Source organism: Rhodococcus sp. ARC_M5 (assembly GCF_022810405.1).
Taxonomy (GTDB): Bacteria; Actinomycetota; Actinomycetes; order Mycobacteriales; family Mycobacteriaceae; genus Rhodococcoides; species Rhodococcoides navarretei.
In genome coordinates, this window is record NZ_JALGQE010000005.1 from 227906 (window position 1) to 283074 (window position 55169).

General features: G+C 64.2%; 63 protein-coding genes (2 of these 63 running past the window's edge). 36 read left to right on the top strand and 27 right to left on the bottom strand.

Annotated elements, in window-relative coordinates:
* Positions 1-345, top strand: partial view of a sugar O-acetyltransferase gene (locus MTX34_RS10485; protein ID WP_243609396.1) — the 3' portion only. It extends 216 nt beyond the left edge of the window; only the last 345 of its 561 coding nucleotides appear in the window; its start codon lies beyond the left edge, outside the window; the stop codon is at positions 343-345.
* Here the strand turns inward: MTX34_RS10485 and MTX34_RS10490 are convergent.
* Both MTX34_RS10490 and MTX34_RS10495 read right to left on the bottom strand, forming a co-directional pair.
* Positions 337-1920 (bottom strand): ABC transporter permease, encoded by a 1584-nt coding sequence (locus tag MTX34_RS10490; protein WP_243609397.1) that lies wholly within the window; start codon positions 1918-1920, stop codon positions 337-339. The two genes, MTX34_RS10485 and MTX34_RS10490, sit on opposite strands and share 9 nt — an antisense overlap.
* Entirely contained in the window at positions 1917-2717 is an 801-nt protein-coding gene (locus MTX34_RS10495) for an ABC transporter ATP-binding protein (protein ID WP_374639313.1), read from the bottom strand. The genes MTX34_RS10490 and MTX34_RS10495 overlap by 4 nt, the downstream gene beginning before the upstream one ends.
* Positions 2718-2753: 36 nt before the next feature.
* Between MTX34_RS10495 and MTX34_RS10500 the strand changes: the two genes are divergently transcribed.
* Complete coding sequence (locus MTX34_RS10500; protein ID WP_243609398.1) at positions 2754-3557, top strand: SDR family oxidoreductase; 804 nt, start codon at positions 2754-2756, stop codon at positions 3555-3557.
* A 6-nt stretch (positions 3558-3563) separates the two neighbouring features.
* Here MTX34_RS10500 and MTX34_RS10505 read toward each other — a convergent pair whose 3' ends face one another.
* Both MTX34_RS10505 and MTX34_RS10510 read right to left on the bottom strand, forming a co-directional pair.
* Positions 3564-4346: a pirin-like bicupin family protein gene (locus MTX34_RS10505; RefSeq protein ID WP_243609399.1), complete on the bottom strand. Its 783-nt coding sequence runs from the start codon at positions 4344-4346 to the stop codon at positions 3564-3566.
* Positions 4347-4376: 30 nt separating this feature from the next.
* On the bottom strand, positions 4377-4895 hold the full coding sequence (locus tag MTX34_RS10510) for a VOC family protein (protein ID WP_121871542.1): 519 nt from the start codon (positions 4893-4895) through the stop codon (positions 4377-4379).
* An 87-nt stretch (positions 4896-4982) separates the two neighbouring features.
* Between MTX34_RS10510 and MTX34_RS10515 the strand changes: the two genes are divergently transcribed.
* The 3 genes from MTX34_RS10515 to MTX34_RS10525 are packed head-to-tail and all read left to right on the top strand — an operon-like array spanning position 4983 to position 6977.
* A complete protein-coding gene (locus tag MTX34_RS10515; protein WP_243609400.1) occupies positions 4983-5435 on the top strand; it encodes a MarR family winged helix-turn-helix transcriptional regulator in 453 nt (150 codons plus the stop codon).
* A complete protein-coding gene (locus MTX34_RS10520) occupies positions 5432-6154 on the top strand; it encodes a pirin family protein (RefSeq protein ID WP_243609401.1) in 723 nt (240 codons plus the stop codon). Before MTX34_RS10515 ends, MTX34_RS10520 begins: the two co-directional genes overlap by 4 nt.
* A 13-nt stretch (positions 6155-6167) precedes the next feature.
* A complete protein-coding gene (locus MTX34_RS10525; protein WP_243609402.1) occupies positions 6168-6977 on the top strand; it encodes an alpha/beta fold hydrolase in 810 nt (269 codons plus the stop codon).
* Positions 6978-6979: 2 nt separating this feature from the next.
* Here the strand turns inward: MTX34_RS10525 and MTX34_RS10530 are convergent, their stop codons facing one another.
* The gene (locus MTX34_RS10530) at positions 6980-7414 is read right to left on the bottom strand and encodes a MarR family winged helix-turn-helix transcriptional regulator (protein WP_243609403.1); all 435 of its coding nucleotides are present in this window, start codon (positions 7412-7414) and stop codon (positions 6980-6982) included.
* Between the two features lie 62 nt (positions 7415-7476).
* Between MTX34_RS10530 and MTX34_RS10535 the strand changes: the two genes are divergently transcribed.
* The 3 genes from MTX34_RS10535 (at position 7477) to MTX34_RS10545 (ending at position 8871) form a co-directional block, all read left to right on the top strand.
* A complete protein-coding gene (locus MTX34_RS10535) occupies positions 7477-7848 on the top strand; it encodes a VOC family protein (RefSeq protein WP_243609404.1) in 372 nt (123 codons plus the stop codon).
* 214 nt (positions 7849-8062) lie between these two features.
* Positions 8063-8650 (top strand): helix-turn-helix domain-containing protein, encoded by a 588-nt coding sequence (locus MTX34_RS10540; RefSeq protein ID WP_243609405.1) that lies wholly within the window; start codon positions 8063-8065, stop codon positions 8648-8650.
* A gap of 8 nt (positions 8651-8658) precedes the next feature.
* Positions 8659-8871 (top strand): hypothetical protein, encoded by a 213-nt coding sequence (locus MTX34_RS10545; protein ID WP_243609406.1) that lies wholly within the window; start codon positions 8659-8661, stop codon positions 8869-8871.
* A gap of 1 nt (position 8872) precedes the next feature.
* Here the strand turns inward: MTX34_RS10545 and MTX34_RS10550 are convergent, their stop codons facing one another.
* The 5 genes from MTX34_RS10550 to MTX34_RS10570 form a co-directional block, all read right to left on the bottom strand.
* Positions 8873-9358, bottom strand: a complete 486-nt coding sequence (locus tag MTX34_RS10550) for a GNAT family N-acetyltransferase (protein ID WP_243609407.1) — start codon at positions 9356-9358, stop codon at positions 8873-8875.
* Positions 9358-10299, bottom strand: coding sequence for a DUF808 domain-containing protein (locus MTX34_RS10555; protein ID WP_243595590.1), 942 nt, complete (start codon positions 10297-10299; stop codon positions 9358-9360). Before MTX34_RS10555 ends, MTX34_RS10550 begins: the two co-directional genes overlap by 1 nt.
* Positions 10300-10411: 112 nt before the next feature.
* Positions 10412-11575: an NADH:flavin oxidoreductase/NADH oxidase gene (locus MTX34_RS10560; RefSeq protein WP_243595591.1), complete on the bottom strand. Its 1164-nt coding sequence runs from the start codon at positions 11573-11575 to the stop codon at positions 10412-10414.
* Between the two features lie 227 nt (positions 11576-11802).
* Positions 11803-13023 carry a pyridoxal phosphate-dependent aminotransferase gene (locus tag MTX34_RS10565; RefSeq protein WP_243595592.1) on the bottom strand — a complete coding sequence of 407 codons (1221 nt, stop codon included), beginning with the start codon at positions 13021-13023 and terminating at the stop codon, positions 11803-11805.
* Positions 13020-13961: a DMT family transporter gene (locus tag MTX34_RS10570; protein WP_243609408.1), complete on the bottom strand. Its 942-nt coding sequence runs from the start codon at positions 13959-13961 to the stop codon at positions 13020-13022. The genes MTX34_RS10565 and MTX34_RS10570 overlap by 4 nt, the downstream gene beginning before the upstream one ends.
* Here MTX34_RS10570 and MTX34_RS10575 point away from each other — a divergent pair.
* Positions 13960-15354 (top strand): PLP-dependent aminotransferase family protein, encoded by a 1395-nt coding sequence (locus MTX34_RS10575; RefSeq protein WP_243609409.1) that lies wholly within the window; start codon positions 13960-13962, stop codon positions 15352-15354. The genes MTX34_RS10570 and MTX34_RS10575 overlap by 2 nt on opposite strands.
* Here the strand turns inward: MTX34_RS10575 and MTX34_RS10580 are convergent.
* Positions 15347-15622, bottom strand: coding sequence for a PLD nuclease N-terminal domain-containing protein (locus tag MTX34_RS10580; protein ID WP_243609410.1), 276 nt, complete (start codon positions 15620-15622; stop codon positions 15347-15349). The genes MTX34_RS10575 and MTX34_RS10580 overlap by 8 nt on opposite strands.
* Positions 15623-15676: 54 nt before the next feature.
* Between MTX34_RS10580 and MTX34_RS25990 the strand changes: the two genes are divergently transcribed.
* The 3 genes from MTX34_RS25990 to MTX34_RS10595 are packed head-to-tail and all read left to right on the top strand — an operon-like array spanning position 15677 to position 17655.
* On the top strand, positions 15677-16477 hold the full coding sequence (locus MTX34_RS25990) for a hypothetical protein (RefSeq protein ID WP_308198513.1): 801 nt from the start codon (positions 15677-15679) through the stop codon (positions 16475-16477).
* Positions 16478-16517: 40 nt separating this feature from the next.
* Complete coding sequence (locus tag MTX34_RS10590; RefSeq protein WP_243609411.1) at positions 16518-17141, top strand: hypothetical protein; 624 nt, start codon at positions 16518-16520, stop codon at positions 17139-17141.
* Between the two features lie 55 nt (positions 17142-17196).
* On the top strand, positions 17197-17655 hold the full coding sequence (locus MTX34_RS10595) for a DUF6194 family protein (RefSeq protein ID WP_243609412.1): 459 nt from the start codon (positions 17197-17199) through the stop codon (positions 17653-17655).
* Here MTX34_RS10595 and MTX34_RS10600 read toward each other — a convergent pair whose 3' ends face one another.
* Both MTX34_RS10600 and MTX34_RS10605 read right to left on the bottom strand, forming a co-directional pair.
* Positions 17656-18555 carry a transketolase family protein gene (locus tag MTX34_RS10600; RefSeq protein ID WP_243609413.1) on the bottom strand — a complete coding sequence of 300 codons (900 nt, stop codon included), beginning with the start codon at positions 18553-18555 and terminating at the stop codon, positions 17656-17658.
* Complete coding sequence (locus tag MTX34_RS10605; protein WP_243609414.1) at positions 18555-19235, bottom strand: transketolase; 681 nt, start codon at positions 19233-19235, stop codon at positions 18555-18557. The genes MTX34_RS10600 and MTX34_RS10605 overlap by 1 nt, the downstream gene beginning before the upstream one ends.
* A gap of 96 nt (positions 19236-19331) precedes the next feature.
* Here MTX34_RS10605 and MTX34_RS10610 point away from each other — a divergent pair, with 96 nt between their 5' ends.
* The 7 genes from MTX34_RS10610 (at position 19332) to MTX34_RS10640 (ending at position 24404) form a co-directional block, all read left to right on the top strand.
* The gene (locus MTX34_RS10610; RefSeq protein WP_243609415.1) at positions 19332-19703 is read left to right on the top strand and encodes a VOC family protein; all 372 of its coding nucleotides are present in this window, start codon (positions 19332-19334) and stop codon (positions 19701-19703) included.
* A gap of 12 nt (positions 19704-19715) precedes the next feature.
* Entirely contained in the window at positions 19716-20150 is a 435-nt protein-coding gene (locus tag MTX34_RS10615) for a hypothetical protein (protein WP_243609416.1), read from the top strand.
* Between the two features lie 31 nt (positions 20151-20181).
* Positions 20182-20562, top strand: coding sequence for a hypothetical protein (locus tag MTX34_RS10620; protein WP_243609417.1), 381 nt, complete (start codon positions 20182-20184; stop codon positions 20560-20562).
* Positions 20563-20576: 14 nt separating this feature from the next.
* Positions 20577-21050: an N-acetyltransferase gene (locus MTX34_RS10625; protein WP_243609418.1), complete on the top strand. Its 474-nt coding sequence runs from the start codon at positions 20577-20579 to the stop codon at positions 21048-21050.
* Between the two features lie 23 nt (positions 21051-21073).
* Positions 21074-21829 carry a class I SAM-dependent methyltransferase gene (locus tag MTX34_RS10630; protein ID WP_243609419.1) on the top strand — a complete coding sequence of 252 codons (756 nt, stop codon included), beginning with the start codon at positions 21074-21076 and terminating at the stop codon, positions 21827-21829.
* 90 nt (positions 21830-21919) lie between these two features.
* Positions 21920-22204: a DUF1490 family protein gene (locus MTX34_RS10635; protein ID WP_243609420.1), complete on the top strand. Its 285-nt coding sequence runs from the start codon at positions 21920-21922 to the stop codon at positions 22202-22204.
* A 19-nt stretch (positions 22205-22223) separates the two neighbouring features.
* Positions 22224-24404, top strand: coding sequence for a cation-translocating P-type ATPase (locus tag MTX34_RS10640; protein ID WP_243609421.1), 2181 nt, complete (start codon positions 22224-22226; stop codon positions 24402-24404).
* A 10-nt stretch (positions 24405-24414) separates the two neighbouring features.
* On the opposite strand, the gene MTX34_RS10645 is transcribed toward MTX34_RS10640, so the two are convergent.
* The 7 genes from MTX34_RS10645 to rpsF all read right to left on the bottom strand — a co-directional run bounded on the left by MTX34_RS10645 (position 24415) and on the right by rpsF (position 30830).
* Positions 24415-24672 (bottom strand): DUF3297 family protein, encoded by a 258-nt coding sequence (locus MTX34_RS10645; protein WP_094611446.1) that lies wholly within the window; start codon positions 24670-24672, stop codon positions 24415-24417.
* Between the two features lie 76 nt (positions 24673-24748).
* The gene (gene dnaB, locus MTX34_RS10650) at positions 24749-26143 is read right to left on the bottom strand and encodes a replicative DNA helicase (RefSeq protein ID WP_032396923.1); all 1395 of its coding nucleotides are present in this window, start codon (positions 26141-26143) and stop codon (positions 24749-24751) included.
* A 521-nt stretch (positions 26144-26664) separates the two neighbouring features.
* Entirely contained in the window at positions 26665-28944 is a 2280-nt protein-coding gene (locus MTX34_RS10655) for a bifunctional SulP family inorganic anion transporter/carbonic anhydrase (protein WP_243609422.1), read from the bottom strand.
* A 233-nt stretch (positions 28945-29177) separates the two neighbouring features.
* Positions 29178-29633, bottom strand: coding sequence for a 50S ribosomal protein L9 (gene rplI, locus MTX34_RS10660; RefSeq protein ID WP_027495081.1), 456 nt, complete (start codon positions 29631-29633; stop codon positions 29178-29180).
* Positions 29634-29648: 15 nt separating this feature from the next.
* Positions 29649-29891 (bottom strand): 30S ribosomal protein S18, encoded by a 243-nt coding sequence (gene rpsR / locus MTX34_RS10665; RefSeq protein WP_027495080.1) that lies wholly within the window; start codon positions 29889-29891, stop codon positions 29649-29651.
* 42 nt (positions 29892-29933) lie between these two features.
* On the bottom strand, positions 29934-30485 hold the full coding sequence (locus tag MTX34_RS10670; RefSeq protein ID WP_037195207.1) for a single-stranded DNA-binding protein: 552 nt from the start codon (positions 30483-30485) through the stop codon (positions 29934-29936).
* A gap of 57 nt (positions 30486-30542) precedes the next feature.
* Positions 30543-30830, bottom strand: a complete 288-nt coding sequence (rpsF, locus tag MTX34_RS10675) for a 30S ribosomal protein S6 (protein ID WP_008711385.1) — start codon at positions 30828-30830, stop codon at positions 30543-30545.
* Between the two features lie 161 nt (positions 30831-30991).
* Between rpsF and MTX34_RS10680 the strand changes: the two genes are divergently transcribed.
* From MTX34_RS10680 to MTX34_RS10690, 3 genes are all read left to right on the top strand, one after another.
* Positions 30992-32395: a glycosyltransferase family 87 protein gene (locus tag MTX34_RS10680; protein WP_243609423.1), complete on the top strand. Its 1404-nt coding sequence runs from the start codon at positions 30992-30994 to the stop codon at positions 32393-32395.
* 21 nt (positions 32396-32416) lie between these two features.
* Positions 32417-33115 (top strand): response regulator, encoded by a 699-nt coding sequence (locus MTX34_RS10685; RefSeq protein WP_243609424.1) that lies wholly within the window; start codon positions 32417-32419, stop codon positions 33113-33115.
* Between the two features lie 373 nt (positions 33116-33488).
* On the top strand, positions 33489-33854 hold the full coding sequence (locus MTX34_RS10690) for a helix-turn-helix transcriptional regulator (RefSeq protein WP_243609425.1): 366 nt from the start codon (positions 33489-33491) through the stop codon (positions 33852-33854).
* An 18-nt stretch (positions 33855-33872) separates the two neighbouring features.
* On the opposite strand, the gene MTX34_RS10695 is transcribed toward MTX34_RS10690, so the two are convergent.
* The gene (locus MTX34_RS10695) at positions 33873-34970 is read right to left on the bottom strand and encodes a DUF475 domain-containing protein (protein ID WP_243609426.1); all 1098 of its coding nucleotides are present in this window, start codon (positions 34968-34970) and stop codon (positions 33873-33875) included.
* A gap of 92 nt (positions 34971-35062) precedes the next feature.
* Positions 35063-35638, bottom strand: coding sequence for a TerD family protein (locus MTX34_RS10700; protein ID WP_243609427.1), 576 nt, complete (start codon positions 35636-35638; stop codon positions 35063-35065).
* 220 nt (positions 35639-35858) lie between these two features.
* Here MTX34_RS10700 and MTX34_RS10705 point away from each other — a divergent pair, with 220 nt between their 5' ends.
* The 9 genes from MTX34_RS10705 to MTX34_RS10745 all read left to right on the top strand — a co-directional run bounded on the left by MTX34_RS10705 (position 35859) and on the right by MTX34_RS10745 (position 45654).
* A complete protein-coding gene (locus MTX34_RS10705; RefSeq protein ID WP_243609503.1) occupies positions 35859-36944 on the top strand; it encodes a hypothetical protein in 1086 nt (361 codons plus the stop codon).
* Positions 36945-36967: 23 nt separating this feature from the next.
* Positions 36968-38116, top strand: coding sequence for an HpcH/HpaI aldolase/citrate lyase family protein (locus MTX34_RS10710; RefSeq protein ID WP_243609428.1), 1149 nt, complete (start codon positions 36968-36970; stop codon positions 38114-38116).
* On the top strand, positions 38113-40446 hold the full coding sequence (locus MTX34_RS10715) for a phosphoribosyltransferase (protein ID WP_243609429.1): 2334 nt from the start codon (positions 38113-38115) through the stop codon (positions 40444-40446). Before MTX34_RS10710 ends, MTX34_RS10715 begins: the two co-directional genes overlap by 4 nt.
* Positions 40443-41246 carry an HAD family hydrolase gene (locus tag MTX34_RS10720; RefSeq protein WP_243609430.1) on the top strand — a complete coding sequence of 268 codons (804 nt, stop codon included), beginning with the start codon at positions 40443-40445 and terminating at the stop codon, positions 41244-41246. The genes MTX34_RS10715 and MTX34_RS10720 overlap by 4 nt, the downstream gene beginning before the upstream one ends.
* A 39-nt stretch (positions 41247-41285) precedes the next feature.
* On the top strand, positions 41286-42668 hold the full coding sequence (locus MTX34_RS10725) for a hypothetical protein (protein WP_243609431.1): 1383 nt from the start codon (positions 41286-41288) through the stop codon (positions 42666-42668).
* Positions 42669-42706: 38 nt separating this feature from the next.
* Positions 42707-43417 carry an ESX secretion-associated protein EspG gene (locus MTX34_RS10730; protein WP_279393132.1) on the top strand — a complete coding sequence of 237 codons (711 nt, stop codon included), beginning with the start codon at positions 42707-42709 and terminating at the stop codon, positions 43415-43417.
* Positions 43418-43501: 84 nt separating this feature from the next.
* Positions 43502-44101: a DUF2975 domain-containing protein gene (locus MTX34_RS10735; protein ID WP_243609432.1), complete on the top strand. Its 600-nt coding sequence runs from the start codon at positions 43502-43504 to the stop codon at positions 44099-44101.
* Positions 44101-44328 (top strand): helix-turn-helix transcriptional regulator, encoded by a 228-nt coding sequence (locus MTX34_RS10740; RefSeq protein WP_243595624.1) that lies wholly within the window; start codon positions 44101-44103, stop codon positions 44326-44328. Before MTX34_RS10735 ends, MTX34_RS10740 begins: the two co-directional genes overlap by 1 nt.
* 84 nt (positions 44329-44412) lie before the next feature.
* Positions 44413-45654 carry a TerD family protein gene (locus MTX34_RS10745; RefSeq protein ID WP_243609433.1) on the top strand — a complete coding sequence of 414 codons (1242 nt, stop codon included), beginning with the start codon at positions 44413-44415 and terminating at the stop codon, positions 45652-45654.
* On the opposite strand, the gene MTX34_RS10750 is transcribed toward MTX34_RS10745, so the two are convergent.
* The 3 genes from MTX34_RS10750 to MTX34_RS10760 all read right to left on the bottom strand — a co-directional run bounded on the left by MTX34_RS10750 (position 45629) and on the right by MTX34_RS10760 (position 50460).
* Positions 45629-47182, bottom strand: coding sequence for a glycosyltransferase family 87 protein (locus MTX34_RS10750; protein ID WP_374639332.1), 1554 nt, complete (start codon positions 47180-47182; stop codon positions 45629-45631). The genes MTX34_RS10745 and MTX34_RS10750 overlap by 26 nt on opposite strands.
* An 11-nt stretch (positions 47183-47193) precedes the next feature.
* Complete coding sequence (locus tag MTX34_RS10755) at positions 47194-49665, bottom strand: transglycosylase domain-containing protein (RefSeq protein WP_374639334.1); 2472 nt, start codon at positions 49663-49665, stop codon at positions 47194-47196.
* A 363-nt stretch (positions 49666-50028) separates the two neighbouring features.
* Positions 50029-50460: a DUF5318 domain-containing protein gene (locus MTX34_RS10760; protein WP_283273679.1), complete on the bottom strand. Its 432-nt coding sequence runs from the start codon at positions 50458-50460 to the stop codon at positions 50029-50031.
* A 317-nt stretch (positions 50461-50777) separates the two neighbouring features.
* Between MTX34_RS10760 and MTX34_RS10765 the strand changes: the two genes are divergently transcribed.
* Positions 50778-51308 carry a GNAT family N-acetyltransferase gene (locus MTX34_RS10765; RefSeq protein WP_243609434.1) on the top strand — a complete coding sequence of 177 codons (531 nt, stop codon included), beginning with the start codon at positions 50778-50780 and terminating at the stop codon, positions 51306-51308.
* 32 nt (positions 51309-51340) lie between these two features.
* Here MTX34_RS10765 and MTX34_RS10770 read toward each other — a convergent pair whose 3' ends face one another.
* Positions 51341-51748, bottom strand: a complete 408-nt coding sequence (locus MTX34_RS10770) for a hypothetical protein (RefSeq protein ID WP_243609435.1) — start codon at positions 51746-51748, stop codon at positions 51341-51343.
* Between the two features lie 250 nt (positions 51749-51998).
* On the opposite strand from MTX34_RS10770, the gene MTX34_RS10775 reads away from it, so the two are divergent.
* Together MTX34_RS10775 and MTX34_RS10780 are read left to right on the top strand one after the other, a co-directional pair.
* Positions 51999-52589, top strand: coding sequence for a PadR family transcriptional regulator (locus tag MTX34_RS10775; RefSeq protein WP_243595629.1), 591 nt, complete (start codon positions 51999-52001; stop codon positions 52587-52589).
* Positions 52582-53664 carry an inositol-3-phosphate synthase gene (locus MTX34_RS10780; RefSeq protein WP_243609436.1) on the top strand — a complete coding sequence of 361 codons (1083 nt, stop codon included), beginning with the start codon at positions 52582-52584 and terminating at the stop codon, positions 53662-53664. The genes MTX34_RS10775 and MTX34_RS10780 overlap by 8 nt, the downstream gene beginning before the upstream one ends.
* A 100-nt stretch (positions 53665-53764) precedes the next feature.
* Here MTX34_RS10780 and MTX34_RS10785 read toward each other — a convergent pair whose 3' ends face one another.
* Positions 53765-54115 (bottom strand): nuclear transport factor 2 family protein, encoded by a 351-nt coding sequence (locus MTX34_RS10785; protein WP_243609437.1) that lies wholly within the window; start codon positions 54113-54115, stop codon positions 53765-53767.
* Between the two features lie 109 nt (positions 54116-54224).
* On the opposite strand from MTX34_RS10785, the gene MTX34_RS10790 reads away from it, so the two are divergent.
* The gene (locus MTX34_RS10790) at positions 54225-54644 is read left to right on the top strand and encodes an MmcQ/YjbR family DNA-binding protein (RefSeq protein WP_243609438.1); all 420 of its coding nucleotides are present in this window, start codon (positions 54225-54227) and stop codon (positions 54642-54644) included.
* Positions 54635-55169, top strand: partial view of a LysR family transcriptional regulator gene (locus tag MTX34_RS10795; protein WP_243609439.1) — the 5' portion only. 353 nt of this gene lie beyond the right edge of the window; 535 of the gene's 888 nt are visible here — the first part of the coding sequence; the start codon lies at positions 54635-54637; its stop codon lies beyond the right edge, outside the window. Before MTX34_RS10790 ends, MTX34_RS10795 begins: the two co-directional genes overlap by 10 nt.

Here is a 55169-nt window from a genome sequence, read left to right on the forward strand (position 1 = left end):
ACTTACATTTCCATCGGGTCGAACACTTTCCTCAACTACGACGCAATCCTGTTGGACTGCGCGCCGATCACCATCGGTGACGACGTATCGATCGGCCCACGGGCGCAACTGCTGACGGCGCTGCATCCGATGGAGGATCACGAGGCGCGCCGAACACGCTGGGAGAGCGCTCTTCCCATCACCATAGGAAACAACGTGTGGTTGGGTGGCGGGGTCATCGTCTGCCCAGGAGTCACGATCGGCGACAACTCGGTGATCGGTGCAGGCAGCGTCGTCACCCGGGACGTGCCGTCGCACACCTTCGCGGCCGGCAACCCGTGTCGGGCAATTCGCGCTCTACCGTGAGATCACCTCGTGCAGGATCTTGTCGGAGTCACTGACCAACGTGTCGACGGCCACCCGCGCACCCCACCACATCCCCAGCCACCCGACGGCCGCGGCCACGGGAACGGACAGATACGCGAAGGCACCGGGGAGGAGTAGTGCCAGTAGCAGAGCGGGCAGTACCGACACCGCGAGTACAACTATTGCCAGCATGAGCAGGGCGAACGAACCTCCGTTGAACGACCCTCGCGTGTTGAGAGAGAAGGCCTTGGTCGGTTCGGGAACCGGATAGGCGGCACGGACGGAGACCATGACGATGAGGCCCGCGCTGACCCCGAGCATCGACAGCGTGACCGAGATGGGGATTGCCAATCGGTCGAATCCGAGGTCACCGAATACGCGGACGACCGCCGTGGGCACGATCGCGAAGGGTGCAGCCACGATCAGCCAGGCGAGCTGCCGGCCACGAACGTCGTCGCGCAGAGCTTGCGGAATCATCACCAGGTGCCACATCGAACCGCCGTCGAGGCCGTACAGATTCGATCCCGCGCCCATCGCCATGAAGATCACGATCCACGCGCCCCATGCTGCACTGAACGGAATCGAGTCGGTCACCAACGGACCGACGCCTCCGAGCACCGCGAAGATGAGGACCGACAGCAGCTGACTTCGACGACGCATATCGCCGCGCCACAGGGACAGCTCTCGCATCACCACCGCACCGATCCGCGATGCCCGCCAGCCGGTATCGCCGTTACGACCCTCTGCTGCCACCTGCTTCCGCGACGCGCCGTACGAGGCGGACACCCGTCCCTCGAAGAGCCGAAGCACAAGTCGCTGCCACGACCACACCACTACACCGTCGAGCAGCAACAGTCCCGCCACTGCGCCGATCGCCAGGAGCCAGTTACCGTCCAGCGCAGCATCCACACCGGTGATTCCCCAGCTGAACGGAATCGAATGTGCCAGTGTCAGAGGCCAGGTCACTTCACCCGACAGCACCCGCGAGAAGTTCTGGGTGATGGGGAACTGCAGGAAGTACAGCCCGCCGAACACCGCACCGAACGCCAGCAGAGCGAACTCTCGACTACGTCGACTCTTCAGTAGCTGAGACATCGCCACGGTGACCACTCTGGACAGTGACACGAAGAGCACCACGGTCGCGGGCCAAGCCACCAGAGCGACCGGAAGTGCTGCGAGGGAACGGGACACGGCATAGATCGGGATCGACGCAGTCGCAATGGCCGTCAACGGCACCACCATGCCGAACGCCGACGTGCCCAACAACGCACGAGCCAGGCGTGCGGGTTCGACCGACAGCATCTGGAAGTGGCGGGGCTGGATGTTGTCGTCCGAGATTCCCGAGAGCACCGGGAACAGCACCCAGCTCAGGCCGATCAGGGTCAGCCCGAGGCTCACGGTGCCGCCGACCAACACCTGCGAGTCTCCACTGCGCGCAGACAACACACACGCCACGACCGCGAATACCAGTCCCAGCAACCCGAACACGGCTTTCACCACTGCTTGCCCGCCCTTGAACTGCCTGCGGTAGAGCGTGATTCGCATCTGCAGGACGGTTCGGCCGAGGGACGTCACGAGCGCATCCAGGACAGGCCGTCGGGGTTCTGCTCGCGAGTACCGACCAGGCGAACGAAGGCGTCGTCCAGGCTTCCCCCCGCACGGACCTCGTCCACCGTTCCCGCGGCGACGACGCGGCCGCCGGTGATGACGCCGACGTGGGTGCAGAGCTGCTCGACGAGGGCCATCACGTGGCTCGACAGAATCACCGAGCCGCCGGACCGGACGAATTGGATCAGAATGTTGCGAATGGTGGTGGAGGAGATGGGGTCGACCGCCTCGAACGGTTCGTCCAACACCAGCAGCCGTGGACCGTGCAGCAATGCCGAGGCCAGTCCGATCTTCTTGGTCATGCCCGCGGAGTAGTCGGCGATGACGGTTCCCCCGGCATCCGCCAGATCCAGCGCGTCCAGCAGCTCGTCTCGACGCTGTGCGATCACGTCCTCCGGCATCGCGCGCAGTCGTCCGAAGTACGTCAGCAGCTCGTGGCCGGTGAACTGCGAGGGCAGAGCGAGCCCGTCGGGGAGCACGCCCAACAGTTCTTTTGCGGCGATGGGATCGGCCCAGACATCTCGTCCGAACACCAGACTTCGGCCGTACTGTGGCCTGAGCAGACCGACCGCCATGGACAGGCACGTCGTCTTACCTGCGCCGTTCGGGCCGACGAGGCCGAACATCGATCCGGGTGGAACCATCAGCGAGAGGTCGTCGACGGCAACCTTGGGACCGAAGGCCATACACAGGTGCTCGATCAGCAGGGCGGCAGAGTTCGTTTGCACGGGTAACAGACTAACCGGTATGGGGTGATTCGTCATGCGGTACGAACCGACTGCACCGGTACCATTCCGGACATGAATCGCACCGCAGTGGTCACCGGAGCTTCGTCGGGTATCGGACGCGCGGTCGCGCAGGCGCTCGTCGCCCGGGGCTATCGAGTGATCGGCACGTCCCGCAATCCGGCATCGATGACCGACGCCCAGCGGGCCACCGGCGTCGAGTATCGCGCTCTCGATCTCACCGAAGCCGACTCGATCCGCACCTTCGTCGCCGATCTCGGTGACGTCGACGTCCTGGTCAACAACGCCGGTGAGAGTCAGTCCGGTCCGTTCGAGGAACTACCGACCGACGCCATCGAGCGACTGTTCCAATTGAACGTCTTCGGCGCAGTGACGCTGTCGCAGAGCGTCATTCCCGGCATGCGTGCGCGCGGGTACGGCCGCATCGTCATGGTCGGCTCGATGCTGGCCAGCTTCCCGCTCGCCTACCGCTCGTCCTACGCCTCGACGAAGGCCGCCATCAAGGGCTTCTCCGACGCGGCGCGCCTGGAACTGTCGCCCTACGGCGTGTGGATGACCACCGTCGAGCCGGGATCGATCAACACCGGAATCAGCGAGCGGCGAACCAAGTACATCGCACCGGATTCGGTCCACCGAGACGACTTCCACACCGCGATCTCATCCCTGGACCGCAACGAAGGAACCGGCATCTCCGCCGAGGATGTCGCCGAGGTGGTGCTGAAGGCCATCGAGGCGGACAAGCCGAAACCGTTGTACGCCAGGGGCAGCAACGCACCGGTCGTATTTCTTGCGCGGCGGTTGCTGCCAGCGACGTTCATGGAGAAGACGATCGCGAAGATGTTCGGTCTGAAGAGGTAGCAGACCTCACCCGGCGATCGCGGCGTGCATCTCCCACACGATCACTTCGGCTCCGGTTGCGGTGCTCAGCTTCTGCCCGCCGCCTCCGGAGATCCGCACGGCGTCGCCCTCGGCGAGTACGCCGACTCCCTCGAGCATCGCTTCACCCTCGGCGACGAAGATGTGCACGAACGGCGCGTCGGGCACATCGACCGGGGCTTGCCCTGGCTGCAGACGGGCAGCGTGCATGGCGGCGTACTTGTTCTTGATGCGGATCGCCGCGTGGTCGGCGTGATGAGCCATGCCTGACGCCACGGGAACCAGTCCGCCACTGAGCAATTCGCCGTCGATTTCGAGCTGCTCGTAGCCCGGGGTGATGCCCTGCTCGTCCGGGACCACCCACATCTGCACGAAGCGAACGGGATCGCCGTGCTTGCCCGAGTACGAGCCGGCGGTCTCACCGAGTCGCCACGAATCGTTCTTCTCGGAGTGCAGGATTCCCGTACCTGCGCTCATCCGCTGCGCGAGACCGGGGTAGATGACGCCGGTATGGCCCATCGAATCCTGGTGCACCAGCGAACCCTGCAGGACCCAGGTGACGATTTCCATGTCGCGGTGCGGATGGGTGTCGAATCCCTGACCGGGAGTGACGATGTCGTCCTTGTTGACCATCAGGACACCGTGGTGGGTGTTGCCACGGTCGAAGTGGTTGCCGAAGGAGAAGGAGTGCTTGGAGTCGAGCCAGCCGATCCTGGTCTTGAATCGGTCGTCGGCTCGACGGACGTCGAGTGTGGTTGCTGCAGAGGTCATGTCATTGCCTCGGATCTCGAAGTGTGGGGGTCAGAGAACGTGCGAGCCGTACATCTCACCGAGAGGATCGGCAATCAGTTCCAGGCGGGCACCGTCGGGGTCGCGGAAGTACAGGGAGACCTCGCTGTGCTCGATCAGTTCGACTCCGGCGTCGATCAGCTTGGAACGCAGGTGTTCCCACCTGGTGGGCTCGACACTGATCGCCACGTGATGGAGACCGCCGAGCACCTCTGCGTAAGGTCCGACATCGAGGCCGGGAAAATCGAAGAACGCCAACAGATTGCTGTTGCCGATATCGAAGAAGAAGTGCGAAGACCCGGGATAGTCACGGTTCTCGATGAGCTCGGTGAGCGGAAACTCGAGCAGATCCTGGTAGAAGCGGACCGTTGCTTCGACGTCGCTGCTGACCAATGCGGTGTGATGGAGGCCGCGAGCCGAGGAAGCAGGCCGCTCACCGGCAGGCTTCAGGTGCTGCCGACGAATGCGTTCCCGCTGCTCTTCGTGTTCCTGCGCGCGGCGTGTCTCTTCGGCAGTCAGTTCGTTGGTCATCGCTCCACCCTCCGAGGTCAAGTAGTTGCTTCGTCAACTACTGAGAACAGTACACCTGCTAGTTGCGTTGTCAACTACTATGGGCGCATGGATTCACCACGGTGGCTGAGCAAGGACGAACAGCGGGCCTGGCGCGCATACCTCGACGCAACGCGGCTATTGCTTCGCGATCTCGACAATCAGCTCACGCGCGACTCCGGGATCTCGTTCACCGACTTCGAGCTGCTGGTGGTGCTTTCCGAAGCACCCGACCGTCGACGCCGCATGAGCGAACTCGCCGACGCCGTCACCACCACTCGCAGCGGCGTGACAAGGGCCATCAGTCGACTGGTCGACTGCGGCTGGGTCCGGCGCGTCAAATGCGACGACGACAAGCGAGGAATGTCTGCCGAACTCACCGAGGCCGGCATGAACACCCTCGCCGCCGCCAGCCCCGGGCACGTCGAAGCCGTACGGAAGAACATGTTCGATCTGATCGACCCCAACGATCTCGCGGCCGTCACACGAACGTTCTCGGCAATGCGGGACAACGCGTCGTGACCCTCACCCACATTCCCAGCGAACAACGGCATCACTGGTGGAACGAATGGCTCGATTCCCAGCAGTCTTTCCCCGCCACCGGAAACTACGATCTGCCGGCCAATGCGCATGGACTGTTGATGGTGCACAACGAGGACACGGTGTCCCCGGGCGAGGGGTTCGACTCCCATCAGCACGAGAACATGGAGATCCTCACCTGGGTACTCGAGGGAACGCTCGAACACACGGATTCCGAGGGTCATTCCGGGCTGATCCGCCCCGGGCTGATTCAGCGAATGAGTGCGGGCACCGGCATTCGCCGCACCGAACGCAACGCATCGAGCCTGACCGGCCGCGACAAGCTACGCGTCGTGCAGATGTGGATCCCACCCGATACCGACGGGAGGGTGCCGTCGTACGACGAGCGCGACGTTCGAGACGAGTTGGCGAATGGCGAGCTCGTCTGCGTGGCATCGGGAATCCCAGGAAGAAGTGGAGTGAACATCGGCAATCGTTTTGCGGCACTCCACGTTGCGCGGCTCGAGCCCGGACAGTCGATCACCGTTCCCGACGCGCCGTTCGGTCACGTTTTCATCGCCGACGGTTCGGCGGTGTTCGAGGACATCGGCAACCTGGCCCAGGGCGACGCGGTGCGACTGACCTCGACCGGCGGGCACCGTGTGACAGCATCGACCGCGAGCGAAATCATGATCTGGGAAATGCACGCCACCTTCGCCTGAGGGAGTTTCGACCGTGCCGACCGTGATCACCGACGATGCCGTCACCCTGAACTATCTCGACGAGGGCACCGGCCCGGCCGTTGTTCTGATCGCCGGATTCTGTGCGCCCGCGACCACCTGGGTGCTACAGCAGAAGGCGTTGGTGGCGAACGGATATCGGGTGTTGGCGCTCGATCGACGAGGGCACGGTGCCTCGGAGGCACCGACACACGGCGCGTCCATGGAGCGGCACGGGCGTGATGTGGCCAATTTCCTCGCGGCCGTGGGAGTCACGGACGTCGTCCTGATCGGCGGGTCGATGGGGGCGAGCACCGTGTGGTCGTACATCTCGCAGTTCGGCACCGAGCATGTGCGAGCCATCGTGTCGGTCGATCAGACACCGAAGATGGTGAACAGCGACGATTGGCCCAACGGCTTCTACGGCCTCACCGAGGACAACCGAACCACGTTCTTCGACAACGGAATACCAGATACCGGCCACGGCCGACCCCAGTGGAAATCGATACCGTCGCTGTTGAAGCTGATACTCGCACTGAAGGCAATGCCGAAGATGGCGTCACCCGACACCCCACCGATGAAGGCTCTGCTCGCCGATCATGCTGCGCAGGATTGGCGCTCGACCATCGCGGGCATCGACAAGCCGTACCTCATGATGGCCGGACGCGACAGCCAGTTCTGGCCTGCTGCACATGCTTCCGAGTCCGTCGACAACAATCCCCACGGTCGGTCGGTAGTGCTGGACAAGTGCGGTCACGCCGCGAACATGGACCGGCCGAACGAGTTCAACGCGGCGATGCTGGGGTTCCTCGACTCGATCGAGTGACATCACGAGGTTCGGTTCCCGTCCAACGCCTCAGCGCAGGTAACCAGATTGCGATGCAACACTTCTCGCTCCTGCGCGGACAGTGAGGTGATCATGGTGCGTTCCACGTCGGCAACGGCGGCAGATGCTTGCCGCAGTCGTTCGATTCCCCGCTTCGTCACGTACAAACGCTGGTCTCGACCGCTGCCCTCGATCTCCACCAAGCCATTGCGTGTGAGACCGGCCAACAGCTGATGGGTTGCTTGCCGGCTGACGAACACCGCGCGAGCGAGCTCTGCATTGGACAATCCCGGCTTGTGCGCGAGGAGTTCGAGGCTCGAGTACTGCGAGACGGTGATGTCGAGATCGCGTAGACAATCGTCCATTGCCGAACGCAGGGCGGAGGTGGCTCGCTTGAGGGCGTAACCGATCGAGGTGTCGACGTCCACTTGACTCATGTCAATATCTTGACATACGTTGAACTCGTCAAGAACTTGACGAACCACCGAAAGGAACCAACATGACCACCGCTACCGTCTCCGGACCGAGCTTCCTCTCGCTGCAAGTACGCGACCTCGCCGCCAGCGCAGACTTCTACGAAAGCCGGCTCGGCCTGGTCCGCGCACCGCAGGCACCCCCGGGCGCGGTGGTGTTCACGACCTCGCCGATACCGTTCGCGGTCCGAAACCCAGCGCCCGGAACCGATCTCGACAGCGGACAGCCGGGACTCGGGGTTGCGCTGTGGCTCGAATGCGACGACGCCGAGGCGCTGCACGAGACACTGGTCGCCGCTGACGTCACCATCCTCACGGCACCCTTCGACGGACCGTTCGGGAAGACCTTCGTCCTGTCCGACCCGGACGGATATGCCGTGACCGTGCACAGCGGCTAGTACCGTCGCCCCATGTCGAACCGCCTGATCGACCGCCTGATCGAGGCAGCCAACGCACCTCGACGAGCTGCGAAGCCGCCCGGTCCGATCCTGCACGCCTTCACCAGTCGTGGTTGGACTCGGAGCTCTTCTGATCGTGTTCCTGCAGGAGCGGTCCCCGGCGTAATTCCGAAAGAACTATTGCGAAACTTTTCTTTCGGGTTATGGTTGGTGCATGAGCCCACCCCCACCGCCCCGGACGCCACGCAAGCTGACGGACATGTCAGAACTCAAGGCGCTGGCGCACCCGATTCGGCTGCGCTTGCTCTACGCGTTGCGGGCCAACAAGTCGATGACGGCGACTCAGCTCGGCGATCTGGTGGACGAGTCACCCGCGTCGGTGAGCTATCACCTGCGCAAACTTGCCGAACACGGGTTCGTCAAGGAGGTCGAGAACGGATCGGACAAGCGTCAACGCTGGTGGTCCGAGGCCAACGAGGAAGGGTTCAGCTGGTCCGAGAACGACTTCTCCGATTCGCCGGAGTCGTTGTCGGTTGCCAAGGCGTCCAAGGACTCCTGGTTGGCGCACCAGTGGTCTCGGCTACGCGATTTCGATCGGACATCTGAATCCTGGGGGCCGGAGTGGGTATCGGCTGCCTTCAGCACCGACAACGTCCTGCGACTGACAGCGAGCGAAACCGCCGAGATGGACGTGGAATTACGTGCCGTCGTGGACAGGTGGCGTCGACACGGGGAAACCGCGACCTCGGAGGAGCGCGAACACGTCATGGTTCTGATGCACGGATTCCCCACGACACCATAGGAGTTGGCATGTATCCGTTCGATCCGCACACATACCTCTTCATCACCGAGCACGATCGCGAGCAGCGACTACTTCGGTCCGAGCGCCACAGACTCTCTGCTGCGCAGAAACGCCTGCGGCGCGATGAACTCCGCGTGCAACGAGCGTGGGACGAGTTGACGGCATCGCTCGCCGACGTTTCTGCATCGGAGCGACGAGTTCTCGAGCTGGCGCAAAGCTGATTCAGCACAGAGATTTTTCGAACCACACCTCGGCAAAGGGTTCATTGTTGAACGCGGGCACCTCCTGGTAGCCGAGCTTTGCGTACAGCCGCCGCGCTTCCACCAGATCTGCCCTGGTGTCCAAACGAATACACGTACGGTGCGACTGCTGGACGAATCCTTCGAGAAACTCGACTATCGACGCTCCGACACCGCTGCCCCGTGCCGAGGCGTCTACGAACAACCGCGTCAGCTCTGCGGTGTCGTCGGACACGAAACGGATGCCTCCACAACCGACCAGCTCCGACCCCAGATACGCGACGACCAACAGGCCCGAATCTCCAGTGAGGTCGTCGCTCGGTTCGTCGATCAAGGCTCGAAGCACTTCGTCGTCCGACGCTTCTCGACCGTGGAAGCGCCCGACCACATCGACGTAATAGCGAAACAGGATCTCGGAAGCCGGCTCCGAGGCTGGATGAACGACGGCGAATGTGGCAGCGAGAGCCACTACTTTGCGGCAGCCCGCTTGGCGAGCGCCTTCGAGATCCCGAGCTGCGCAACCACGATGATGCAACCGACGATCGCGCCGATGACCGCCGACGCGAGGGTATTGACGATCCACGCCAGCACTCCGCCGATGCCGGCCACTCCGCGGACTGCGTCTTCGCCGTGGTGCACGAGTTCGTAGATGGGGTGGAATCCGAGCTCGTCGATGCCGACGAGCAGGATGTGTCCACCGACCCACAGCATCGCTGCGGTACCGACGACCGACAGCACCGACATGACCTTGGGCATGCCCTTGACCAGGCCTCGGCCGAACTTCTCGACGAACCCGGTGGAGCCGTCGGCCAGTTTCAGACCGATGTCGTCCATCTTGACGATCAGCGCGACGACTCCATACACGACGATCGTGATGACCACGGCGACGACCGCGAGGATGATCAGTCGACTCCAGAAGCCCTCTGCAGCAATGGTGTCCAGCGCGATAACCATGATCTCGGCGGACAGAATCAGATCGGTGCGTACCGCTCCGGAGACCACGGTGTCCTCGTCGCGCGGCTCGTCCTCGGCGGCGGCGTGATGGTCGCCGTGACCGAACAGTGCGCCCCAGATCTTGTGCGCGGCCTCGTAGCTGAGGTAGCACCCGCCGAGCATGAGAATCGGCGTGAGCAGCCACGGCACGAACTGACTGAGCAGCAGCGCGATCGGCAGGATGATCAGCAGCTTGTTCCGCAACGAGCCCACGGCGATGCGTTTGATGATGGGCAGTTCACGCTCGGCTGCGAGACCACGAACGTACTGCGGCGTCACCGCTGCGTCGTCGATCACGACACCGGCCGCCTTCGCCGTGGCCTTACCGGTCGCTGCACCGACATCATCGATGGATGCAGCTGCCAGACGAGCCAGCGCTGCCACGTCGTCGAGCAGGGCTACGAGTCCGCCGGCCATCACAAACCTCCGCTTCGATACGAGAACACCGCTGGGCTCCTCATGATGCGAGCCCTTGGAACCCTACCGTCCGCAGGTGGTCTGTGATCGCCGTCCGGCCCCCTCCTGGTTACTACGCGATCTTGCGCTCCTGTTCGACCTCGACGACCTTCGCCGGCGGCAGTCCGATGCTCGGGTCGTGTCCGCGGAAATTCTTCAGCCACCAGCTCCAGTCCTCGGGCACCAGCGAGAACGGGTCACCATGGCCGAGCTCGCGTGCAGCCCACACCGGCCAGTGCGGGTTGGCCAACGCCGGACGACCGAGCAACACCACGTCGATTTTGCCGTCGCGGATCACGGTGTCCGCATTTTCCGGAACTCCCAGATTCCAGCTGCAGGTCACCGGGATATCCAGCTCACGCTTGACCCGTGCGGCCCGCTCGACCATGAACCCCATGTCGCCGAACGGCGGGTCCACCATGTCGTCGGTATTGAAGCCCAGGCTGACGTCGGCCATGTCCAGGCCGTGTTCCTTCATCCATCCGATGGCGATCATGGATTCGTCGAACTGAACCCCGTCCGGGTGGTGGTCGTCCGAGCCCAATCGCATGGTGAGCGGGAACTTCTCGGGCCACACCTCGCGCACCGCATCGAGTGCCTCGAGGTGGAACCGTGCCCGGTTCTCCAAGCTTCCGCCGTACTGGTCGGTGCGCTGGTTCGCCAGTGGGGAGAAGAAGCTTGCCCCGAGGTAGCCGTGCGCGTAGTGCATTTCGAGCCATTCGTACCCTGCCTCCGCGGCTCGGACGGCTGCGTCGGCGTAGCTCTGGTGGATAGCCTTGATCTCGGGCACGGTGAGTTCGTGGACGGGAAACGAGTGGTCGCCGCCGTAGGGAATCGCCGACGGCGCAACACATTCCCAACCGTCGGGATGGTCTGCCGGAAGCTGGTGTCCGCCCTGCCACGGCGGCACTTCGCTGCCTTTGCGTCCGGTGTGACCCAACTGAATCGCCGGCACCGAACCCATCTGCTTGATCATCGACGCCACGCGAGCGTGACCCTCGATCTGATCGTCGTCGTAGATTCCGGCGCACCCGGGAGTGGTGCGTCCGTCGGGCGTGATCGCCACCTGCTCCGGGAACACCATCCCGAAACCGCCGGCTGCGCGCGCACCGAGATACATGAGATGAAAGTCGTTCATCTTTCCGTCGACGGCGCGATACATCGTCATCGGCGACATGGCGATTCGATTTCGAAGCGTCACCCCTTTGAGGGTGAACGGGCTGAAGAGATCCGGCATGACGGTGGTCCTTTCCTGAGTGATACCACCTCACCACCTGGCACGTTTCGATCTACTACATCGATGCTGCACGTCGGTGACAGTTTTCTCACCGTCCCACTCACCTGAGTGTGAGGGCCAGTGTGTAGTTTCCTGTACGCACAGTGCTGCTGTTGATCGGCCTACCTCTCACCGCCGCCTTCGACTGCTCGATCGAGGAACTGTTCGAGCCGGATCAGAGCTGATCGTTACTGCCTGTACGAGCTCATGAAATTACCCAGACGCTCGAGCGCCGTTCCGAGATCGTCCACGTTGGGCAAGGTCACGAGCCGGAAGTGATCGGGCACATCCCAATTGAACGCACGGCCGTGGCTGACGAGGATCTTCTCGGATTCGAGGAGGTCGAGGACGAACTTCTCGTCGTCGACGATCCCGAAACGTTCGGTATCGAGTTTCGGGAACATGTAGAGCGCACCCGCCGCCTGCACGCAGCTGATTCCGTCGATCGAGTTGAGCATGCGATGCGCCAGGTCGCGCTGCGCGGTCAGCCTGCCCGCCGGGAGCAGCAGATCCTCGATCGACTGTCTCCCGCCGAGCGCGGTCTGTATTGCATGTTGCGCCGGTACATTCGCGCACATGCGCATGTTGGACAGCAGCGTGATGCCCTCGATGAAACTTGCCGCGCGTCGACGCGGACCGGTGATCGCCAGCCATCCAGCCCGAAATCCACAGACCCGGTATGCCTTCGACAGGCCCGAGTACGTCAGGCACAGAACATCTTTGCCCGTCAGAGTCGCGAGATTGATCATCTCCGCACCGTCGTAGACGATCTTCTCGTAGATCTCGTCGGCGAGCAGAATCAGATCGTGCTTGCGTGCCAGGTCGACGAATCGCTGCAGTGCCGCGCGTGGGTACACCGCGCCGGTCGGGTTGTTGGGGTTGATCACCACGATTGCACGGGTGCGGGGCGTGATCTTGGCTTCGAGGTCCTCGAAGTCCGGGGCCCAGTCCTGGCTTTCGTCGGCCAGATAATGGACGGGTATGCCTCCGGCCAGGGCCACCGAACCCGTCCACAACGGATAGTCGGGGGAGGGAATGAGGATCTCGTCCTCCGGGTTGCACAGAGCCTGCATCGTCATCGTGATCAATTCCGATACCCCGTTGCCGAGATAGACGTCGCCGACATCGAGATCCGTCAAACCTTTGGTCTGGTAGTACTGGACCACCGCGGTGCGGGCGGAGAAAAGGCCTCGGGAATCCGAATACCCCTGTGCCGTGGGAAGGTTGCGGATCATGGCCATCATGATCTCGTCCGGTGCCTCGAAACCGAACGGGGCGGGGTTGCCGACGTTGAGTCGCAGGATTGCGTGACCCTGCTCCTCGAGTTCTTCGGTTTTGTCCAGAATGCGGCCACGAATGTCGTAGCGCACGTTCTCGAGCTTGCGCGCCTGATCGATCGATTTCGTCATCTCGAAAACTCCTCCTGCCGAACGGTCGGCGACATCCGGGTCCGGACCGCCACTGTTGCACACACGATGACCGCCGCTCCACCCACGAGCACCGGCCACGTCAAGCCCTCGCGCAGGATGATCGCGGCCCAGCAGATGGTCAGCACAGGTTGGATCAACTGGACCTGGCTGACGCCGGCCATCGGGCCGATCGCCAGTCCCCGATACCAGGCGAAGAACCCGAGATACATGCTCACCACCGCCAGGTAGCCGAAGGCAGCCCACTCGGATGCCCCTGCTGTCGACGGTTGCTGCCACCACGCGAGCGCGGTCAACGCACCGGTGACCGGCACGGACACCACCAGGGCCCAGGACACCGTCTGCCACGCACCGAGTTCTCGCGCCAACAGCCCACCCTCGGCGTATCCCACCGCTGCGGCGACCACGGCTCCGAGCAGCAACAGATCCGACCACTGCAATCCCGTCACCTGTCCGCCTTGCAGGGCAGCGAATCCGATTGCGACGGCAGCCCCCACGCCTGCAACCAACCAGAACATCGGCCGGACCGGTTGCCGTTCGCGGACGACAGCGACGACGGCGGTGGCCGCCGGGAGCAATGCGATGACGACGGCGCTGTGTCCCGCCGATGCGGTGGTGAGGGCGTACGAGGTGAGCACCGGAAAACCGATGACGACACCGGCTGCGATCACCGCCAGTCGAATCCATTGCCGCCCTCGGGGAAGCCGTTGCGCCGTCGCGGCCAGCGCAACCGCAGCCAATGCGGCCGCGACCACAGCGCGTCCGGAGCCGACGAAGAGTGGGGACAGGCCCCCGGTGACGGCTACGCGGGTCAGCGGCACCGTGAACGAGAACGCCGTGACGCCGGCGAGGCCCCAGAGCAGTCCGGCGCGGGATAGCAGACCCGTTCCAGTTCGAGTAGCGCTACTATGCTGTGTCATGTCCGACGATAGCAGCTCCCGGATCGTGTCTGCACTGAGAAATTGGATTGCGACTGCGCCTCCGGAAGCCCGGCTGCCGTCCACCCGCGCCTTGGTGGCCGAGCATTCGGCGAGCCCGGTCACGGTGCAGAAAGCCCTGCGCACCCTCATCTCGCAGGGCGTCATCGAAAGCCGTCCTGGCGTCGGCACATTCGTCAGAACGGTGCGCACGGCCCGCCCCAACGATTACGGATGGCAGACCGCAGCCCTGGGGGCACCGGACAACCGTCTGCAATTGCCTGCGGCTCTGCAGTCGACATCCAGTGATGTGATCGCGTTGCATTCGGGCTATCCGGCCCGGGAGTTGTTGCCAGAGCGGCTCGTTCACGCTGCCTTCACCCGCGCCTCCCGCACCGACTCGGTGATCGCCCGACCACCCACCGCCGGTCTGCCGGAACTGCGGGCCTGGTTCGCCGCCGAGTTGGGGGCGTCGACCCCGTTGGGTATCACGCCACCGTCGGCCAGTGATGTGGTCATCATTCCCGGCAGCCAGACCGGACTCAGCACTGCCTTTCGGGCACTGGTCGGTGCCGGCAGGCCGTTGCTCATGGAGTCGCCGACGTATTGGGGTGCGATCCTTGCCGCTACGCAGGCTGGCGTCCGCGTCGTACCGATACCCAGCGGCGTCGACGGTCCGGACCCCGACGCGCTCGCTCGGGCATTCGCGCACACCGGCGCTCGGGCGTTCTATGCCCAACCGACCTTCGCCAGCCCCACCGGAGCACAGTGGTCGCCCTCATTGTCCGAGCAGGTCCTCGACACTGTTCGACGCCACGGCGCGTTCCTGATCGAGGACGACTCGGCTCACGATTTCGGGATCACATCCGAGCCGAGTCCGCTGGCCGCCCGAGACGACGCCGGGCACGTTGTCTACCTTCGCTCGCTTACCAAGACGGTGTCACCGTCGGTTCGCCTGGCGGGCTTGATCGCTCGCGGACCGGCTCACGAACGCATCCTCGCCGATACGGGAGCCGAATCGATGTATGTCAGCGGGATTCTGCAAGCTGTCGCACTCGATGTGGTGACGCAGCCAGCCTGGCGTACCCACCTGCGGCGGTTGCGCGCGCAGTTGGCCTCGCGTCGAGACTTGTTGGCGAACAGCCTCATCGAGTTCGCTCCACGTGGCCATCTCGACGCAGTGCCGCGTGGTGGGCTCAATCTCTGGATGCGCCTGCGTGACGACTCCGATCTGGAACGTATTGTGCAGGAGTGCAAGTCGGCAGGTGTGATCGTCGGGGCCGGAGACGACTACTTTCCCGCCGAACCCACCGGGAAGTACCTCCGACTCAATTACGCGGGCCCCAACCCGGGCGAGTTCGCCGACGCGGCGCGCACGATCGGGTCGATCATCTGAGGCCGTTGGAGGCATCGACGGCGAACGTCGACTTCCGACCCCACACGAACCAGACCAGCGGACCGAGGAACGGGAACGCGAGTACGACGAAGATCCACACTGCCCTGCCGGCGACGGTGTAGTTGGGCGAGCGGATGATGCTGACCAGCGCCGCAACGAACAGTACGACCGCGCCGAGCACCGCCACCAGAACGATGGTGCCCACACCCCAGCCCAGCACCTGCTCGGTGGTGGACGGTTGCTGAGACAGAAGTGTTGCGGCGTGCATGACGGTTCCTCCGATATCGCTGTGTCGTTGACCTGAACAACGTTACGAGTCAACATGCCTCGCCACATCGGTCTGCGTGAGTATCTCGTCGTACATCTCGAGATGTACGTGCAGTCGGGGTCAGGGCCGCACATCAGTCGACCGAACGACACAAACTTCTGGGGCACAGGACATTTGACAGCGAAGGATCATCCGAACAAGGGATACTCGACGCACGATCGCTGTGTCACCATCGCTGAGACGGACAGCCCGTCGGTGACTTTCGGTGGAGGAATTGTGTCGAGCAAGAGTGGAATTCGCAAGAACCTGGTTCGTCGTTCGGTGGCAGTTGCCGTGGCAGCCGCGGCATGTGCACTGGCCGTGCCCGCGACAGCCATGGCCCAACCCGAGATCGGACCGATCATCGACAGTGGCAGCGCCATCATCGACAGCGGGAGCGCCATTCTCGACGGCGGCAACATCATCGACAACGGTGCCCGCATTCTCGGCAGCGGAAGCGCAATCGCCGGAGGCATTCTCGGCATCGACACCGGATCCGCGAACGGAGGCATCGCCACTCAACAGTGCAATGCCTCCACGCTATCGGGTGAAGAGGGCGTGACGGAGACCTTGCACGACCTGGGTCGAACCGGACCGACGTCGTTCGTTCTCAGTTACGACACCGTCGATGTTCCCGACCAGATCGAGGTGTTCTACCAGGGTGCCCCCATCCACAACACCGGGTACGTGGGTGGCAGCACCGGCGTCGGATCCGTGGTGGTCTCGGTACCTCCGGGAACCGCCACCGCTGTCCTGGTCCGCGTCACCGGTCCGTCGGGAACCGTCTGGACCTATACCGTCAGCTGCCCGAGCTGACGGACTGTTCCCGCCCGGCCCGACCAGCTACGTTGATCCCGTGCAGAAGGTCAAGAACGACTACGCCGCGTGGATCGAGCTGGGGCCGGGCGGTCTCCCCGCCAACATCGGCGGATGGCTGATCACCACTGCCCTGAGGCCACTCTCCCGACGCGACACGATGAGAGTCGACGGCGCGGCGAGCCCCGGACTGCACTGGCAGATCGAACACCGACCCGGCCCCAGGCCGACAATCGCGCCGTACCCGATACCCCACCGGCAGCTCACCCATCTTGCCACCAGCGCGTTGATCGATCGACTCACTGCCGCAGTGACCGCCGAAGCTCGATCGAACGGGCTGTTCCATCTGGCGCGCAGTCGATTCGAGCGCAGAGGCGACGCGCTGTACGTCTCGGACATCGGTGCTGCCGCGCCGTGGATCTCGCGAACGAAGGGCGAGGTTCTGCATGTGCACGAGAGCGAGGGCTCACTGCACGTGGTGATGCAGCCGGACGATGCCCAGTCCGTCATCTCCGCTGGATGGGGCGAACTGCACCCGTTGGCCGGACGCCCCGTCCTCGGACTGCCCGAGACGTACGTGTTTCTGTACGCGCCGAGAGACGCCGACGATGCCGACAGAATCGAGCACATCATCCGACGCGCGATAGCTACCGCGACGATCTGAGCACTGCGTGGGCTGACCCTGTGACAGGAGCTTCCGGCCGTGTGACGATCGATGCATGACACTCGACGACATCGTGAATTTGGTCGGCAGCTTCGACTGCACCGTGGCGCAGCGTCCTCGAGAAGGTGATGGCACGCCAGAGCTCGCGTGGGGTGATGTGTTCTTCTACTACTCACCCGACGGGACAATCCCGACCACTCAGCCGTTCGCCACGATCGTGACCAAGAACTACCCGGGCGACGAGCTGTCCCAGCTGCACAGGGCGAACGCATTTCGCGTCAATGTCGTTGCAGGCAAACAGGAATTCGAGGAGATCCTGGGGACGGTGCCTCGCGACGCGGCACACGCCCCCCAGGCCGACACCGACGACGTCATGGCCGCCCACCCTCAGTACGGCACCGCCGGCTGGTTGTCGGTGGTCAACCCGTCTTCGCGGACCGAGACACAGATTCGGGCACTGCTCGAGTCCGCATACGACGTTGCCAAGAGCAGATACGAGCGCCGTCATAGCTGATCACCCGAAGAACTCGGTCATCGATCGAGACAGGCCTTCGACATCCAGCCCGGTGGCCCGATCGTGTTGGGCAACTGTGCCGTACTTGCGACGCTCTCCTGGTTCGACCCCGACTCCCGACACTCGATGACGCACATCGGCCAGGGCTCTGTTCACCTGCAGCACCGACGTTCCCGCGAGGTACGGCTCGACGATCATGACGTCGGGCGCGGTCAACGTCGCCCGCAGCGTGCGGCTGTCGAACGGCCTGATCGTCGACGCATGCAGCACCGTCACGTCGCGCCCTTCGGCTGCGGCCAGTACCCGGTCCGTCATCGGACCGACGGAGATCACCGTTCCCGAATTGCCCTGTTGCAGTACGGCGAACCTCCCATCGGAGTGCCCGTACAGCCGTTGGTTGCCGATGCCGTCGAGCCTGATGTAGACGCGGTCGTCCGATGCCACCGCGCTGCGTAGCATCCAGTCGATGTCGTCGACATGCCCGGGCACGTGAACCGTCCACCCATCCAGGGTGTCGAGCAGTGCGACGTCTCGCTGACCGAAGTGGGTCTCGCCGCCCTGCGGCCATCCGTAGGAACCGCCGGAGCTCACCAGAATCGCGCCGACACCCTGATGTCCCAGGTCGAGCTTCACCTGCTCGAAAGGGCGCTCGATCAGGAACGGCGGGAAAGTGTGCACGATCGGACGCATTCCGGCCAGAGCCAGACCACCGGCGACACCGATCATCGCCTGCTCTCGAATCCCGACGTTGACCACCCGCGATCGAATATCGTCGGTCAGGTGCGGTTCGAGATATCCGACTCCGATCTCCGCCAGCACCAACGCTGTTCGCTCGTCCTGCGCCAACAGCGGGGGCACCAGACGGTAGAAGTACTCACGCTGGTCCAGCGTTGCGCTCATCAGCCCTCCTTCTTTTCGACGTGAGCGACCACCACGTGCGGGCGGTCTGTGTGATCGGTGCGGAACGCCTGGCGGAGAGCACTGTGGTCTCGACCGTCGACGTCGGAGGTGTGCCAGCCTTCGACGGCGAAACGCGACGCAATGCCGCCCGGCCACCCCAGACCGGCAGAATCGTTGTCGATCACCACGGCAGTCAGATTGCCCAACTGCGATCGCCCGGCAAATTGAATGGCTTCCATGTTGCTGCCTTCGTCGAGTTCGGCGTCGCCGATCAATACGAAGACGCGGGCGGTGCTGATCCGAATCCGCAGCGCCACAGCAGTTCCGACGGCCAACGCCAGTCCATGTCCGAGCGATCCCGATCCGATGTCGACCCCGCGAACCAACGTTCGATCCGGGTGACTGCCCAGCGGAGAGTCGTAGCCGCCGAACGATGCAAGCTCGTCCGGCGACAGGAATCCCCGTGCCGCGAGCACTGCGTAGTACGCCATCGGCCCGTGCCCCTTGGACAGGTAGAACCGGTCCCGGTTCGGGTCATCAGCATTCGCTGGGTCGAGCCGAAGAATGTCGGAGTACAGCACCCACAGGACGTCCAGTGTCGAAGTGGCGCTGGTGCTGTGCTTTTCGTCGCCCGTCATCAGCGTCATGAGTTGCGGCAACTCGTCGTACGTCATCTGCATGACCTCACCATGCAACCTCGAGTGCACTCGAGGTCAAGAGCGCTGTGGGTGGTGCGGTGGGTGTCCAACATTTTGCGCCGACCGTAGTCTCCAGATATGCCGCGAACACACCTCGCTATAGCGGGGACGTCCATCGACTGCGCCGATCCGGTGCAACTCGCACACTTCTATCTGGCGCTTCTCGGCGGCGAGTTGTTGTGGGAGAACTCCGAGAGCGTGCGGATCAGGACGCAGTCGAGCCTGAACATCGTTGCGCAGAAGACTGCGAACTACATTCCGCCTCAATGGCCGTCGACATCCATCGTGCACTTCGACATCGATGCGGCCGGCGACCTCGACGGAGCTGTCGCCTACGCAATCGAATGCGGTGCCAGGGAAGCGGCAGAGCAGCCGGACCCCCGATGGCGAGTTCTCCTCGACCCCGCCGGCCACCCCTTCTGCGTCACCACAGAGGTGTACGACGGTTGAGGCGATTCTGAGGTGGGCAAACCCGCTGAAGTGGAGCTGAGCCTCGACGACATTCGACATGTGACGGCCTTCGCAGCTGCCTGCGCCCGACGAGCATTACCGACCTACGAGACGGCATCACTTCGCCAACTTGCCTGGGCCGCGCACAAAGCTGCCCGCGAGGTGCAGGCCTCTGCGGCCACGCACGCCGCACTGTCCGCAATGCACGCCGCCGGTGCTGCCTTTCTCCATCCGCTGTACAGCCCCCATCCGGTCAAACACATTCTCGGATCTGCCGTGCATCTGGTGCTCGCTGACCCCGAAGCTGCTGCGGAGCACATCGACTGGATCAATTCTCAGGCCGACACGACACTACGTTCGGTCTTGCGCCGGTATCCGTGTCCGGTCGTCGGGGGAACGAGGTACAGCGTGCTCATGGTTCGACTCGATATCGGATTGCGACGCTGAGCCGTTGCCCATATCGGGGTGCGGTGACAGCATGAAGGGCATGAAGGGCATGAAGGGCATGAAGGGCATGAAGGGCATGAAGGCCAATGAACGCCCCTGGAAGCGTTACGGGCTTGCCGCGTTGCTGGCCGCGCTCGCGTTCCTTACTATCAGCGACCTTGTGTCCGATCCTTCTGCCTGGAACTGGTCGAAGCTGGTAGTGCTGGCTATAGCGGCTCTCGCCATTTGGTACGGAGAGAGTCGAACCTGGACGTCTCCGGAAAAGATCGAACCCGAAGCTGTACCCGCCGAGGATGTCGACGCGGTGGTCGCAGAATCCGGAAGAACTGTCCACGCCATCAAAGCGCTACGAGAGATGCACCCCGGTCTCGGCTTGCTCGATGCGAAGAATCTCGTTCAACCGGATCACTGACGGAGGCGAAGGCGATGACATCGGTCAGCGGTACACGTGCCGTCCAGAATCCCGCCGAATTCATCGAGGCCGCAACCCTGTTGATCGATTTCAATCGCGAGTACGACTACCCGGTGCCCGAGTCAGATTGGCTTGCAGCACATCTCGACACGTTGGTGAAGTCCGGCGACACCAGCGTCCTGACATTCGGGACTCCCGCCATCGGTGTTGCCGTTCTGCGATTTCGGATCGGTACGCTGAGCGCAGACCCCGAGGCCTACCTCGCCGAGTTCTACGTCCAGCCTGAGCTACGCGGGAAGGGCTACGGCACAACCTTTCTCGACGACGTCATCGAACGCGCGCGCGGCAGGGGTGCCACCTACATGGACCTCAACACCTCCGAGGACGACGAGGCAGCCCGACACGTGTACGAAAAGCGTGGCTTCGACTGCCACGAAGGCCGCGGCGAGGGTCCGAAGGCTCTTTACTACGAACTCGAACTGAACTGACGCAGGCGATGTAGCCTAGCCATATGGTTAGCCGAGATAACAGCTCGACGTCGTTCGGGACCGTCGCCGACATGTACGAATCTGCTCGCCCCGAATACCCGTCGGCCGCGGTCGAATGGTTGCTGGAACCCGTACTCGGGTCCGGTGAACGCCCTCTTGTCGCCGACGTCGGAGCCGGGACCGGCAAGCTCACCCGCATCATCGCGGCCGCCGGGTGCGACTCCGTAGCCGTCGACCCTGATCCCGCCATGCTCGACGCCCTGCGCGACGCGGTCCCCGGCGTTCCCACCCACGTCGGCACTGCCGAGTCCCTGCCGCTGGAGGACGGGCTCGTCGATGCCGTCCTGCTCGGGCAGGCCTGGCACTGGGTCGAGCCGGTGGCCGCGTCACGCGAGATCGGGCGGGTTCTCCGCCCCGGCGGCACCCTGGGACTGATCTGGAACATTCGTGACGAAACGGAGCCGTGGGTTCGTCGACTGAACTCGATTGTCTCGCGTGGTGGAGCCCTGGCCATGTTCGACGGCGGCCCACCGCCGATCGCAGAACCGTTCCGTCAGCTCGACGAAGAGCGATGGACGTGGTCACGCACGGTGACTCGGTCCCAGCTGATCGACCTGGTCAGGTCGCGCAGCTTCTACATCACCGCGACCCCCGATGAAACCAACCGCATCGATCAGGATCTCACAGCGCTGTTCGACGAATTGGGCCTCACAGCATCGGCCACGGTCGAACTTCCCTACGTGACAAGAGCTTTCCGCACCACACGCCCGGCCCGTTGACGCTCTGCGACCCCGGGAGTCGCCACAGCCGAACAAAACGAATACGATTCCCAATAAGTGGGTACAGGTTCGACTTCGAGGAGCTACAACATGGCGTTTCCGATCATTGTCGCGAAGGCAGTATCGACGGTCGTGACAGGCGCAGTCGGCGTCGCCGCGTACAACGGTGCCAAGAAACTGTACGAGAAGGCTCCCGTCCGTAAGGCTGCGGTATCGGCGACCGAACTCGGCCTTCGCGCCGCACGGAAGGCCGAGATCCAGGCCGAATCAGCGCGTTTGGCAGTCTCCGATGTGGTCGCCGAGGCACGCGACCGACTCGGCGAAGAGGTGCCGCCACCCTCGGCCACCGAAGTCGGCCACGGCCACTCGCACTGACCGCGACAACACACCGACTATGACGACGCTCGTCGAACACTCGCTCGATGCGGCTCCCGACCGCGCGGATGGCATCGAGATCCTGTCCGATGCCGCCGGCCGCATGCGGCTACGCGTCGACTGGCTGCGCTCCAGTCCGGGTCGAGCGGTCGCCGTCGAAGACCATGTGGACAAGATTCGCGGCGTGCGAGCCGTCCACGCGTACCCCCGCACCGCATCGGTTGTCGTCTGGTACTCCCGCTCGCGAATCGACCGGACCGAGCTGTTCGACGCGGTGAACGCGGGTCGTACGACCGACTGGGCATTGGTACCCGTCCGTAGCCCACGGTCCGCGGACGTCACCAGCGGCGACGTCCTGCGCATGACCATCGGCGGGGCGGCCTTGGTTCTACTCGGCTTCCGTCGCTACGCCTTCCGACGACCACCCATCCTCGGCCCCACCAGCCGTCTCGTTGCGACCGGCGCGACGATCTTCACCGGCTACCCGTTCCTCAAAGGAGCGGTTCGCTCACTGGCCGGCAACAGGACGGCGGGAACCGACGCGCTCGTCAGCGCCGCAACCGTGGCCAGCCTCGTACTGCGCGAGAACGTCGTCGCCCTCACCGTGCTGTGGCTCCTGAACATCGGCGAATACCTGCAGGAGCTGACCCTCAAGCGCACTCGCCGCGCGATCTCCGACCTCCTGACCGGCACACAGGACACCGCATGGATCCGACTTCCCGACGGTTCCGAGATCTCTGTCGACGTCGATCGACTGGAGATCGGCGACGACGTCGTCGTGCACGATCACGTCGGCGTTCCTGTGGACGGCATCGTCGTCGACGGTGATGCAGTGGTCGACCAGTCCGCGATCACCGGTGAGACGTTGCCGGTGTCGATCGTTGCAGGCGACCGTATCCACGCCGGATCCGTTGTGGTCCGTGGACGCATCGTCATCCGCGCGTCTGCGGTCGGCCGCGATACGACGATCGGCCGCATCATCTCCCGCGTCGAGGAGGCACAGGAAGATCGCGCTCCGATTCAGACTGTGGGAGAGAACTTCTCGCGACGCTTCGTGCCCGCGTCGTTCATCCTGTCGGCCCTCACACTCATTGTCACCCGCGATGTCCGGCGAGCGATGACCATGCTGTTGGTCGCGTGCCCGTGTGCGGTGGGTCTGTCTACTCCGACGGCCATCAGCGCTGCCATCGGAAACGGTGCTCGCCGAGGGATTCTCATCAAGGGCGGGTCGCATCTGGAACAGGCAGGCAGGGTCGACGCCTTCGTGTTCGACAAGACCGGCACCCTCACCGTCGGACGCCCGGTCGTCACCAATGTCGTGTCTTTCCAGGATGACTGGGAGCCGGAGCAGGTGCTCGCGTATGCCGCCAGTTCCGAGATCCACTCTCGACACCCGTTGGCCGAGGCCGTGATTCGCAGCACCGAGGAACGCCACATCGTGATTCCTCCGCACGAGGAGTGCGAAGTGCTCGTCGGGCTCGGCATGCGCACCGTCGCGGATGGACGGACTCTGCTGCTCGGCAGTCCTTCGCTCTTGCGTAGCGAGAACGTCGCCGTGTCGGACCATGCAGCCGACTGGGTTTCGCGCCTTCAGCGTCAGGCCGAGACACCGTTGCTGCTCGCAGTCGACGGAGTCTTGGTCGGGCTGATCAGCCTGCGCGACGAGGTCCGGTCGAATGCTCTTGCAGTACTCGACGCGCTCCGCGCCGATGGCGTGGAACGCATCGTCATGCTCACCGGAGATCACCCCGAGACCGCAGCGGCCGTAGCCGCCGAACTGGGCATCGCCGAGTGGCGGGCCGAGGTGATGCCCGATGACAAACTCGAAGCCGTCCGCAAGCTCCAGGAAGAGGGGTACGTCGTCGCGATGGTCGGTGACGGCACCAACGACGCTCCCGCACTCGCCGTCGCGGATATCGGAATCGCAATGGGGTTGGCGGGCACCGATGTTGCCGTCGAAACGGCCGATGTAGCTCTGGCCAGCGACGACCTTTCACGGCTGCTCGACGTCCGTGATCTCGGTCGACATTCGGTGTCCGTCATCCGCCAGAACTACGGAATGTCCATTGCCGTGAATGCACTGGGCCTCGTGGTCAGCGCCGGCGGAGCACTGTCTCCGGTGCTCGCCGCGATTCTGCACAACGCGTCTTCGGTCGCGGTGGTCGGGAACAGCTCGCGACTGATCCGATACAGAATCTGATCGGTAGCCGCTACTTCGCGTCGCGGAAGTACGGTTCGACAGTGCCCTTGAGCTTGACGAGCATGGGATTGCCGTAGCGATCCTTCGCGGTCGGGACTTCGACGCGCACCCAACCCTCGGTCACGTTGTATTCGCGAACACTGGTCTTCTCGACGCCGTTGAAGCGAATACCGACGTCCCGGCGAAGAACCTCTTCGTTGTAGAAGGGGCTCCGCGGATCGATCGCGAGGTGATTCGGTGGAACGTCTGTGTTCTGATCCTCTGGCATGGATTTCTTTCGTCGAATGCTGCGTCAGGTGCTCGGTTGATTCACAGAGAGAATACGCGACCCAGCGCTGTCGGCCCTAGCCCCGCGCCATGTCCACGAATCTGGACAGGTGAAGCTGGTGCGCCACAGTGATTGTCGCGGTCGGACCGTTACGGTGCTTGCCGAGAATCAAGTCGGCCTCACCGCCGCGGGGGTCGTCGCGCTCGATCGCGTCGGGGCGGTGCAGCAGAATCACCATGTCGGCGTCCTGCTCCAGGGAGCCGGACTCACGAAGGTCGGACACCATCGGCTTCTTGTCGGTTCGCTGCTCCGGACCACGGTTGAGCTGGCAGACCGCGACCACCGGGCATTCGAGTTCCTTCGCCAACAGCTTGAGCTGACGGGAGAAGTCCGAGACCTCCTGCTGACGCGACTCGACCTTCTTGCCCGACGACATCAGCTGAAGGTAGTCCACCACAATGAGTTTCAGGCCGTTGCGCTGCTTGAGGCGTCGGGCCTTGGCTCGAATCTCCATCATCGTCAGGTTCGGGGAGTCGTCGACGAAGAGCGGTGCTTCGCTGATCTCACTCATGCGACGGGCCAGCTTGGTCCAGTCGTCGTCGGTCATCTTTCCCGAACGCATGTCGCCGAGCTTGATCTTCGCCTCGGCGGACAACAGTCGCATGACGATCTCGGTGCGACTCATCTCCAGAGAGAAGATGACACTGGGCATGCCGTGCTTGATGGAGCACGAACGCATGAAATCCATACTTAGGGTAGACTTACCAACACCAGGCCTCGCCGCCACGATGATCATCTGACCCGGGTGCAGGCCGTTGGTGATTTCGTCGAGTTCGGCGAATCCTGTTGGTACACCCAGGGATATGCCACCACGGCTGGCGATGGAGTCGATTTCGTCCATCGTGGGCTGCAGCAGCTCCTCGAGGGGGAGGAAGTCCTCGGAGGTGCGGCGTTCGGTGACCTCGTACACCTCGGCCTGCGCGCGATCCACGACCTCGGCGACGTCCTGCCCGTCCGCTCCGGCGTAACCGAACTGCACGATGCGAGTCCCGGCCTGTACGAGCCGGCGCAGAATCGACTTCTCCGCGACGATCTCGGCGTAGTAACCGGCATTGGCTGCCGTCGGCGTCGTCTGGGTGAGGGTGATCAAGTACGGCGGGCCGCCGATGCGCTTGAGCTCCCCGCGGCGATCGAGCTCGGCCGACACGGTCACCGGGTCGGCAGGCTCACCGCGACTGTAGAGGTCGAGGATCGCGTCGTACACGTTCTGGTGGGCCGGCCGGTAGAAATCGCCGGGGCGAAGCACCTCGAGCACGTCGGCGATGGCGTCCTTGCTCAGCAGCATGCCGCCCAGTACCGACTGCTCCGCGGCCATGTCCTGTGGGGGCTGGCGACCGAAGTCCTCGCCGGGCCCCTCGCTGGACGAGGGGCCGGAGTAGTCGGACTGTCCTCGATCGTCCACAACTGCCACGCGAACCGGCCGTCCTCTCCCCATTGTCGTCGGCACCGCCGGGTGTCACCCGGCCGTGCGATGTAGCAAGTTCTACCCCCGGGCACCGACAAGCTTTTTCGGCACCGGATTCGCACTGTCCCGTTGCCGTTGCACGGCATCGAGAGAGACGCTGCACGGACGTTAAGCGCTATCGGCAGGAGTCACAACATGGCTTGGGGATGAACGTGTGGATGGAATGTGGATGGTGTTGAACAACCGTGTTGACCGTCTGGGGATAACCTGGGTATAACTTTTCGAGTTTTGGCCTTTTCTGCAGGTCACAGCGTGTACATAAAGTTTTCTTCCTGTGCATCGATTCTGGAGCGGCGTGTCGGCCGAATTGACAGCTCGGGCGTGTTGAGTAAATACGAGGTGAACCGGGAGGTGAACCAGGTCACACCAACTGGGATTGCTCACAGAAACAGACCACCCTCCCGTTTCGACGAGATGGGCCCGATTCCAGCTGTGGAATCGGGCCCCTCGTACGACGCGCTCGGACGTCAGGCGTCACTCTTCTGTGGGCAGGCCGCAGGGTCCAGAACAGTGACCTCCTGGGTACCTATCTGGAGCACTCGTGCCGTCGGAATGTCGAAGAACAGTCCGGTGATTCGCAGCCGTCCCGCCGCGTTGGCTCGGCCAACGACCCGATGACGCGTGAGCGTCTGCAATTGCAACGCCACGTTCACCATGGCAAGTTGATCCGCCTCACCGAAGCCGAGTTCCGCCGCCTGGCGACCCACCACGTGCCCGCTGCGGTACGCGTCGAGGCTTGCCAGCCCGTACCCCAACCACTCCGCGACGGACGCGTCTGCGGCGTTCTCTGGCCCGTTCAGCACCGCCTTCATGGCACCGCAGCCCGAGTGGCCACACACCACCACCGACGAGGTGCCCAACTGATCGACACCGAACGCCAGTGCCGCCTCCACCGAACAATCCTGCCCCTGAGCGGGAACGAGGTTGCCCATGTTTCGGACGGTGAACAAATCTCCTGGACCGCTGCTGGTGATCGTGTTCGGCATGACTCGCGAGTCCACACAGCACAGGAAGAGGGTGTCCGGATCCTGGTTGTCGGTCAGACCCTCGAGGTGCGGACGGATGTTGGGCGCATGCGTGCGGTGGTACTCCGCCACCCCGCTCAACACAGGCCGCAGCGCAGCAGGCGAATCTTCCTGCGCCACATCGTCCTTGAGCTGCCAGGCACGCCATGGCGCCAACGAGCTGCGTACCGTCGCGGATCCGCGCTTGGGCGGACCCTCGGCGGCAGCCGCCATCGAGGCAGTTCCCACCTCTTCGACCTTCACTGTGCCGCCGCCGAGTTCGTGCTGACGCATCCACTCGTTCAGGGCGTCGTGCACGGCGTGATCGAGGAAGTCCACGCCCAGGTGCACGGTGACGGCGGTGCCTGCGGGAACGGTGGACAGCACATGTGTCAATCGAGGGAGCGCAAGGAAGCTCAACGAACCCTCGGTGGTGACGCGCCAGGTGCCGTCGACCGTTTCTTCCGCACGTACCTTGGCCCACACCACGCGACGCAGCACGAGGATGATCGACAGCGCCAAACCGATGAGTACGCCCTCGAGCAGGTTGAGCGCAACCACTCCGACGACCGTGACCGCGTATACCGCGATGTCCCCGGTCTTGTTCGCAATCTTGATGTCCGCCAACTTGATCAGCTGAACGCCGATCATCACCAGCAACCCGGCAAGTGCCGCGAACGGCACCAGTTCGACGATCGAGATGAACAGCACCGAGAAGATCAGAATCCACACGCCGTGCAGAATCGCCGACGCACGAGACTTGGCACCGACCTTGACGTTGGTCGCACTGCGCACGATGACGCCGGTGATCGGCAGGCCGCCGATGGCACCGGAGGCCATGTTCCCTGCGCCCTGAGCCATCAACTCCCGATCGAAGTTGGTGCGCTCACCGCTGTGCATCTTGTCGACGGCAACTGCGGAGAGCAGACTCTCGACACTGGCGATCAACGCGATCGTGATGACGCCGGTCGCGAAAGCGCTCCACTGCCCGTCAGGCATGATCGGGAAGCTCAGCGATTCGATCAGGTTGCCCGGCAATTCGATTCGTTCGACATCGAGCGAGAAGAAGATCGAGACCGCGGTCGCGGTGACCACTGCGACGAGCGCCGCCGGCACCTTCGTCACCTTCGCCATCATGCCCGACACTCCAGCCAATCGTGGCCAGACGAACATCAACACGACGACGATTCCGCCGACGACGATCGACGGCCACTGCCCGTTCGCGACGGAGGTGGGGATGGCCAGGAGGTTTCGCACGGCAGAACTCTCGGACTCGCCTCCGAGCAGCACGTGAATCTGCTGCAGCGCAATGGTGATGCCGATTCCGGCAAGCATGGCATGCACCACCACGGGCGAGATGGCCAGTGCGCTGCGCGCGATCCGACTCATACCCAGCAGGACTTGCATCGCTCCGGCCAGAACCGTGATGGCACACGTTACGCCCCAACCGAATTGGTTGACCAGCTCGGCAACCACAACGGTTAGGCCGGCTGCCGGACCGCTCACCTGCAGCGGTGATCCACCGAGTATGCCGGCGAGAATTCCACCGACCACGGCGGCAATGAGGCCCGCCATGATCGGCGCACCGGATGCGACGGCGATGCCGATCGAAAGTGGTACTGCAACAAGGAAAACGACCAGCGAGGCGGGTACGTCGTATTTCAGGATCGACCCGACGCGAGACTGCGGCTCGGGTCGGGTCTCGGGACTGGGTTCGGAATCGGGTTCCACGGTCGTGGTCACGGCAGCGTTCCTCCGGGCGTCTAGGCGTCAGGTCGGGTGGATCCAGGTGGTGATGACTTTCGATGTCGCCCCACCCAAAGAATACGCAAAGCTTTGCTCACTAACGTCCGAGGAGAGATGCTTCACAAATCGGAACCCATTGCGGCAGTTGATCTTTGTGAGATGACACGAAAAAGCCCCACGAACCGAGGTTCGTGGGGCTTTGTTCGACCGAAACGGGCCGAAAGCTGAAATCAGCTTCCGACGACCTCCAGCTTGAACTTGGCGGTCACGTCGGGGTGCAGGTTCACGACGATGTCGTGCTTACCCGTGCTCTTGACGTGAGCCTTCGGCAGATCGATGCTGCGCTTGTCGACGACCGGGCCACCGGCAGCCTTCAGAGCAGAAGCGACGTCCGACGCGGTGACCGAGCCGAACAGCTTGCCCGAGTCGCCAGCGGTCTTCACGGACAGCGTGACGGACTCGAGGCCTTCGATGGCCTGCTTGAGCTCGTTGGCGTGCTCGAGGCCGCGGACGGCACGAGCTTCCTGAGCGCGGCGGATGCCGTCGACCTGCTTCTGAGCTCCACGGGTGGCCTGAATGGCCAGTCCGCGGGGCAGCAGGAAGTTACGGCCGTAGCCGTCCTTGACCTCTACGGTGTCGCCAGGCGCACCGAGGTTGTCCACATCAGCGGTGAGGATCAGTTTCATACCAATCGCCCCTTTCTATCGAGCCGTCGCGGCGTAAGGCAGCAGGGCTACCTCACGCGAGTTCTTCACGGCAACGGCCACGTCACGCTGATGCTGGACGCAGTTGCCGGTGACACGGCGAGCGCGGATCTTTCCGCGATCGCTGACGTACTTACGCAGCAACGTCGTGTCCTTGTAATCGATCGCCGTGTTCTTTTCCTTGCAGAAGGAACACGCCTTCTTCTTGAGCACCTTGTCGCGCAATGGCGGTTTGGGCATGGGTCTTTCTCCGTTACATCTGGTTGTTCTCGATCGAAGGATCTAGAACGGTGGCTCTTCGTCTCCGCCACGTCCGCCGAAGGAGCCCGACGCCGCCGGGGCACTGCCCCAGGGATCGTCTCCACCGGAACCGGAGTTGGACGAGGAGTTCGAGCGGCCGCCGCCCGATCCGCCGGAGGAACCGGAGCCGGAGCCGGAGTTGAAGCCGCCTCCGCCGCCACCTCCACCGCGATTGGCCTTGTTGACCTTTGCGGTGGCGTAGCGAAGTGAAGGTCCGATCTCGTCGACTTCGAGCTCGACGACTGTCCGCTTCTCACCTTCACGCGTCTCGTACGAGCGCTGCCGCAGCCGTCCACTCACGATCACTCGCGAGCCTCGGGTCAAGCTCTCGGCAACGTTCTCTGCTGCCTCGCGCCAGATGTTGCAGCGCATGAAGAGCGCGTCGCCGTCTTTCCATTCGTTCGTCTGACGATCGAATGTGCGCGGGGTGGATGCAACCGTGAAGTTGGCAACCGCCGCACCGGCGGGGGTGAATCGAAGTTCTGGATCAGCCGTCAAGTTTCCGATGACGGTGATGACGGTCTCGCCTGCCATGGTTCCTCTTTCAGTAGTAAGCGTTGTAGATGCCAGCCTAGAGGCGGGCAACGACAATTACTTGCCCTGTCGCAGGACCTTCGTGCGCAGAACGGACTCGTTGAGTCCGAGCTGACGATCCAGCTCGCTGACGGTGGCAGGCTCGGCGTTGAGATTCACAACGGCGTAGATGCCCTCGGCGTGCTTGAGGATTTCGTAGGCCAGACGACGCTTGCCCCACACATCGACCTTGTCGACGGTGCCGCCATCCTTGCGAACGACGTTGAGGAACGTATCGAGCGACGGAGCGACAGTGCGCTCGTCCAGATTGGGGTCGAGAATGACCATCAATTCGTAATGACGCATAAGACCTCATCACCTCCTGTGGACTAGTGAAAACGGCCACGGACTATCCGTGGCAGGAGGGTCGTTGCGTCAGCAACCCCTCGAAGATACACGACAGGGCCCTGACCTGCTAATTCGCGTCGGGCACGCGGTCCGGCGTTCGCGCGTCATAGTCTTGCACCATGCGATCCGGGGTCCGCGCCAATCCGATGACGGTCGTCGTGGTCGTCGCGATGGCTGCGGTGGGATTGATTCTGGGGTACCTGAACAAGGCCCGATGCGCCGTCGCACCGTTCGACGAGTCCGGCCGCAGCACGGTGTTCGACGCCATCAAGGATTCCTCGGTCTGCTACTCCGACATCCAATTCCTGTGGCTCGGTCGAGACATCGACAACCACATCTTTCCGTACATCCACGGAGCCATCAACAGCGACGGAATCCTCACCGGCGGGACGGTGGAGTACCCCGTCCTCAGTGGATTGCTGATGTGGCTCGGTGCCATTCCCGCGCACACCGACGCGCAATTCCTGTTGACCTCGGCGTTGATCCTCGCGCCGTTCGGGCTTCTCACCGCCTGGATGCTCGGTCGGATGGCCGGCTGGTCCGCGCTGCTGTGGTCGGTCGGCCCGCCCTTGGTGATGTACGCCTTCCACAATTGGGAGCTACCTGTCGTGGCCGCGGCCGTCGGCGCTATCTTCGTCATGACGCTGCCGATGCCGCTGCGACGCAGAGCAATTCTCGCGTCTGTGTTGCTGGCGATCGGCTTCTGTCTCAAGCTCTATCCCGGTGCATTCGTGTTGCCGTTGATCGCGTACGTGGTCACCGGCGGCGTCGACGGGCGCGAATCGGTCGACACCGTTCGGGGTCGCTGGGACATCCGCGGCGGCCTGATGGTCGCGGGTGCCGCGATCGGCACGGTCGTGGCGGTGAATCTGCCGTTCGCAGTGCTCGGTTACGAGGGGTGGCGTGCGTCGTTCACGTTCCAGTCGCTGCGGCAGGCAGACCTGACGACCAACTCCATCTGGTACTGGGGACTGCGCCACTTCTACATCGACGACCGGATGACTCCCGATGCCTACGCCGAGGCCGAGGCCTCCTTCCAGGATGTGGTCGGCGTCGCGTCGCCGCTGCTGGTGTTCGCCGCGTTCGCTCTTGCGCTGTGGCTCGGCTGGCGTCGCGCAAAAGTCGTCGGCACGTACCCGTGGGTCGCGGTGAGCGGATCGATGCTGTGCGGGTTCATGCTGCTGCACAAGGTGCACTCACCGCAGTACACACTGTGGCTGCTGCCCTTCCTGGTGCTGCTCCGGGTCCCGTGGGGACTCGTCGCCGCGTATCTGCTCGTCGATCTGTCGATGGGAATCGGCGTCTTCAAGTACTTCGCCGCGTTGGCCTCGGGTGCCGATGCCAACGACGAGGAGTTCTTCGTTCTCGTCGGAGTGTGGGGACGAGCGCTGCTGCTGGTCGTGTTGTTCGTGTTGTTCATCCGAACGGGCCTGCGGATTCCTTCGATCGGCGAAACCGACCACAGGTCCGTAACATCTCGCCGACCGACAGCGACATCGCTGACAACATCATCGGGGCAGTAGGGCGCAGAGCGGGGCGAGGACATGACGCAGGTGTCGCAATCGCAGGGCAACGACGAGCATCCGACCACCGCGGTACGACGCGTCGGCCTGGTCGAGGACCACGAATCGGTCGCGCTCGGACTCAAGGCCATGCTCGCGGACGAACCGGACCTCGACCTGGTGTCGATCGCCGCCACCGTGGCGGAGTTGCTCGCCCAGCAGCAGGCACTCGATCTGGTGGTCCTCGATCTTCGTCTGGGTGACGGGTCGTCGCCCCGCTCGAATGTGGAGCAACTGCACGCCGCCGGTGCGCGCGTACTGGTGTACACCGGTGCCGAGAACGCATTTCTGGTTCGCTCGGCAGCCCGTGCAGGCGTACTCGGTGTGGTGCGAAAGTCCGCACCTGCGGCCGCGATCGTGTCCGCCATCAGGCGCGCAGCGAGTGGAGGGCAGGTCGTCACGACGGACTGGGCTGCCGCGATCGACGGGGATCCGCAACTTCCCGACGTCGGCCTGAGCCCCCGCCAACGCGAGGTACTCGCCCTCTACGCGTCGGGTGAGAAAGCCGGACGCGTTGCCCGCCTGGCCGGCCTGTCCGAACAGACGGTCAACGATTACCTGGTGCGTATCCGCAACAAGTACGCCGAGGCCGGGCGTCCGGCACCGACGAAGACCGATCTGTACAAGCGAGCGGTCGAAGACGGGTGGCTCCCGATGCCCGAACTACCTCCGCAGGACTGACTCACGACGCACCGGCGCGCAGGTGGCATCGCTCGACGACGGGGTCACTGTGGCTCATCCCACAATTTCGGAGCGGATGAGCGTTGCCGCCCCTATGCCCTCAGAGGTCCGACGGGCGGAGTGGTAACCGCTCGGATACTGCCGCCCGGGCGAGCGAAGGTCGCATCCATCCTGGTCAGCGACTTGAGCGAGGACGTGCGAATCGAGGTCGATGCCGACGGTCGACAGTCTGTCGTAGCCCCGTGACACGCTGACGACACGGTTGACGTTTCAATGCCCCTGAAAATCAGGGCAGAAAAGCCGTGCTTTACCTGTGAGAATCGACCACATTGGTTTAGTTGGTCTCAACCCACCTCAGCTCCCGGGAGATCCGATGTCCGCTCTGCTCGACCCCATGCCCTCCGAGAACGGCTCATCGGTCCAGGTACCACCTCGCTCACGCGGGCCGATAAGCCTGGTTCCGCCCCCCGTGCAGATCCACCCCGTTCCCGCCCCAGCGAGCCCTTTTCCGCCTCGCCCGGATCTGACGAGCCGGGAGATCGAGGTACTGCTCTGCTGGATTCGGCACGACTCCAAGACCGAGGTAGCGAAGACCCTGTTTCTCTCGCTGGGCACCGTCAACACCCATCTCACCCGAATCCGGGCCAAGTACACCTCGGTCGGGCGACCGGCACCCACCAAAGCCGGGCTGGTCGCGCGAGCCCTGCAGGACGGGCTCGTCGACATCTCGGAGCTGTGAGCGCGCCGAGCCCGTCCGTCAGACGCTGACTGCGGTCTCGACGCCCTCGTTCTCCAGCCGCTTGTTGCGTCGGATGCTGCTCAGCAGGGCGGCTCCGATGAACAGGATTCCCACGAAGCCGGTGATCAGCTCGTTGATGTGTACACCGATCGAGACCAGAAGGATGATGGACAACGCACCGATCGCCCAGTGCGCGCCGTGCTCGAGGTACACGTAGTCGGACAACGTTCCCTTGCGGACCAGGAACACCGTGATCGAGCGGACGAACATCGCGCCGATGAAGCCGAGGCCGAGCGCGATGATGATGGGGTCTGCGGTGATGGCGAAGGCACCGATGACACCGTCGAACGAGAAGGATGCGTCGAGCACCTCGAGGTAGAGGAACAGGAAGAATCCGGCCTTGCCCGTCGCCTTCGCCAGTTCGCTCGGTCCGTGCGAGGACTCCGCGCCCTCTTCTTCGACATGGAAGAGCTCACCGAGCCCGTTGACCGCGATGTAGGTGATCATGCCCAGCACGCCGGAGACCATGACGGTGGAGATCTTGTCGTCGTCGGCGAGGAATTCGGCGCTCAGGACCAGCAGCAGGCCTGCGACGACCACGGAGAGCTGGTCGAGGCGGCCGATGCGGGCGAGGGGCTTCTCGAGCCAGCTCAGCCAGGTGATCTCGCGGTCCTCGAAGATGAAGCCGAGGAAGAGCATCAGCAGGAACATGCCGCCGAATGCAGCGATCTGCGGATGCGCGTCGGTGAGGAGCGTCTCGTAGCTGGGCGAACCGTCCGGGAAGGTCGCGGCACCGTCGGCGGGCGGGTTGAGCGCCAGATCGATGGCGGCGACCGGACCGAGGCCCGACGCAGCCCAGACGATGACCAGTGGAAACAGCAGCCGCATGCCGAACACGGCGATGATGATGCCGATGGTGAGGAAGATCTTCTGCCAGAACTCGCTCATGCGTCGCAGCACGGTGGCATTGATGACGGCATTGTCGAAGGACAGCGACACCTCGAGTACACCGAGGATGAGGACGAGGATCATCGCCTCGATCCCGCCGTACAGGAAAGCGACGATGACGGACACGATGGTGACCGCGATCGACCATCCGAAGATCTTCACAACCACTGGCGTGGCCCTTCTCGAGACTAAAGACGGAAAAACCCCCGCCCATCATGAATGACGAGGCGGGGGTACTCCCAATCTTGAGAGGGCCTTTACTACACGTTTACTCCGAAATCGCGAGCGATTCCTGCGAGTCCGGAGGCGTAGCCCTGACCGACCGCGCGGAACTTCCACTCCGCGCCGTTGCGGTACAGCTCACCGAAAACCATGGCGGTCTCGGTGGAGGCATCCTCGCTGAGGTCGTAGCGAGCGAGCTCGGAATTGTCGGCCTGGTTGACCACGCGGATGAACGCGTTGCGCACCTGTCCGAACGACTGCGAGCGTGCGTCCGCGTCGTAGATCGAGACGGGGAAGACGATGGTTTCGATCTCCGGCGGCACCGCGGCGAGGTTGACCTTGATGGCCTCGTCGTCGCCCTCACCCTCACCCGTGGTGTTGTCGCCGGTGTGCTCGATCGAGCCGTCGGGAGACTTGAGGTTGTTGAAGAACACGAAATGTCCGTCGCTCAGGGCCTTCTTCGTCGAGTTCAACGCGATGGCGCTGGCGTCGAGATCGAAGTCGGTGCCGGTCGTCGTGCGGATGTCCCATCCGAGTCCGACCGTGACCGCGGTCAGGTTCGGTGCTGCCTTGGTGAGCGAGACATTGCCACCCTTGCTGAGGCTGACGCCCATGGAGAGGTCCTTTCGCAATTGGTTTCCCGTTACGGGTTCAACCGTAGTGGGAATGTCCGGTTCTTGGACGTACTCTGCCAACGAGTACGACATCGCCAGGGTTCCCGTCAGTACTATCGAACACGTGACAAGTCGCTGGCCTGGGGTGTTCCGCCGAGGTGCCGAATCCGACGCCGCCGCGCGTCGTTCCCAGGACAACGCTGTCGCCGCATTTCTCGACATGGACAAGCGTCAGTCCATCGCTTCGGCAGGCGTCCAGGCCTCCACCGCCCTGCGGCCCCAGGATCGGCTCGCCGGCCGATGGGCCGACACCGAAAAGCAATGCTTCGACGCCGGAGCCGCGTATCTCGCCGCCGTCGATCAGTTCGACGGAATCACCACGGCTGCTGCCAGATCGGCATTCGACCGCGCGACCGCGCTGCTGTACGACGCGAGCGCGGCCGTGGATCGGTTCTACGACGCCCATCGAGCCACCCTCGAGCAGGCGTCCGCTCAGTTCGCCGCTACCCCGCGGCTGGTCCAGGACGCACTGGCCGAGGCCGACGCAGCTCGATCCACAGTCGACGAGCAGTTTGTCGCGTATCCCTCGCTTCGTCAGGCATGGCGCGAACTCGATTCGGCAACAACGCAATTGCAGGCCGATCAGCGCGACCCTCTGCGCGCCCGAGAGCACGCTGCACTGGTCCGCAATCGAGCTGCCGAACTACGCGCTGCCGTGGAGTCTGCACCGGGACGTCTTCAGGAAGCCCGAACGGCGCTGGCATCGGTACGCACCCGAATGGAAGCCGTACGAACGAGATCCGAGGGCATCGCTCCCGCTTTCTCGAGCTTGCTCCGCGAGTTCAACGCCAAGAGCTCGGCAGACCTGTCACGAAACGAACGGTCGAGTGCGCGCCACATCGAGCAGGCGGACGAGGATCTGCGCGCGGCGAGGTCCGCACTCGACGCAGGCAATCCGGAGCAGTCGCTGGATCTGGTCACTCAGGCTCGCCAACACCTGAGCGATGCCGAACAACTCGTCGACGCGGTCACCGACCGCGTGCATCTCCTCAGAGCGGTCAAGGCGGATCCGAAGGAGACCGAGAACAAAGTGCGGTTCAAACTTCGTGACGCTCAACAACTCGCGATCAATCGCGGTCTGGTTGCCGAATGGGGCTCGGTGTTGGATGCTCAGCTCGCCCGGATCGACAGGGCGAGCACCGCGCTGACGGGTACCCACCCCGACTACTGGTCATACCTGCAGGATCTGGATACCATTTCGGACTTCATCGCAGGCGTGATCGACCGCATGCGCAACTCGCACTGATCACATTCACACGAAGGACAGTGGTGCAACACTTTCGCCATCTCGACGCAGACACCCGTGAACGAGTGTTCTTCATGCAGCCCGAAGACATCGAGACGAGCGACGGAAACAGCCTCGTGGCAACAGCTCTCGGGGCAACGCTGTACATTCCGGCGACACGCCCCGACCTGACTGCGACGGTGAACAAACGCACCGACGAAGGCGTGCGGTCCATCGTCATCGATCTCGAAGACGCTGTAGCGGACCATGATCTGGAAGAAGCACTGGCCAACACAGTGCGAACTCTGAACGAACTCTCGGGTTCGAGATCGCTCGTCTTCGTCCGGGCTCGCACCGCCGAGCACATCCGGAGCATCTGCGCCTCCCTCGACCACGGTGCCGCCGGACTCGCCGGATTCGTCGTACCGAAGTTCACGGCCGCACGCGGAGCCGAGTTCCTCGACGAGATAGTCGCCGCGTCGCACGCACACGGCACGCGCCTGTTCGCCATGCCCGTCCTCGAATCACCGGAGGTTGTGCACCGGGAGACACGCGATTCGGAACTGGTCGCCATTCGTGAACTCCTCGGCCGCTACCGCGAGATCGTGCTGGCCGTGCGCATCGGGGCCACCGACATGTGCGGCACATTCGGTATCCGCCGCGACCGCGACCTGACGATCTACGACGTCCGCGTCGTCGCCGATGTCATCAGCGCGATCGTCAACCACCTGGGCCGGTACGACGGCTCCGGATTCGTCATCACCGGACCCGTGTGGGAGTACTTCGCGGACCACGAGCGCATGTTCCGTCCCCTGCTGCGACAGACGCCGTTCGTCGACCAAGAGGCTGTGCGCTTCCGCCAGCAGCTGGTCAGCAGCGACCTCGACGCCCTGCTGCGGGAGGTGGCCCTCGACCGAGCCAACGGCATCCAGGGAAAGACCGTCATTCATCCCTCGCACGTGCCTGCTGTGCATGCGCTGTCCGCGGTGACGCACGAGGAGTATCACGACGCACTCGACATTCTCTCCTCGGACCAGGGTGGCGTGCAGGCGTCCGGCTACCGCAACAAGATGAACGAGCTGGGTCCGCACCGTAATTGGGCGAAGCAGACGGTGTTGCGATCCAAGGCATTCGGAGTTACCAATGAAGGAATCACGTTCGTGGACCTACTGACCGCATTGGCACAGCGATGAACGCGAACCCGGCTGACGGGATTGCTCTGACCGACACCGGTTCGTCCTCGTCGTGGACGGCGACACAGTTGGTGCGGCCCGGTCTGCGGCGCAACCCCCGCCGCGCCCACCTGTTGGTCTCGACCGTGCTCGGCAAACACATACCCGTGGATCCGGACGTCGTCATCGCGGCCGGCAGCGAACTGGCCGCCCTGGTACGCACCGCGGTCGAGGGTGCCGATGTCGACGTTCTCGGATTCGCCGAAACCGCAACGGGATTGGGCCACACGGTCGCGACTGCTCTGGGCGCGCACTGCTACCTGCACTCGACGCGTCGCACCGTTCCCGGCATGACCGTGCACGGGGAGTTCGAGGAGGGCCATTCGCACGCCACCGACCACCTGCTGATGCCCACCTCGGCCGATCTCCTCGCCGGCGACCTGCCGTTGATTCTCGTCGACGACGAGATCTCGACCGGAGCGACCGCACTGGACGCGCTGCGGCAGATTCACTCCTCGGCCGAGCGCACGCACTACGTCATCGCGTCCCTGGTCGACATGCGCACCGACGAGCATCTGGCGGCAGCTGCCGCGGTGGCAACAGAACTCGGCGTCCGGATCGACAACGTGAGCCTGGCCCAGGGGTCGGTGGAACTGGAGCCGGGTCTGGTGGAAACGGTGCTCGCCCTGCCCGATCCGGTATTCAATCCCATTGCTACACAGTCCGGTACGGTTCGACGCGTCGACGCCCAATGGCCGTCGACCCTGCCCGACGGCGGACGCCACGGATTCCTCCGGTCCGACGCCGCGGGCTTCGACTCTGCGATCGATGTTCTCGCAGGCAGCGTCGATGCCTCGCTCCCCGAAGCGGGATCGGTGGTCGTCATCGGCCACGAAGAGCTCATGTACCTCCCGCTCCGACTGGCGGCGGCGCTGCAGAAGCGGGGGCACCGTGCGCTGTTCCAGACCACGACACGATCGCCCGCATACGTACTCGACCTGGAGGGTTATCCGCTGCGCCGTGGCTTCGAATTCGCTGCGCCCGAAGACCAATCGGGACTGCGCTATCTCTACAACGCGTCCGCCCCACACGACGCCACGCTGGTGCTCGTGGCCGACGCCCCCGCAGACACCGAGAACCTCACGGCGGCAGCCCGGACCCTTGCTGCGTCGGGCATCGACGTACTCCTGGTGGTCGTGACGGGGGCCGATCCGGTGGCGCTCGAGATGGCTCGGCGGGCACGTCCGCTCCGCGGACCCGAATTCGGTTCGTACGCAGCGGAAGAAGTCACCTGGTTGCTCAAGGACCTCTCGTCGGTCTCACTCGAAGCCGGAATCGAGGAGCGGGAGAAACGTATCCAGGCCGGTGACGCACATTACGCAGAGACGCTCCCGGTCGAATATCAACCCGACCTCGCCTACCGCGAACTGTTCGAGAAGGTACTGCAGGAGAGCGCGTCTCGGCTGGCGGTCGCCGTGGGAACAGTCACCGAGGTCGTGCTGGCCGAGCGCGGACGCGGGATCGTCCTCGCGTCCCTGGCTCGAGCAGGCACACCCGTCGGCATCCTGATGCGCCGCTGGGCATTCGCGGCGCACGGCATCGAGATTCCGCACTATGCGGTGTCGATCGTGCGCGATCGGGGCATCGACGCCGTGGCACTGCGCTACCTCGCAGAGCACCACGACTCGCGCTCGGTGGTGTTCGTCGACGGCTGGACCGGCAAGGGTGCGATCGCCCGCGAACTCACCGCCGCACTACGGGATTTTTCCGGGGCCGAGTTCGACGACGATCTGGCCGTGCTCGCCGATCCGGGCAACTGCGCTCGCACCTACGGGACCAGAGACGACTTCCTCATTGCGTCGGCCTGCCTCAATTCGACCGTATCGGGATTGGTATCGCGAACAGTGCTCAACGACAGCCTGATTCGTCCCGGAGACTTCCACGGTGCCAAGTACTACGCGGATCTCGCACCCGACGACGTCTCGCGTCACCTGCTCGACACCGTAGCTGCGCGATTCGACGATGTCCGCGACGAGGTCGCCGCCTCGGTGACCGCCGTGCTCGCCTCCGACCGCACCCCCACCTGGTCGGGATGGGCGTCGGTCGAGAAGGTCCGCGCGGAGTACGGAATCTCGCACGTCAATTTCGTCAAACCCGGCGTCGGCGAGACCACGCGGGTGCTGCTGCGCCGAGTCCCGTGGCGGGTGCTGGTGCGAGACGCCGAAGCGCCCGAGCACGAACACATTCGGATGCTCGCCGCCGCCAGGGGCGTGCCGGTGGACGTGGTTCCCGATCTCGCTTACTCGTGCATGGGGCTGATCAAGAACGTCTCGAGCGGAGAGGCGTCGTGAGCGCCCTCGTCGCTGTGGATCTCGATCGCACGATGATCTTCTCCGAGGGCGCACTCGGTGTGCCCCTGGACGATACGTTCGAGTGCGTGGAGATGTACGAGGGAAAACCACTGTCGTACATGAGCTCTCGCTCGATGTCTTTGCTTCGGGAGTTGAGCGAGACCACGGTCGTGGTACCGACCACCACGCGAACCATCGAACAGTTTCAGCGGATCACGCTGCCCGGTGCACCCTGGCGGTACGCCATCACCAGCAACGGCGGCAACATCCTGGTCGACGGTACGCCCGACTCGAGCTGGCGCAACGGGTTCGAGTTGGATCTGGCGGGCATCGGGGCAGAGTTGAGATCGAGGGTCTCCGAGGACTGGGTACTCAAGTACCGCGAGGCCGACGGCCTCTTCTGCTACCTGGTGGTGAACACGGCCGCCGTGCCCGACGGGTTCGTCGCAGAGTGGTCGCAGTGGTGCGCCGCTCGCGACTGGAACGTCTCACAGCAGGGTCGCAAGATCTACACGATGCCGAACGCGGTGTGCAAGAGCTCCGCGGTGGCCGAGGTTCGTTCCAGGCTCGTTCAGGACGGCACGCTCGACGCCGATGCCCGAGTCTTCGCCGCAGGTGACGGCGCACTCGACGCCGAGATGCTCATTGCTGCCGACGCCGCGATCCGTCCGCGGCACGGCGAACTCGAGTTGCTGGGTTTCGCCCGCCCCGGGCTCACGGTCACCGACTCCTCCGGCGTCCGGGCCAGCGAGGAAATTCTCGAGTGGCTACGGAACCGAACTGCCGTGCGCCGCGTCTAACTGGTCGTCGGGGAGACAGACGCAGGGCAAGGGGTGGGCATGACGGATCCGTACGAGGAACTCGCAGCAACGATCGACAACATCGTCAGCAGTACGTTCGTGACGCCGGTGGGTCCCGAATTTCTCGACTCCGTTCTGGACGCGGCATTCGAGAAGGCGAACGTGGCCCTCGACTACCGCGGCGAGTTCGAGCCGACCGAAGTGGTCATCACCGAGGCGTTCGAGGTGATGCCGCACGAGGAGATCGTGGCCATGGTCGGATCGCTGGGCACAACCACCATCGTGAACTCGTCCAAGAACTGGAACGACTTGTCCGCTGCCGCAACCACCGGATCCGACGGCTTCCATTCCGGCATCGAGGCGGCCATGACGTCGGGCTGGTCGGGACCGACAGCCGACGCCGTCCGCGGCGGTGTGGGCAACTACGTCTCGTCCGCGACCGCGCTGTCCACCTCGATGAGCTTGATCAGCAACAAATTGCTCGAGGCGCACTCAGGTTTCACGCAGACACAGTCGAGGATGCCACCGGTGGTTGCGGCCGGAAGCAGCATCATGATCGATGCCCTTCTCCCCGTTCCCTTCGCCGCCAAAGAAGCCGTGTCGGCCCGAGAGGAGCAGCAGGAAGAAGCACGCCGAATCATGCGCTCGGTCTACGTACCAGGGGTGCTGCAGTCCGATTCCCAGGTCCCGGTGCTGCCTGCCGCACACAATCCCGTCGCCGACGGTGGCGTGTCCACCGGCAGCTGGGGACTCGGCAATTCCGCCGGGGGCGGAGGTGGGGGCATCGGGTCGACCTCGCCCGGCGGCTCCGGTACCGAGGGCGGGGCTGATTCGGTAGCGCAGACGCAGGCCGGCGGCGCGGAGGCTGCCGGGGCGGGTCGCACCGATTCTGCTGCATCGGAGCAGCCCGGGTCCGGTGGTTCGGGTTCGCTGCCTCCGGCCGACAACTCCGGTGAAACGCGTGCCGCATCTGCCGCGCCCGGATCTGCCGGCGGCGGTGTGAGTTCCGGAGCAGGGTCCGGCGGCTACGGCGGAACAGGACCCGGCGGCAGCGGCTTCGGAGGGTCCACCGGTTCGGGCTACGGCGGCGGTGCGGGATACGGAGGCGGTTCCGGCGGAGGTTCCGGTGCCTGGTCGGGTTACGGCGGCTCGGTTCTCGGCTCTCCGATCGGCGGCGGGACGGGCGGCGGCGGGACGGCCAGCAACGGGGCGGGCGGTCCGGGCGGCGCAGCTGCGGCGTCGGCCGGCCGCGCGGGAGCGCACGGCATGCCGGGAATGGGTGCCATGGGCGGAGCAGGCGCGCGGGGAGCCGGCGACAACGACGGCGAGCACGCCACTCCCGGTTACCTCGTCGACGTGAGCAACGGCAGCGAACTGATCGGTGACCTGCCCCTGGTCGCACCGCCGGTACTGGGCGGCTGACAATGACGAGTTGGACCTTGCAAGGGATCGACTTCATGATGCTCTGTAGTCGCTACGGACGAGACCGACTGCCGTACCCTCTGGCGGTGACCATGGACGTCGACACCGTGGACGAACTGCGACAACTGCGACAAGAGGCGTCGGCGAGGATCGACGCGCTGATGAACGACGAGCTCAGCACAGCCGTTCGGACCGTCGTCGACCCGATCGTCCGCGTCGAATGCCGTGGTGAGACAACCGATTCCCCGCACACCGGCCTACGCGCGCACGCAGCGATACGGCACGATGTGGCCGCTGTGCTCACTCAGCAACCGGGGCCCGACGCCTCCTGCGGCGGTTCCGTCACGATCGAGTTGACGAGCCCTACCCGCGCACCGGCCCGAGTCCTCGGATCGCTACCGGCCGACGTCGCTGGCCGCCGACCGGCTGCCAAGCTCGAACACGCCACTGCCGCAGCGACGTCGGGTGGGTCGCATCTGTCCACCGCAACACGCGCGGCGACCGCGGACGAGCAGTTCCGATCGTTCTTCGACCGACCGAGGTCGGCAGTGGGCGAAATCATCGTCGCGCGCGGCAGGACCTACGACAACCGACGCGACACGGACGCCATCTCGTTCTTCTGGATGGACTTCGAGCAGGACGGCCGCTACCTCGTCCACTCCGCAGAGTCGATCGACATCGTGCCTGCCGATACCGCTGGGCTGGCATCGGAGATCGGACGGCATGTGGCGATCGCGCTGAGGCGGTGATGGCGGCCGGCCCTTGACACCGTATCGATTTTCGATAGGTTATCGATATTCGTTGTTATCGACTATCGATATGGAGGCGGCGGAATGGCATACGGACTGGGCTCGGCACGAGCCAACACATGGGCAATGGCGTTCTACGCGGCTGCAGCAGTGGTGTGGTCGGGGAGGAGGTTGTGGGAATACCACTCCTCGGACTATGTCAGCGCCACCGTCACGCCTCGGGAGGGCTCTCCAACGCTCGACCTGTTCGGCGGACAGTTGCAGACGGGCAACGCCATCGAGCTCAGTGTCGCCAAAAGCGACGTCCAACGACTCATCGGGATGATCGACTTCATGAGGTACGGCGAGATCGTGGCCGGCGGAATCCTCATCCTGGTGGGGATATTCTTCGCGTACCGATTCTTCGACAATGTCATCAAGGAAACCCCGTTCAGCACCCGTGCCAGCATCGACCTGGCCGTGGTTGCTACCTGCCTGGTGCTGTACCCGGTCATCACCGGAGCACTTCGAGTGATGAGTACGAATGCTGTTCAAGGCGCGCTCGAGACGACCGAGCTCACCGATACTGCACGGGGCCTCGGCACCTTCTGGCTGGCCGTGATCGTCGCAATCGTCCTGCAGTTCGTCTACGCGGTTCTCCGGCAGGGCTCCAAGCTCGCTCGCGATGCCGAGGGCCTGGTCTGATGGCGGAAGAGTTCGTCGACCACCTTGTCGTCTGCCATCTGGGCGAGATTCTCGATGCCCGCGGCATGACGCTCGCCGAGCTCTCCCGCCTCGCCGGAGTCAGCGTCGTCAATCTGTCGGTGCTCAAGAACGACCGCGCCAAGGCCATCCGATTCTCGACGCTCACCGCCGTCTGCCGCGTCCTCGGCTGCACACCCGGCGACCTGTTCACTCTGCGCCCGATCTGACGTCCGCTCGGCCACACCAGTCGGACAAATCGAACAAGTACATTGGATGACGGTAACCAGCACTACGAGAGAGAGTCCATCACATTGTCTGCTCCGGCCGGTCAACCGTTGTCCAAGGGTCAGAACGGCCCCCTCACCGTCGGTGACGTCGTCGTCTCCATCTCGCTGGCCGTACCCGCGGACCTGTCCGCGCTGATGGTCACCGACGCCGGAAAGGTGCGCACGGACGCCGATTTCGTGTTCTTCAACCAGCCCACCGGCCCTGGCGTCCGCCTCGAGCCCGGCCAGGGCGGACCGGCTCGGCTCGCCGTATCGCTCGCGTCGATTCCCACCGATATCGAGCAGATCCGCGCGGTCATCACCCTCGACGACGCGTCGAGCAACTTCGGTCGATCCGCCGCTCCCGTTGCGCGAGTGAGCGACACGGCTGGAAATGTGTTGTACGAGTACACGATCGACGGCTTGAGCTCGGAGTCGATCGTGATCGCACTGGAGATCTACCGTCGTCAGGGTAGTTGGAAGGTCCGAGCCGTCGGGCAGGGCTACGCCGGCGGGTTCGCCGCGCTGGTCACCGACCACGGTGTGTCCGTGGACGACGCACCCGCTGCCGCGCCGACACCTCCTCCCGCTCCCGCCACTCCACCGCCGCCGGCCACTCCACCTCCACCCGCTGCGCCGCCGGCACCACCGGCCGCCCCGGTCCGCACCGAGGCTCCGGAAGTCAGCCTCACCAAGTCCAAGCCCGTCAGCCTCACGAAGGGCCAGAAGGTCACCCTCCGCAAGGACGGCGGGGTGGCTCTCACGGTCATCCGCATGGGCCTCGGGTGGGACCCGGTGACCACTCCGAAGAAGGGCGGATTCTTCGGTGGCGGCGGCCGAGCCGCGAACATCGACCTGGACGCGTCGGCGATCATGCTCGCCGACCGCAACGTCAACGATGTCGTCTACTACGGGCAGCTCAAGGCCAAGGACGGCTCGATCGTGCACCAGGGCGACAACCTCACCGGTGAGGGCGAGGGCGACGACGAGGTGATCGTGGTCGACCTGACGAGGGTCCCCAAGCACGTGACCGGCATCATCTTCACGGTCACGTCCTACCGCGGTCAGACGTTCGAGCAGGTCGCGAACGCATTCTGCCGTCTGGTGGACAACACCACCAACACCGAACTGGCCCGGTTCACCCTGCAGGGCGGCATGCCGTTCACCGGCCTGGTGATGGCGAAGGTGTACCGCCAGGGCAGTGAGTGGAAGCTCCAGGCCATCGGCGACGGCATCCAGGCCAAGCACGCCGGTGAAGCCGTCAAACAGCTCGGCCGCTATATGTGACCTTGCGGGCAGTTGTCGTCCGATCTGCAGCGCCGTCGAGCACGCCACCGAGCGGGTCGACGGCGCTGCCGTTTCGAATCAAATCCTCGGCCGGACGGTAGATCTGCCGAACGATCAACGCGCACAATCCGATCACGGCGACATCGCGCACCACAACGGTCGCGGTGAACCACTGTTCGGGTAGACCCTTGTTCTCCACTCCCAGGTAGTAGTACATCCGCGGGAACCAGACGAACGCGTCGATCGCCATCCACGCCAACAGAATTCGGCGATGCGGCAGGGCAAGTACCGCCAGCGGAACCAACCACAGCGAATACTGCGGGCTCCACACCTTGTTGGTGAGCAGGAACCCGGCCACCACCAGGAACACCAGTTGCGCGAGCCGCGGACGCGTCGGTGCCGTCGTGCCGATGTACGCGATCAGCGCACACACGACGGCGAACAACACGAGCGTCACGGCATTGAGAACCAAGGGCTTGTCGCCGGGGTAGAGGGGACCGTCGAAACCGGTCCACCCGGTGAACGAAGTGACGACGTTGTACAGCGAATCAGGGTCGGCTCCGCGTTCGGAATTGAGCCGGAAGAACTCGTACCATCCCGACGGATACAGCAGTGCGAGAGGCAGATTGACCGCCAGCCAGGCCCCGATCGCGGCACATGCGGTGATGCCCCACTCACGCATTTTTCCGGTGCGCCAGCACAGCACCAGCAGCGGACCGAGGAACAGCAGGGGATAGAGCTTGGTGGCACCGCCGAGACCGATCAGAATTCCGGCCAGAACCGGCCGCTTCTTGGCCCAAGCCAGAAGCCCGGTGAGCGCGAAAGCCGTTGCGAGAGCGTCGAAATTGGTGAAACCATGCACGATCACCAACGGTGAGGCCGCCACGAGGGCCGCATCCCAGATGCGGCGTCCGGCAGCTATCGCGGTGGCCCAGACGGTGACCAACCAGGCCACGGCCAGCCCGAGGGCGACCACGTTGAAGTACACGACGACCGGCAGCGCCTGCGGCAGGAAACTCAGTGAGTTCCACACCTTTCCGACGACCATCGAGCCGTACTGGTACAGCCCCGCAAGCACCGGGTACTCCATGTACCGAATCTGGCTGGACCCGTCGGCCCTGGTTTCCTCCCAGGACTTCTTGTACGGGAACGCGCCTTGGTCGAGTCGCTCCGCCCCGTAGAGCGGCACGGTGTCGGAATAACACATCGCCACGTACTGCCGACTGCCGCTCCAGTCGAGTCCCAATTCACCACCCGGCCCCACCGGGGCCTGCTGGATACACGCGGCCTTGGCGAACCAACCGAAGCAGAGAAACACCACCGCGAGCAGCAGAATCACCCGGAGCGCGGTGAACCAGCGCTGCCGACCGATCAGCGCATGCCTACCGACCGGACCACCGATGACCGAGGACAGTTCCTCGGTCATCGGATCGGTACGACTGGGTAGATCGCGGTCTGCTGCGCTCGCCGAGTCGAGGCGACCGGGGCTGGCCACTGCTCGCCCCTTGCGGTCGGGTTCGGTCGTCACCGCTGGAGTCGTTACTGCCCGGGCGCTGCTGGTTCGGGCGCTGCCGGTTCAGGTGCCGCCGGTTCGGGTGCCGGGGGCTGCGCCGGTGCCAGTCCGGGCAGCGGGATGGTCACACCGGGCAGAATCTCGACCTGCCGCGGAGTGATGACCACCGGCGGCGAGATCTCCGTCGGAATCGGCAGAGTCACCTGCGGCGGAGCTGTCGACGGTGCCACCGTGGCCGTCGGGGCCGGTGCGGAGTACTGCGGCACTCCGGCCTGACCCGCGATGGCCTCGGGCGTCGGGAAGGTCTCGTTCGAGGTGCCGTCCAACGTGCCGTCCATCGTGTCTTTCCAGATGTCCGACGGTAGGCCCGAACCATAGATCGGCCCGCCGTAACTGTTCTCGAGCGGCAGACCCTGCTCGGTGCCGACCCACACCGCCGTGGACAGCGACGGCGTGTAGCCGACCATCCAGGCGTCCTTGTTCTGCCCGGTGTCTCCGAGCTGAGCGGTACCGGTCTTGGCTGCCGACTGACGTCCGCCGGCCAGGTTGTGACCGTTGGAGTAGCCCGCGATCGGACGCATCGCCGAGGTCACGTTGTCCGCGACCGCAGCCGAGACGACCTGCTGACCCGCCTCGGGAGCACGATCGAGAAGCACAGTGCCGTCTGCGGTGACGACCCTCTGCACGAAGTGCGGAGTGTGATAAACGCCGGACGCCGCCAGTGTCGCGTAGGCCGAGGCCATGTCGAGGACTCGGGATTGGTACTGGCCGAGCACGACTCCGTAGTTCGGGCCTGCGTTGTCGGGCTCGGTCAGGGTGGGGCCGACGCCGTCGATCTCCTGCGGGATGCCGAGCGTGTGAGCCATGTCCGCGATGGCCTGCGGACCGTTGTCCATGCTGAGCATCATGCGGTAGAAGCTCGTGTTGAGCGACCGCTTGAGCGCCTCGGCGATGGTGCAGGTTCCGCAGGATGCGCCCTCGACGTTGCTGATCTCGATGCCGTTGACGTCGAGCGGAGAACTGTCGTACATCTTCGACAGCGGAATGCCCTGGTCCAGCGCGGCGGCCAGACCGAACACCTTGAACGACGATCCGGTCTGCAACCCGGACTGCGCGAAGTCGAACCCTCGCCCGTCCGCGCCGCCGTAGTACGAGCGGACTGCGCCGGTGCGGGGATCGACCGACACCGACGCCGTCCGCAGTTCGGACGGTTCGCCCTCGAGGTTGTCGTTGACAGCCTCGACCGCAGCCGCTTGAGCCTTCGGATCGATGGTCGTGGTGATCTGCAGGCCCTCGGTATTGAGGTCCTGATCGCTGATACCCACAGCTGACAACTCGCGCAGCACCTGGGCCTTGATCAGACCGTCCGGCCCTGCGTCCTGGGCATCGCCGGTATCGACCTGTGAGGTAGGGACCACCGCCGGGAACATCATCGCCTCTCGCTGGGGCGCGTCGAGCTGACCCTGCGAGACCATTCCGTCGAGCACGTAATCCCAACGAGCTTGCGCGCCGGTGGGGTTCACCTCTGGATCGAGGTTGGATGGCTGCTGGATGACCGCGGCCAGGACCGCACCCTCTTCGACCGAGAGCTGATCCACGGACTTGCCGAAATACGCGGTCGAGGCGGCGGCTATGCCGTAGGCACCGCGGCCGAAGTAGATGGTGTTGAGATACGCCGCGAGAATGTCGTCCTTGGACCACTGACGCGCCATCTTCGAGGAGATCACGAGCTCACGCATCTTGCGGGTCAGCGTCCGATCGTTACCGACCAACGCGTTCTTCACGTACTGCTGGGTGATGGTCGAACCGCCGCCTGCGCTGTCGCGTCCGAGCACGTTGTCACGTAACGCTCTGCCGAAACCGGTCACCGAGAATCCGGGATTGGAGTAGAAATCGCGATCCTCGGCCGAGAGCACGGCATTACGCACATGCTCCGGAATCTGGTCGATCGTCACGTCGGTGCGGTTGCCCTCGGGTGGCACCACCTTGCCGAGCACACTCGCGCCGTCGGCGGCGAAGATCGTGGCGACCTGGTTGGTCCTGATGTCGCCGGGACGCGGCACGTCCTCGACGGTGTACGCCACCATGAACGCCAGGATCGGCACGATCAGACCCAGGGCGATCAACGCATACATCGTGCGTCGAGCTACCCGCCACTTGGACTTCTTCTTCGTATTCGCGGCGGAACCTCTTTCGGGCGGCTCGGGCGGTTCGCTGCCCGAGGAGAGAACTGATGGATCGTTCGGTTCGTGGGGTGGTGGCACAGCACCGGACCGGGTGACGCCCGTCGGGGCTCCGGATCGAATCGGAGGTGCGACGGGCGGCTCCCCGTAACGGCGTTCACCGTAGGGGCGGTCGCCCGCGGGACGGCCGCTCACCGGATCGACAGGCGGCCTCCCCTGCGGAGGACGCCCCTGTGGCGGCATCGGACGCTGACCGGGGGGCGGTCCGGGTCGCTGTCCGGGAGGAGGTCCTGGTCGCTGCCCGGGAGGCGGCATCGGAGGTCGGCCCTCTGGCGGCAGCGGACGCTGCCCGGGAGGGGGTACCGGGCGCTGCCCGGGGGGCGGTCCGGGTCGCTGACCGGGAGGAGGTCCTGGTCGCTGCCCGGCAGGCGGCATCGGAGGACGACCCTGCGGCGGCACCGGACGCTGCCCGGGAGGGGGTACCGGACGACGCCCGGGTGGATCGGAATGTCGACTGCCGCGCGGCGACCCGGGCACGTCGGGACGCCGTCCGGAGTCGCTACGGCCCGGTTCGTTGCTACCCGGGTTGTTGTCGTAGGGGGAACTCACGTACGAATCTCCAGTAATTTCGGCGGCCGCGTCGAATTCTCGGTGAATGGGGTCAGCGGAGCGATTGTGTCATTCACTCGCTGTTCGACGGTTCGGTTGACGGGAACCCGATCGCGGACGACGGGGTTGCTTGGGCGCAGGGACGGCCCCGAGGACGTAGGACTGGACGAGATGGTTCCAACTGCACGACCGACACACCTCGACCACGTGGACCGAGAACTCCTCCTGGGTCGCCGCCAGGCGGACGAGTTCGTCCGCCGTTCTCGCCGACCCGGACAGTGTCCCCAGTTTCTCGCCGAACACCCAGGACACCAGCGTGAGCTGCTCCTTGCGGCAGATGGGACAGACCACGTCGCTGCCACGTCCGTGGAACTTGGCAGCGCGCAGCAGGTACGGATCTGCGTCGCAGACCGCTGCCACGCCCGTCCTACCGGAGTAGACCTCGGCCAGCAGCGACCGACGCTGAAGGGCGTAGTCCACCACCTGTCGCTGAAGTCGCACGGGGACCAGAGTACGTGCGGGCCCACCGATGCGGACCTGCGAACCCCGCCTCGGCAACGAGGAGGGCCCGTTCGGGCCGCCGGAAACAATGCTTCACCTGTGCCGACACGGTCGGCCCCTCGAATCCGGCAAGAGACGGAGATCGCACGAAGATGGCCTCTTCGATGAGCGTCACCCTGCCCGGGCGGCATGGACCGACTCGGGCTACGGACCCTGGTCGTGCCGTCGATCGGTATGACCATTCATCTTGGGGGCGTGCCTACGCGCAGTTCCGATCACGAGATCGAAGCGAGCATCTGATCCCTACACTTGTTCGCATGTTCGGCACATCGGGAATCCACGTGCGGCCCCGACGACACGGCGACCTGACCACCCTCCTGCCCATCCTGCAACGTGCCCACGAAACACACCGGTACCCCGTGCGCGCAGCAGCGGTGCGAGCAGACTGGCTTTCACCACCACACGAACTGGCAGCGTGGGTCGCCGAGTACGACGACGCCGTCGTCGGCCATGTCGCGCTGCACCCGACGGCAGCACCGGAAGCCGATCCCGGTGCGGACGACGCGAGTGCGCAGTGGCAGCGAGCAACGGGGGTGGCTGCCGATCGGCTCGCTGTGGTGTCGCGATTCGTCACCAACGGTTCCGTACCGGGCAGCGGAACGACCTTGCTTGCACACGCAATCGATGCAGCGCACGATGCGGGCCGCGTGGCGGTACTGCTCGTCGATCCGAGTAGCGCCGCCCTCGGCTTCTACCGCAGGCGAGGTTGGCGACAGATCGGGACGTCTGCGCAGCAGTGGGGCGAGTATCGAGTCGACGCAGCGCTGATGGTGGCACCGGCTCGCTGAACCGACAGGCCACTCCACGTCACACCGCTCGATCACGCCAACAGAGCGAACAGGGCACACGTCACAGCACCGCAGAGACGTACGCGGTCCGCTGATCGCAGCCGACTCATCAGGTGTCCGTTGCGTCCTGCACGCCCCAGTTCGCCATGCGTGGGGGCAGCCACGAAGGCAGTCGCCGCCGCGGAGACCACCGCACCCCCAACGCTTGCCAAGACGGCCGCGTGGATGGGCCCGGACACCAACACCCAGAGACACGCAGCAGCGAGCAGTCCGTAGACCGGCCCGACGACGAGGGTCATCCGCCGCGAATGCGCGTCGTGGGCACGCGACCAGTCGTCGTCCGGAACCTCCGCCAGCGCCGGGTAGACGACGCCGGTCACCACCATCTGAAAGCCCAGGTGGAGGGCAGCGGCGGCGAGAAGCGCGTCGACCGGGGTCATGTGCCGCACGATACGTTCACGGACTCGTCCGCCGTCGATCGGTGACGTCGAGCGGCGGTCGCGTCGACCGTCCCGCGTGAGCAGAACAACGATCGAGTCACACGGATGCAGCCGGTCGGCACACTCGGGAACGGCGAGCGATACACGCCACCGAGTTGTCAGAATATGTATCGGCGCGATACATTCTCCGATAGTGCAGTCAATCGCATCGTCGTGTTGTGATCGCAAGAAATAGAGAAGGGGGAGTTGCATGCTCGAGCTGGCAATTCTCGGTTTGCTTCTCCAATCACCCATGCACGGCTACGAGCTCCGCAAACGGCTGACCGGCCTGCTCGGAGCTTTTCGAGCGTTTTCGTACGGATCGCTGTACCCGGCACTCCGTCGACTACAAGCCGACGGTCTCATTGCCGAGGACGCCGGTCCCGACTTGCTCGTGAAGAGACGAGCGAAACGGGTGTACGTGCTCACCCCCCTCGGCAGGGAACGATTTGCCGAACTGGTGGCCGACACCGGACCGCAGAACTACACCGACGACGGATTCGGCGTGCATCTTGCCTTCTTCAGTCGGACTCCAGCGGAAGCTCGAGTCCGCATCCTCGAAGGCAGACGTCGCCAGGTCGAGGAGCGCCGAGAAGGCCTCCGCGACGCTGTGGCCAAGGCGAACGGGACACTCGACCGCTACACCAGGCAGTTACACCAGCTCGGACTCGAATCGAGCGAACGCGAGGTGCGCTGGCTCAACGAAGTCATCGCAGCCGAGCAGGCCGAACCCAACACAGCACCGTCCCACACAGCACCGAACATGACAGTCAAGACAGAAGGAGAACCCGACCATGGGTGAGAACAACAACGCAATCCGCGTGGCCATTGTGGGTGTGGGCAACTGCGCCTCATCCCTGGTCCAGGGTGTCGAGTACTACAAGGACGCGGACGAGAACGCCAGCGTTCCCGGCCTCATGCACGTCATGTTCGGCAAGTACCACGTCCGCGACGTCGAGTTCGTCGCCGCGTTCGACGTGGACGCCAAGAAGGTCGGCTTCGATCTCTCCGAGGCCATCTTCTCCAGCGAGAACAACACCATCAAGATCGCCGACGTACCGCCGAAGGACGTCCACGTCCTGCGCGGACCGACCCTCGACGGCCTCGGCAAGTACTACCGCGAGACCATCACCGAGGCCGACGGCGACGCCGTCGACGTGGCGCAGGCCCTGCGTGACGCCAAGGTGGACGTGCTCGTGTCCTACCTCCCCGTCGGATCCGAAGAAGCCGACAAGTTCTACGCACAGGCCTCCATCGACGCAGGCGTCGCCTTCGTCAACGCACTCCCCGTCTTCATCGCCAGCGATCCCGTCTGGGCCAAGAAGTTCGAGGACGCAGGCGTCCCCATCGTGGGCGACGACATCAAGAGCCAGGTCGGTGCCACCATCACCCACCGCGTCATGGCCAAGCTCTTCGAGGACCGCGGCGTGCAGCTCGACCGCACCATGCAGCTCAACGTCGGCGGCAACATGGACTTCCTCAACATGCTCGAGCGCACCCGCCTCGAGTCGAAGAAGATCTCCAAGACCCAGGCCGTGACGTCGAACCTCCAGAAGGAGTTCAACGCCAAGGACGTCCACATCGGACCGTCGGATCACGTCGGCTGGCTCGACGACCGCAAGTGGGCCTACGTCCGCCTCGAAGGCCGCGCCTTCGGTGACGTTCCCCTGAGCCTCGAGTACAAGCTCGAAGTATGGGACTCGCCCAACTCCGCAGGCGTCATCATCGACGCAGTCCGCGCCGCGAAAATCGCCAAGGACCGCGGCATCGGTGGACCGGTCATCCCGGCCTCGGCCTACCTGATGAAGAGCCCGCCGAAGCAACTCGCCGACGACGTCGCTCGCGAACAGCTGGAAGCGTTCATCATCGACGCGTAGTCCGCAGCAACACGCGAACACCGCCCGCCGGTCCACTCAACGTGACATTGACCCCCGAAAGGGCCACCAAATGTCACATTGAGTACCGGCGGGCGTTCGGTTATCCGGCCGCGAGGATGGCCCGGGGATCGAAGGTCACCGTGATCTCCCTGATTCTTCCGGCCTCGATTCGCTGCCAGTTGGCGGTAGCGGCCGGCGATGCGATCGACGTGTGCAGGTCGAACCACGTCAGTACGTTCGGACCGTCGACGAAGACGTGTGCGATATCGATGTCGGTGACGATCTCCGACATTCCTTTCAATCCGGCCACACATTCCGCGCCGTCGGCCGCTGTTCCCAGTGGTCCCCGGAACGTCGCGTCCACGTGCAGGATCGACGCCAGAGTGTCGAAGTCCTTTTCTTTCCAGGCCTCGAAGTAGGTCGCTGCAACTTGTTTCGGTGTCTGTGTCATGACATCGAGTCTCGAACGCCCCGGGGCCAGAAGTCCAACAGTTGATTCCGCTGATTGCCAGAACATTTACTCATAGCCGCAGCTAGACAACACACGCTATCGTTCTGGCGTGGCCATCGATCCCACCTCGAAGCATCCGGTCCTCGAACGCGTCCGCGCGCTGGCGTTCGCCTACCCCGAGGTATCCGAGAAAATCTCACACGGTCGGCCGACTTTCCGCACCGCCTCGGTGTTCGTCTACTTCGGCGGTGGGGTCAAAGGCGGCGACCAATACGACCTCTCGATCCTCGTCAAATGCGAGAGCGTCGAGGAACAGCGCGCCTGCGAGCTCGAACCCCGGTACTTCCACCCCGCCTATCTCGGCCCGGCCGGCTGGGTGGGATTCGACCTGAGTGATGCCGACGACGACGTCTGGGCCGAGGCCGCCGAATTGATCGACTGCAGCTACCGCGTGACTGCCCCGAAGCGCAACATCGCCAGACTGAATTCCGGTGAGGGCCCGAATCTGGGGACTCAGCAATGGAATTGAGACAGCTGGAGTACTTCGTCGCGGTGGCCGAGGAAGCGAACTTCACTCGCGCAGCAGCCCGGGTGCACATCAGCCAATCCGGCGTCAGCGCCCAGATCCGAGCGCTCGAACGCGAACTCGGAGCCGAGTTGATCGACAGATCGGGCGGCACAGCAACATTGACCACCGCCGGTCAGGCCGCGCTGACGCAAGCCCGTGCGACACTGGCCGCTGCCGGCTCGGTCAGGCAATCCGTCGACGACGTTGCCGGACTCCTGCGCGGCTCGCTTCGCGTCGGAATGGTCACCGCCTGCACTGTCCCACCACTGTTCGACGCGTTGGCCCGCTTCCATTCGGCGCACCCTGGCGTCGAACTGGCTCTCCAGGAGGGTAATTCGGATCGCTTGGTCGCCGATGTGCGCGCCGGAGAATTGGACATCGCACTCGTCGGTGTCGCAGCTCAGGCCCCGGACGGATTGGCATCGATGGTGGTGATCGACGAGCGAATCGTCGCGGCCGTTCCACCGCAGCACCCTCTGGCAGCAC

Coding starts and splice junctions, on each gene's coding strand:
- MTX34_RS10670 (WP_037195207.1), bottom strand. CDS start 30,485: ATGGCAGGCGAGACCGTCATCACCGTCATCGGAAACTTGACGGCTGAT.
- MTX34_RS10785 (WP_243609437.1), bottom strand. CDS start 54,115: ATGACACAGACACCGAAACAAGTTGCAGCGACCTACTTCGAGGCCTGG.
- MTX34_RS10700 (WP_243609427.1), bottom strand. CDS start 35,638: ATGGGCGTCAGCCTCAGCAAGGGTGGCAATGTCTCGCTCACCAAGGCA.
- MTX34_RS10510 (WP_121871542.1), bottom strand. CDS start 4,895: ATGACCAACGAACTGACTGCCGAAGAGACACGCCGCGCGCAGGAACAC.
- MTX34_RS10765 (WP_243609434.1), top strand. CDS start 50,778: ATGTTCGGCACATCGGGAATCCACGTGCGGCCCCGACGACACGGCGAC.
- MTX34_RS10575 (WP_243609409.1), top strand. CDS start 13,960: ATGTCCGACGATAGCAGCTCCCGGATCGTGTCTGCACTGAGAAATTGG.
- MTX34_RS10560 (WP_243595591.1), bottom strand. CDS start 11,575: ATGCCGGATCTCTTCAGCCCGTTCACCCTCAAAGGGGTGACGCTTCGA.
- MTX34_RS25990 (WP_308198513.1), top strand. CDS start 15,677: ATGCCTCGCCACATCGGTCTGCGTGAGTATCTCGTCGTACATCTCGAG.
- MTX34_RS10730 (WP_279393132.1), top strand. CDS start 42,707: ATGCTCTGTAGTCGCTACGGACGAGACCGACTGCCGTACCCTCTGGCG.
- MTX34_RS10630 (WP_243609419.1), top strand. CDS start 21,074: ATGGTTAGCCGAGATAACAGCTCGACGTCGTTCGGGACCGTCGCCGAC.
- rpsR (WP_027495080.1), bottom strand. CDS start 29,891: ATGCCCAAACCGCCATTGCGCGACAAGGTGCTCAAGAAGAAGGCGTGT.
- MTX34_RS10680 (WP_243609423.1), top strand. CDS start 30,992: ATGCGATCCGGGGTCCGCGCCAATCCGATGACGGTCGTCGTGGTCGTC.
- MTX34_RS10605 (WP_243609414.1), bottom strand. CDS start 19,235: ATGCAGATGACGTACGACGAGTTGCCGCAACTCATGACGCTGATGACG.
- MTX34_RS10780 (WP_243609436.1), top strand. CDS start 52,582: ATGGGTGAGAACAACAACGCAATCCGCGTGGCCATTGTGGGTGTGGGC.
- MTX34_RS10565 (WP_243595592.1), bottom strand. CDS start 13,023: ATGACGAAATCGATCGATCAGGCGCGCAAGCTCGAGAACGTGCGCTAC.
- MTX34_RS10685 (WP_243609424.1), top strand. CDS start 32,417: ATGACGCAGGTGTCGCAATCGCAGGGCAACGACGAGCATCCGACCACC.
- MTX34_RS10635 (WP_243609420.1), top strand. CDS start 21,920: ATGGCGTTTCCGATCATTGTCGCGAAGGCAGTATCGACGGTCGTGACA.
- MTX34_RS10690 (WP_243609425.1), top strand. CDS start 33,489: ATGTCCGCTCTGCTCGACCCCATGCCCTCCGAGAACGGCTCATCGGTC.
- MTX34_RS10555 (WP_243595590.1), bottom strand. CDS start 10,299: ATGGCCGGCGGACTCGTAGCCCTGCTCGACGACGTGGCAGCGCTGGCT.
- MTX34_RS10645 (WP_094611446.1), bottom strand. CDS start 24,672: ATGCCAGAGGATCAGAACACAGACGTTCCACCGAATCACCTCGCGATC.
- MTX34_RS10515 (WP_243609400.1), top strand. CDS start 4,983: ATGGATTCACCACGGTGGCTGAGCAAGGACGAACAGCGGGCCTGGCGC.
- MTX34_RS10715 (WP_243609429.1), top strand. CDS start 38,113: ATGAACGCGAACCCGGCTGACGGGATTGCTCTGACCGACACCGGTTCG.
- MTX34_RS10725 (WP_243609431.1), top strand. CDS start 41,286: ATGACGGATCCGTACGAGGAACTCGCAGCAACGATCGACAACATCGTC.
- MTX34_RS10625 (WP_243609418.1), top strand. CDS start 20,577: ATGACATCGGTCAGCGGTACACGTGCCGTCCAGAATCCCGCCGAATTC.
- MTX34_RS10770 (WP_243609435.1), bottom strand. CDS start 51,748: ATGACCCCGGTCGACGCGCTTCTCGCCGCCGCTGCCCTCCACCTGGGC.
- MTX34_RS10620 (WP_243609417.1), top strand. CDS start 20,182: ATGAAGGGCATGAAGGGCATGAAGGGCATGAAGGGCATGAAGGGCATG.
- MTX34_RS10540 (WP_243609405.1), top strand. CDS start 8,063: ATGAGCCCACCCCCACCGCCCCGGACGCCACGCAAGCTGACGGACATG.
- rpsF (WP_008711385.1), bottom strand. CDS start 30,830: ATGCGTCATTACGAATTGATGGTCATTCTCGACCCCAATCTGGACGAG.
- MTX34_RS10570 (WP_243609408.1), bottom strand. CDS start 13,961: ATGACACAGCATAGTAGCGCTACTCGAACTGGAACGGGTCTGCTATCC.
- MTX34_RS10600 (WP_243609413.1), bottom strand. CDS start 18,555: ATGAGCGCAACGCTGGACCAGCGTGAGTACTTCTACCGTCTGGTGCCC.
- MTX34_RS10705 (WP_243609503.1), top strand. CDS start 35,859: ATGGACAAGCGTCAGTCCATCGCTTCGGCAGGCGTCCAGGCCTCCACC.
- MTX34_RS10640 (WP_243609421.1), top strand. CDS start 22,224: ATGACGACGCTCGTCGAACACTCGCTCGATGCGGCTCCCGACCGCGCG.
- MTX34_RS10740 (WP_243595624.1), top strand. CDS start 44,101: ATGGCGGAAGAGTTCGTCGACCACCTTGTCGTCTGCCATCTGGGCGAG.
- MTX34_RS10495 (WP_374639313.1), bottom strand. CDS start 2,717: ATGACGAATCACCCCATACCGGTTAGTCTGTTACCCGTGCAAACGAAC.
- MTX34_RS10500 (WP_243609398.1), top strand. CDS start 2,754: ATGAATCGCACCGCAGTGGTCACCGGAGCTTCGTCGGGTATCGGACGC.
- MTX34_RS10530 (WP_243609403.1), bottom strand. CDS start 7,414: ATGAGTCAAGTGGACGTCGACACCTCGATCGGTTACGCCCTCAAGCGA.
- MTX34_RS10735 (WP_243609432.1), top strand. CDS start 43,502: ATGGCATACGGACTGGGCTCGGCACGAGCCAACACATGGGCAATGGCG.
- MTX34_RS10505 (WP_243609399.1), bottom strand. CDS start 4,346: ATGACCTCTGCAGCAACCACACTCGACGTCCGTCGAGCCGACGACCGA.
- MTX34_RS10755 (WP_374639334.1), bottom strand. CDS start 49,665: ATGCCGCCTCCCGGGCAGCGACCAGGACCTCCTCCCGGACAGCGACCC.
- MTX34_RS10580 (WP_243609410.1), bottom strand. CDS start 15,622: ATGCACGCCGCAACACTTCTGTCTCAGCAACCGTCCACCACCGAGCAG.
- rplI (WP_027495081.1), bottom strand. CDS start 29,633: ATGAAACTGATCCTCACCGCTGATGTGGACAACCTCGGTGCGCCTGGC.
- MTX34_RS10775 (WP_243595629.1), top strand. CDS start 51,999: ATGCTCGAGCTGGCAATTCTCGGTTTGCTTCTCCAATCACCCATGCAC.
- MTX34_RS10595 (WP_243609412.1), top strand. CDS start 17,197: ATGACACTCGACGACATCGTGAATTTGGTCGGCAGCTTCGACTGCACC.
- MTX34_RS10545 (WP_243609406.1), top strand. CDS start 8,659: ATGTATCCGTTCGATCCGCACACATACCTCTTCATCACCGAGCACGAT.
- MTX34_RS10610 (WP_243609415.1), top strand. CDS start 19,332: ATGCCGCGAACACACCTCGCTATAGCGGGGACGTCCATCGACTGCGCC.
- MTX34_RS10535 (WP_243609404.1), top strand. CDS start 7,477: ATGACCACCGCTACCGTCTCCGGACCGAGCTTCCTCTCGCTGCAAGTA.